The organism is Longicatena sp. (assembly GCF_982403165.1).
In genome coordinates this window covers 1-44849 of the sequence record NZ_CEVYEL010000021.1, presented here as the reverse complement: position 1 = coordinate 44849, position 44849 = coordinate 1, and the positions used below count along the sequence as shown (strand labels likewise).

At 36.8% G+C, this 44849-nt stretch carries 34 protein-coding genes and 1 other annotated feature; of the genes, 6 read left to right on the top strand and 28 right to left on the bottom strand.

Annotation, left to right across the window (positions count from 1 at the left end; translation table 11 throughout):
* Positions 1 to 207: 207 nt before the first annotated feature.
* The 3 genes from AC1VS3_RS06435 to AC1VS3_RS06425 form a co-directional block, all read right to left on the bottom strand.
* Positions 208 to 1269 (bottom strand): hypothetical protein, encoded by a 1062-nt coding sequence (locus AC1VS3_RS06435; RefSeq protein WP_481275552.1) that lies wholly within the window; start codon positions 1267 to 1269, stop codon positions 208 to 210.
* A gap of 123 nt (positions 1270 to 1392) precedes the next feature.
* Positions 1393 to 2214 (bottom strand): hypothetical protein, encoded by an 822-nt coding sequence (locus AC1VS3_RS06430; protein ID WP_117548134.1) that lies wholly within the window; start codon positions 2212 to 2214, stop codon positions 1393 to 1395.
* A 50-nt stretch (positions 2215 to 2264) separates the two neighbouring features.
* The gene (locus AC1VS3_RS06425) at positions 2265 to 2876 is read right to left on the bottom strand and encodes a CpXC domain-containing protein (protein ID WP_117548132.1); all 612 of its coding nucleotides are present in this window, start codon (positions 2874 to 2876) and stop codon (positions 2265 to 2267) included.
* A 249-nt stretch (positions 2877 to 3125) separates the two neighbouring features.
* Here AC1VS3_RS06425 and AC1VS3_RS06420 point away from each other — a divergent pair, with 249 nt between their 5' ends.
* A complete protein-coding gene (locus AC1VS3_RS06420) occupies positions 3126 to 4727 on the top strand; it encodes an LCP family protein (RefSeq protein ID WP_117548131.1) in 1602 nt (533 codons plus the stop codon).
* A gap of 112 nt (positions 4728 to 4839) precedes the next feature.
* On the opposite strand, the gene AC1VS3_RS06415 is transcribed toward AC1VS3_RS06420, so the two are convergent.
* The 3 genes from AC1VS3_RS06415 to AC1VS3_RS06405 form a co-directional block, all read right to left on the bottom strand.
* Positions 4840 to 6075 carry a hypothetical protein gene (locus tag AC1VS3_RS06415; protein ID WP_008687064.1) on the bottom strand — a complete coding sequence of 412 codons (1236 nt, stop codon included), beginning with the start codon at positions 6073 to 6075 and terminating at the stop codon, positions 4840 to 4842.
* A gap of 78 nt (positions 6076 to 6153) precedes the next feature.
* The gene (locus AC1VS3_RS06410; protein ID WP_008687061.1) at positions 6154 to 6858 is read right to left on the bottom strand and encodes a hypothetical protein; all 705 of its coding nucleotides are present in this window, start codon (positions 6856 to 6858) and stop codon (positions 6154 to 6156) included.
* Positions 6859 to 7004: 146 nt separating this feature from the next.
* On the bottom strand, positions 7005 to 8165 hold the full coding sequence (locus AC1VS3_RS06405; protein ID WP_008687058.1) for an alanyl-tRNA editing protein: 1161 nt from the start codon (positions 8163 to 8165) through the stop codon (positions 7005 to 7007).
* 288 nt (positions 8166 to 8453) lie between these two features.
* Here AC1VS3_RS06405 and AC1VS3_RS06400 point away from each other — a divergent pair, with 288 nt between their 5' ends.
* On the top strand, positions 8454 to 9329 hold the full coding sequence (locus AC1VS3_RS06400; protein ID WP_008687056.1) for a class I SAM-dependent methyltransferase: 876 nt from the start codon (positions 8454 to 8456) through the stop codon (positions 9327 to 9329).
* Between the two features lie 17 nt (positions 9330 to 9346).
* Positions 9347 to 9784, top strand: a complete 438-nt coding sequence (locus tag AC1VS3_RS06395; RefSeq protein ID WP_008687054.1) for a hypothetical protein — start codon at positions 9347 to 9349, stop codon at positions 9782 to 9784.
* A 323-nt stretch (positions 9785 to 10107) separates the two neighbouring features.
* Here the strand turns inward: AC1VS3_RS06395 and hxlB are convergent, their stop codons facing one another.
* The gene (hxlB, locus tag AC1VS3_RS06390; RefSeq protein ID WP_008687052.1) at positions 10108 to 10668 is read right to left on the bottom strand and encodes a 6-phospho-3-hexuloisomerase; all 561 of its coding nucleotides are present in this window, start codon (positions 10666 to 10668) and stop codon (positions 10108 to 10110) included.
* A 43-nt stretch (positions 10669 to 10711) separates the two neighbouring features.
* Positions 10712 to 11338 (bottom strand): 3-hexulose-6-phosphate synthase, encoded by a 627-nt coding sequence (gene hxlA / locus AC1VS3_RS06385; RefSeq protein ID WP_119983397.1) that lies wholly within the window; start codon positions 11336 to 11338, stop codon positions 10712 to 10714.
* Positions 11339 to 11566: 228 nt separating this feature from the next.
* On the opposite strand from hxlA, the gene AC1VS3_RS06380 reads away from it, so the two are divergent.
* Together AC1VS3_RS06380 and AC1VS3_RS06375 are read left to right on the top strand one after the other, a co-directional pair.
* Positions 11567 to 12319 carry a DeoR/GlpR family DNA-binding transcription regulator gene (locus AC1VS3_RS06380; protein ID WP_481275551.1) on the top strand — a complete coding sequence of 251 codons (753 nt, stop codon included), beginning with the start codon at positions 11567 to 11569 and terminating at the stop codon, positions 12317 to 12319.
* A 108-nt stretch (positions 12320 to 12427) separates the two neighbouring features.
* Positions 12428 to 12751: a sodium:proton antiporter gene (locus AC1VS3_RS06375; RefSeq protein ID WP_132224931.1), complete on the top strand. Its 324-nt coding sequence runs from the start codon at positions 12428 to 12430 to the stop codon at positions 12749 to 12751.
* Between the two features lie 170 nt (positions 12752 to 12921).
* Here the strand turns inward: AC1VS3_RS06375 and AC1VS3_RS06370 are convergent, their stop codons facing one another.
* From AC1VS3_RS06370 to AC1VS3_RS06355, 4 genes are all read right to left on the bottom strand, one after another.
* A complete protein-coding gene (locus tag AC1VS3_RS06370; RefSeq protein WP_008687044.1) occupies positions 12922 to 14682 on the bottom strand; it encodes a bifunctional homocysteine S-methyltransferase/methylenetetrahydrofolate reductase in 1761 nt (586 codons plus the stop codon).
* A complete protein-coding gene (locus AC1VS3_RS06365; protein WP_008687042.1) occupies positions 14682 to 17027 on the bottom strand; it encodes a homocysteine S-methyltransferase family protein in 2346 nt (781 codons plus the stop codon). Before AC1VS3_RS06365 ends, AC1VS3_RS06370 begins: the two co-directional genes overlap by 1 nt.
* Positions 17017 to 17676, bottom strand: coding sequence for a vitamin B12 dependent-methionine synthase activation domain-containing protein (locus AC1VS3_RS06360; protein ID WP_008687040.1), 660 nt, complete (start codon positions 17674 to 17676; stop codon positions 17017 to 17019). The genes AC1VS3_RS06365 and AC1VS3_RS06360 overlap by 11 nt, the downstream gene beginning before the upstream one ends.
* 30 nt (positions 17677 to 17706) lie before the next feature.
* Positions 17707 to 17937, bottom strand: a binding site (T-box leader).
* A 242-nt stretch (positions 17938 to 18179) separates the two neighbouring features.
* Positions 18180 to 24824, bottom strand: coding sequence for a phosphodiester glycosidase family protein (locus AC1VS3_RS06355; protein ID WP_481275550.1), 6645 nt, complete (start codon positions 24822 to 24824; stop codon positions 18180 to 18182).
* Between the two features lie 543 nt (positions 24825 to 25367).
* On the opposite strand from AC1VS3_RS06355, the gene AC1VS3_RS06350 reads away from it, so the two are divergent.
* The gene (locus tag AC1VS3_RS06350; protein WP_008687035.1) at positions 25368 to 26810 is read left to right on the top strand and encodes an ISL3 family transposase; all 1443 of its coding nucleotides are present in this window, start codon (positions 25368 to 25370) and stop codon (positions 26808 to 26810) included.
* A gap of 330 nt (positions 26811 to 27140) precedes the next feature.
* On the opposite strand, the gene AC1VS3_RS06345 is transcribed toward AC1VS3_RS06350, so the two are convergent.
* The 16 genes from AC1VS3_RS06345 to rfbB form a co-directional block, all read right to left on the bottom strand.
* On the bottom strand, positions 27141 to 28013 hold the full coding sequence (locus AC1VS3_RS06345; protein WP_481275549.1) for a hypothetical protein: 873 nt from the start codon (positions 28011 to 28013) through the stop codon (positions 27141 to 27143).
* Between the two features lie 192 nt (positions 28014 to 28205).
* Positions 28206 to 28466, bottom strand: a complete 261-nt coding sequence (locus AC1VS3_RS06340; protein ID WP_008687031.1) for a hypothetical protein — start codon at positions 28464 to 28466, stop codon at positions 28206 to 28208.
* A 25-nt stretch (positions 28467 to 28491) separates the two neighbouring features.
* Complete coding sequence (locus AC1VS3_RS06335) at positions 28492 to 31119, bottom strand: transglutaminase domain-containing protein (RefSeq protein WP_008687029.1); 2628 nt, start codon at positions 31117 to 31119, stop codon at positions 28492 to 28494.
* A gap of 95 nt (positions 31120 to 31214) precedes the next feature.
* The gene (locus AC1VS3_RS06330) at positions 31215 to 33005 is read right to left on the bottom strand and encodes a hypothetical protein (protein WP_008687028.1); all 1791 of its coding nucleotides are present in this window, start codon (positions 33003 to 33005) and stop codon (positions 31215 to 31217) included.
* 12 nt (positions 33006 to 33017) lie between these two features.
* The gene (locus AC1VS3_RS06325; RefSeq protein WP_008687026.1) at positions 33018 to 33359 is read right to left on the bottom strand and encodes an EamA family transporter; all 342 of its coding nucleotides are present in this window, start codon (positions 33357 to 33359) and stop codon (positions 33018 to 33020) included.
* Positions 33352 to 33705, bottom strand: a complete 354-nt coding sequence (locus AC1VS3_RS06320) for a DMT family transporter (protein ID WP_008687025.1) — start codon at positions 33703 to 33705, stop codon at positions 33352 to 33354. The genes AC1VS3_RS06325 and AC1VS3_RS06320 overlap by 8 nt, the downstream gene beginning before the upstream one ends.
* Before the next feature lie 18 nt (positions 33706 to 33723).
* Positions 33724 to 34656, bottom strand: coding sequence for a glycosyltransferase (locus AC1VS3_RS06315; protein ID WP_008687023.1), 933 nt, complete (start codon positions 34654 to 34656; stop codon positions 33724 to 33726).
* 13 nt (positions 34657 to 34669) lie between these two features.
* On the bottom strand, positions 34670 to 35959 hold the full coding sequence (locus AC1VS3_RS06310; RefSeq protein WP_008687021.1) for an ATP-binding protein: 1290 nt from the start codon (positions 35957 to 35959) through the stop codon (positions 34670 to 34672).
* Positions 35959 to 37221, bottom strand: a complete 1263-nt coding sequence (locus tag AC1VS3_RS06305; RefSeq protein ID WP_008687019.1) for an ATP-binding protein — start codon at positions 37219 to 37221, stop codon at positions 35959 to 35961. Before AC1VS3_RS06305 ends, AC1VS3_RS06310 begins: the two co-directional genes overlap by 1 nt.
* A 6-nt stretch (positions 37222 to 37227) precedes the next feature.
* Positions 37228 to 38160, bottom strand: a complete 933-nt coding sequence (locus AC1VS3_RS06300) for a ketopantoate reductase family protein (RefSeq protein ID WP_117548101.1) — start codon at positions 38158 to 38160, stop codon at positions 37228 to 37230.
* Between the two features lie 13 nt (positions 38161 to 38173).
* Entirely contained in the window at positions 38174 to 39313 is a 1140-nt protein-coding gene (locus AC1VS3_RS06295; RefSeq protein WP_008687015.1) for an ATP-grasp domain-containing protein, read from the bottom strand.
* A gap of 6 nt (positions 39314 to 39319) precedes the next feature.
* Entirely contained in the window at positions 39320 to 40453 is a 1134-nt protein-coding gene (gene rffA / locus AC1VS3_RS06290; protein WP_117548098.1) for a dTDP-4-amino-4,6-dideoxygalactose transaminase, read from the bottom strand.
* 2 nt (positions 40454 to 40455) lie between these two features.
* Entirely contained in the window at positions 40456 to 41475 is a 1020-nt protein-coding gene (locus AC1VS3_RS06285) for a Gfo/Idh/MocA family protein (RefSeq protein ID WP_117548097.1), read from the bottom strand.
* A 5-nt stretch (positions 41476 to 41480) separates the two neighbouring features.
* Positions 41481 to 42875: an NDP-hexose 2,3-dehydratase family protein gene (locus AC1VS3_RS06280; RefSeq protein ID WP_008979199.1), complete on the bottom strand. Its 1395-nt coding sequence runs from the start codon at positions 42873 to 42875 to the stop codon at positions 41481 to 41483.
* A gap of 5 nt (positions 42876 to 42880) precedes the next feature.
* Positions 42881 to 43765, bottom strand: coding sequence for a glucose-1-phosphate thymidylyltransferase RfbA (rfbA, locus tag AC1VS3_RS06275; protein ID WP_117548096.1), 885 nt, complete (start codon positions 43763 to 43765; stop codon positions 42881 to 42883).
* Between the two features lie 6 nt (positions 43766 to 43771).
* On the bottom strand, positions 43772 to 44830 hold the full coding sequence (rfbB, locus tag AC1VS3_RS06270) for a dTDP-glucose 4,6-dehydratase (protein WP_481275553.1): 1059 nt from the start codon (positions 44828 to 44830) through the stop codon (positions 43772 to 43774).
* Positions 44831 to 44849: the final 19 nt, after the last annotated feature.

The window sequence follows — 44849 nt, the reverse complement described above, 5'->3', positions numbered from 1 at the left end:
ACCTCATATTAGATTTTAATAAATTTCATTCATATTATCCTCTATTATTTTATCAAATAAATATAGATTACTATAACTATTTTGAGTCTTTAACGTCTTTTTAATTTCAAATCTAAATATATCAATGAGATCTTGATCAAACATATTAGGTGCGATATTTTTTATTATATTTTTTTGTTTAATCTCAACAGGAACATCATAATATTTCTAATAATTATACATATATTGTAATACAATTGAGTACTCTGCTAAAAGATCCGGTGTTAAATCAGGTATATCTATTGGCAATTCTAAATGACTTTGACAGCTCGCCATATAAATAATTTCAGTTATATGTGGTACCTCCTTATATCTAAGCATTTTTTCAAAGAACTCTAATGCTCTTTTATAATTTTTTTCAAATATCAAATTTGATGCAATGTTTGAGTAAATTTCACTTAATTTATAATTTGGTATTTTTTCTGATTTAGCAATATTATCTACTTTTTGTATATATTCATCACGTAATCCATGTTCAATAACTGTATATAACATAAAATAATAATTATAAAGATCAATTAGACGTATATAATTTTCCTTACTTAAGAAAATCATCTCTAATTTATTTAATAATTGCATTAATGATATGTATTGATTTGTAGTTATATAATATTTTAAAACAAAGAATTGCAAGAACAAGCATTTCTCATTAATCATTTCAAGTTTCTTTATTGCAGTATTATATATGTTAGGATCATCAAGAGCATCTATAGATTTTCTTGTCATGATTAAAAATTTCAGTATTATTGAATATATAGGAGGCATTATACCTAATAGACTCTCATATCTTAAAGCAATACCTGTGGATATTGTTAAATCATCGATATAATATTGCCTTAAATTCTTGAATATATTATATAGTTCTGAATAATATACATAATTTCTAACACGTTCGAGCAAATTTAGAATTTTGTCACAAATCCTGCCAATGCCCTCTAAATCAAAATATTCAATCGCCTCATACAATGGTTCCATCATCATCTCAACAGCAGTGTCAACTTCGGGGAAATAATCAAAACGCAGCTTCAATTTAGCAAGTAATTCATCATATACTTCATCAGAACGACTACATTCGCCACTTTCAATTCTTTTTAAGGTATTGATCGTACAAATACCATCACAAAATCTTAATAACGTATACTCATTCTGTGTATTATGACGTTTTTCTTCACGGTAGATCCTTATTAATTTACCAATGACACGAATTCTGTTTTTGTTTTTAATTCTCACTAAAATTCTCCTCTACATAATCACTCCCCCTCACATAAGTATAAAGTATTTTCCATTTTTTGGAAATAGAATTAACAGAAAAGCGATTGAACTGAATTATTTCAAAAAAACAAAGAAAAAGAGCTATTCGCTCTTTACTAAAAACATTGGTAAATATTCCATAACATGAATAACTTTGTTCAAAATACGGTATATATAAGCAGCTTCTTCTTCACTTTTCGGCGTCATGGATTGGCTTTGTGACAAGGTATTCATACTGCGATAGGTCAATATATTATAGAAATGACAATTGGCAGCCTGTAGATATGGTATAGCTGTTTTAGCCGCAGCATAATTTTCTGTTTTCAATGATAATAGAAAACGTACATAACAATCCATTGCTGAATGCTGATCATATTTCTGTAAGAGCTCTTTGCAACTCTCATATTCTTCAAAATACAAAGACAGCGCATAAAGATAATGATGTACACAGAAGGCATCAGAAGGATTTAGATTTAAAATTTCCTGGAACTGTTGTTGAGCTTTGCGCATACAGCCAGCTTCATAAAGTGCGCACGCATAAGTGAACTTAATATGAAATAAAGGTTTTGCCTGCTCAATAGAGTAAAAATCATCTACCTTGCGTAAGAAAAAATCTTTACCTAAATTCATAGTAGCTAATTCCATTCCCTCTTTATAACGCTGTATTCTTACTGCATGATCTTCTTCATAGGTTCCAAGCATCATATAGGCCTCAATACAGTCTTCACATATATCTAATGCTTCATAAGCTATTTGCTGTTTCTTCTGCCAGGAACGAACACGCTTACTCTCTTCAAGCTTTAATAAAGCCTGTTGATAGGATTGTTCATTTTTAGTATAGCCGACATGACTTTCTTCTAGAAATGCATCAAGACTCATTTGAAATGTCATGCCTATATCAATAATGTCAATTTGCTCTTTCATACTTACCTCAATTCATTCATAACCTGCGTAATTAAAAAACAGATGTCTGTTTATGTAAAATTTTTAATGTGTTGTAACGCCCATCGCTGATTGATTTCATGAAATTTTTTGGTATCTTCTTCTGGCATGCGTTGCTTAACTTGCAGATAGGATTCCCATGTTAGGGCTAATACATCTTCTTGATCATTTTCTGTATAAGAAAACCAAATCGTTTCACTTTGTTTATCCCTATCTTTATAACGAAGTGTATTAGGATAACGCTGTTGTTTCTTCAGATAGATATAAACTTTTAATTTCAGAATCTCGATGACTCGATCGTCGAAACCTTCTTCCAATATATGAATCTTTTCTGCAATGTCACGAGCATCGGATATATAACGTTTCGTGGCGGACATATCTGCATACAGGTGATGATCCACCGCTTTCTTTTCTTTTTCTGATTTCATCAATAAGACAAAATGATGTTGTTTATCCGGATATATACAAGTATGAAAAAAAGATATGCGTGTTCCACATCTTGGACAGGTAAACGCATAGAATTCTTCCTGTTCCAATTGTTGCTTTAAATCTGGTTCAAATTCCGGAATTACTACGGTATCACTAGGCTTGTGCGTATGCCAAAGACAAGTCGGACATGTTATTTCTACTAAGATCGATTTCATTAAATCACCAACTATGTACATTATACACGCTTACGCCAAAAAGTCACGTACTACCTGTCTCTACCTTATAGATACCAACACCTTAGTAAAATCGTACCTATCCATTCCTTTTCTTTATCAACTTTTGTAAGAATTTGATGAATATTAACAAAACTTCATAAAAAAGGCTTTCAATCCGTCCTTTTTCTATATTATAATAATGGTTGTTACAAATGAATAAAGTAAAATTACTATATGAGGTAAAGCAATATGGAAAAGAAAGAAAAAAATACCCGTAAACGTAGTCTGATTATTGACATCGTTTTACTGGCAATCATGCTGATTGTCAGTGTCATCAGCTTTTACATCGCTTATACGTTTGGTCTGATACCAATGAAATGGATAACGATCTTTGCCGTTGTTGTCGGATGTAGTTTCCTCATCCTCCTTCTTTTAAACTTTAAGAAACTTCCTACATGGGGATTGGTCATGAAACGTTTTGTATTGATCGTCTTAACGGTATGTATTGGGACGTGCGGTTATTTTCTGGATAAGTCGCGAACGACCATTAACAAGATCAGTAAAACGACTGTGAATGAAGATGGCTCAACAACCAAAAAATCTAAAATGTTCGTCGTTGTGAAAAAAGACGCTGATATCCAAAACTTAGACGATTTAAAAGATCAGACGATCGGATTCCAAAATGGCAGTGATGAGGATAATGCAACTTATATGAAAACATTGTTGCAAAAAGAAATTTCCTTTCAAGAAAGAGAAGAAATGGATTATACGGCTTTAATAACAGATTTAGAAAATAATGCTGTAGCTGCTATTGCCATGAGTGAAACTTTCTACAACATGTCAGCGGCCAATATTGATAAATTCTCGGAAGAAACAAAGATCATTGAAACCTATGAACGCGAATTAACAGACAATCAAAAGAAACATAAGGATATTACAAAAGAAACCTTTACCGTTTATCTGAGTGGTTTGGATAATGTAGGCTCTCCGGATCAGCAGACACGTACCGATACCAATCTGATTTTAATCGTCAATCCGCGAGCAAATCATATTGATATGGTGTCCCTTCCAAGAGATGGCTTTATTCCAAATACAGCGACCAACAATGTCAATGACAAATTCACCCATACGGGAATGTATGGAATCGATATCAGCGTAGAAACCTTACAGCAGTTCTTTGGTATTCCTATTGATTATTATGCCCGTGTCAGCTTCAATTCATTGATTCAAATTGTTGATACCATAGATGGTATTGATGTTGATGTTGAGATTGATTTCTGTGAACAAGATGAGAACCGCAGTTTCAAAAAAGATGATCTCATCTGCTTGAAAAAAGGCGAACAACATTTAAATGGAAAACAAGCCTTGGCATATTCTCGCCATCGTAAAACCTTAGGTTATGATAATCCAGGACGTGAACGTGCTCAACAACGGATCATTAAGGCTATTATCAATAAACTTGTTTCCCCTAGTGCTATTACTTATGTAAATGAATTACTGGAAATTGCGCCTAATTACGTGATTACAGACATGCCAGCAAATCAGATTACTAAGTTTGTTTCCAGCGAATTAGAAAATATGAAACCTTGGACCATCTCTTCTATTTCCAGTGATAACGGTGTTTATGATACACGCTATGTCGCAAGTATCGCGGAAAGTGAAGGTAAAAAGGATGTATACCTGTTTAACAAAAATGAGGTTCATGCCTTACTGAATGCTTATGATGGCGCCAGCAAACAATTGGAAATGAAGGAGTATCACTTTGATCTAACAAACCTTTATAAAGATACACCAGCTGTTAACGATGATCCTAACATTGTTTGGGATAGCATGGCAGACGATCCACATTAATGTTTGTATGCAAGAATGACACACGTCATTCTTTTTTTATACATAAGCGTAGAACAAGCTATACCGAAAAGAAAAGCAGAGAAATCTCTGCTTGCATAAACATTATTCTGTATCAATTTTTCAAAGTTTCATCATTATAAGTACGATGGGTAATCTTATGCAACCAATCCTTCATCATCGCAATATCTTTTTCATCATTTAAGATATATTCCATGATCAAGGTATCCTTGCCACAATTAAACTGTGCAACAATATGAAGATATTCTTCTAACTGTTCAATGATACCCTTTCCTTTGACATCTCCATCCTCAATCACAAAACTTTCTAATGCATTTTGTGGATTGCTCAGCATTTCCAAATAATCCTCAACATTCTTTTCAAATTGATAAACATTTGCTTTGATTAGCCATCGCCAAGGTTCATCACTGGTTTTATACGGAGCCATGAAATGCAATGTTTGTGTACTGTTATCAAAACTATTTTCACTGCATCCATCCACTGGTATGTTCCAATTCCCAAAAGGATACCATACCAGATGGCGGCGATATCCGATATTCGCAATCGGCTCATCTACACCATGATGAATCAACTTTTCGCGCATCAGACAATCACACAATAGTTCATATATATCTAAAGGAAGGCCAATCGTATCATCTGCCTCATATGCAGCTTCTAAGTAATCAATGATCGTATGCGCAATCTTATCTGTAGTCTCATTCATTCCACTGTATTCATAATAACAATCTTTCCATAATAAAGCAATTGCACAATTTTTATAGTACTGGGCATCGCGCGCTAAATTGTTCCATACAAAGAATCGCTGTGCCAGTTCTTCAATTTCCAATGTTTTAAACGCATGTACAGAAAGGTATCCCATAGGTGTAACGACCCTATCGGCTTTACTCATTGGCTGATAATCATCACTGCGCCAACAAATGCACAGATTTTTATATTCTGCAACATGCTCCTCTACATACGTTGCGATATCCTGCAGCCAGCGATAAAAATAGTTATATTTCAGTGTTTCAAAATTGCGTTGTTCATAATACTTGGTGGGATCACTCACTTCAAAAGGCCATTCACTTTCCGCTATTACATCATCAAAAAAACGGCATGCGAAAGCATGAAATCCGGGACCGGCGACATTTGTCTGCGCCGTCAGAGTGATAAAACAGCCTTCATAACTGCATTCAATATAGCCCTGTGGACAGACTTCAATATTCACAAAAGTATCAAAATCTTCAAACTTTAATTTCTTTTCCTCACATTGTTTTTTTAAAAACGCACTAAATTGCTCACGTTGTGTTTCTTTTTCTAATTTACCTTCTAAGACAATTTCAATTGACATAATGACTCCTTTCATGACATTGTGTACATACCTCTTCCTTTTACGATTGGTTGAAAAAGGAACTGATTACTCAGCTCCCTATTCTACTGCTAATACTCGATAAACCGACTTCATTTCGCCCTCAAAAACCAGATTTCGTTTGGTGTAATCGTAAGAACGATTGAAATCATAATCCATGATCTTCATAACCTTGATACGCATTTCTTTCTTTAAAGCACTTTCTTTTAAATCCGTCTTTGCATAACTGACACTTACCTTAAAAGTGAAACCATCACAAGTTGTGTCATTATATACAAACTGTGCTTCTTCGCTGCTTTCCACCTTCACCGCACTTACTTGCGGAAGCGCATCCTTTCCATATTCATTTACGATGGTAGGATAGTTGCCATAATAATATGCCTCGGCAAACTCTATGTATTCACGAATACTGTCACTTGGCAGATATTGCAGACCACCAATGTCACTGCGTGACTTTTTATTTGCTAAAGTGAAGAAATCATAAACAAAATTAACGGCAACCTGTTTGGCCTCTTCTTCACTGATCGCATGATCTGGATTTTTCTCAACAGCTGCACTTAAGGAATTAAATGCTTTGATTTGTTGTTCGCTTGGGTTTAACGGTTCAACATATCGATCATTTTTAATAAGTTTAACTTCTTCCTTTTTTGTCTCACTATCACTGCCTTTTTTATCATTCTTTTGATCATTGGAACTGCATCCGCCAAGAATTAGTAGGGATACTGCAGCCATCGTCAAAACCAATTTTTTCATTAAAGGTTTCATACTTTACCTCCACAACTATAGTTAAGTATACCACAGATGATAAATGAAAGTACATCTGCCTCCGTAATTTTTAAGAAATCCTTAAGCAAATTACGTAAAAACAGCATGCATTGCTACACTTGTTCAACACATGCCGCCTTTTTCATCTAAACATTTTTGATCAGTTCTTGTATCCTTGTAAGCATATCTTCCTTATATAAACCGCCGCCTTGGGCAATGCTGGATCCAGCATTTCCCTTTAAATGATACGTATCCGCAAGCATCTCATACACTGCCTTCACATCCAAACCATTGCCTGGATTTGCAGCAACGACAATATGCGCATTATCATACATCTTGCCAATCAGAATTACCGCCTTCTGATATGTATCACATAAGAAGGAAGCCATTTTTACTAACGATTTATTATCAATATCCTCAAACTGTTCAATGATCAGCTGTTCTTCTCTTTGCCCCAGTTCCTTAGCCAGCATCTTATAGTATTTTTGTTTCCAATCACTTACTTCATTATGAAGTTTCCGCGTTTCATTAATGATACGTCCCACACCGGTATCTAAATATAGATGCGAAATTGCTAATGAATGACTGACTTCATCCAACACCTTATAACGGCGTTCTACACAATCCAATAACTGATCACCGACTAGATATTTGATTTTATACCCCTTATTGGTTTTCTCAAAACCACGAATAAACAACAATTGTAAATAACGTAAAGAAGGGACGTGCATACAACCACATAACGTATAATCTAGGGCTCCGATGCGAACGATACGCAAATCGTCACGCATGACATCCTTTTGTGGCAGATGTGCCAAAGCTTCTGCTCTTGTCGGATATAAAATACTGACATTCAGATCATCGCGAATAAGTCCGTTACATAGCACTTGCAATTCAATTGCCATTTTTTCATTGAAATCCGGAAAATCAAATTCCACATCATTTTCTTCATCCCCGACATGATGAGCAAGGGTGTGTACCTTATAAACATTACTCAATACAGCACTGATAAGATGCTGTGCCGTATGTATTTGACATTTACGGAAACGTTCATGCAAATTGATGCTCATAAAAACAGCACCTTCTAACTTCACATCCAGCAAATGCCATAAATAGCCATCTTTTTTCTTAAGACCAAGTACCATATGGTTATCCATCATTCCAATATCACTTGCCATACCGCCACTTTCTACATAGAAAATCGTATCTTTACAGGCATGCCAGTATAACCCGTTTTCTTCCTCAACCTTAAGAACCTTGGTGTTTAATTCGGTTTTAAAGCAATTATCATAAAGTTTATTATACATAAGCGTTCCTCCTTTTTTTATTATCTTTAATTTTATCACAAATTCATCATTATTTCACGGCTATCCTTTCTTTATAATATGTGAAATCATGGGTTTCTATGACTATGCCATATCTTGTACGATACATCGCTTTCATGATATTGAAAATTTTGTATGAATCCTAAATCTTGCATGTATAAGATTTATGAACAAACGTAATCATTTGTTTTCTTTTGAAATTCGCCTAATCATCTTGAGTTTGTAACATATCGTGATATAATGAATAGGCAAATCACAAGGAGTGGTAGAATGAATCAGGTTGCTGAAAACTGGAAAGATTATGAGTGCATGGACACAGGAAATGGCGAAAAACTGGAACGTTGGAAAGATATTATCTTACGTCGTCCTGACCCTCAGGTTATTTGGCCGATTGCTGAAGAAGATGCGCTTTGGAAACAGCCTCATGCCCACTATCATCGCAGTAAATCCGGCGGTGGCAGTTGGGAATATAAAAAGAAGTTTAAAGACAGCTGGACCATCGAATATAAAAATCTTCGTTTTAAAGTTTCACCAACCGGATTCAAGCATACCGGATTGTTTCCTGAACAGGCAGCCAATTGGGATTTCATGATGGATAAGATCAGTCATGCGGATCAAGATATCCGTGTCTTGAATCTATTTGCCTATACCGGCGGTGCCACAATGGCATGCGCCAGTGCCGGGGCAAGTGAAGTCGTACATGTGGATGCCAGTAAAGGGATGGTAAATTGGGCGAAAGAGAATATGATGCTCTCCCATCTGCAAGATCGCAAGATTCGCTTTATTGTTGATGATGTCTTGAAATTTGTTCAGCGTGAAAAACGCCGGGGCAGAACCTATCATGCCATCATCATGGATCCCCCAAGTTATGGCAGAGGTCCTAATGGTGAAGTCTGGAAAATTGAAGAACAGCTATATCCTTTAATTTCCGCCTGTCTTGAAATCTTGGACGAGGATCCTCTATTCTTCTTGGTGAATTCCTATACAACAGGTTTTCCGCCAACAGTCCTTCACAATCTACTGCATGCTACCATTGCCCGTAAACATGGCAACGGTTATATTGAAGCCGGTGAAATCGGTTTGCCAATCACACGCAGCCAAACAATTTTACCTTGTGGTATATATGGAAGATGGGTTAAAGAATAAGGAGAGTTTAGGAAAGTATGAAACATTTTAAAACATTGGCACTTGCATTCTGTGCCGCTGCACTGTTAGTTGGATGCAGCACAAAAGATGCGAAAGAGGATGTCATGAAAAACACCAAATCCTTTATTGATGATGTGAAGGATAAAGTGAATGTAACTGGCGTAGAATATTATACCGGAGAAAGTCTGTTTTACAATGCAAGCGATAATGATCCACAGGTATTAGTAGGTGATGGAACAATCGTTCATATCAGTGTTGATACAAAGGATGGTAAGAAAGCTAACATGTACTACAGCATAAAAGAAGATGGCAAGATGGAAGAAATCGTAAAATTTGCCAAAGATGAAAAAGGCAAGGAAATCCCTGCCGGAGAATATGCTGTTTATTCTGCTGAAAACGAAGTAAAGGATTGGCAGAAATTATCAAAAGAAGAAGTCAGCGAAATCGCTAAATAAAGCAAAAGAAAACAGTATCTCATAGAAGATAACTTGTACTCTTGACAGTGTAGCCATGTGAAAGTGGCTATGCTTTTTTTATGCCTACACAATCATGGCGAATTATCATTTATTATAAGATATGGGTAGATATGCCATCTTCCTTTTCACATAGCGTCATTCACTGTATAAAAACCCCCTATAAGACTTATACGTTTTTTGTATGTGTCTTACAGGGGGTATGATGTTGTCCTTTTCTACATATCTATGAAACCTTTTATGATAGCAGTAATTGTCATGCCAAAATGGTCCATATCCTTTATATGGGTATACTACCTTACGTATTATTCCATATTGGCGTGACGGCCAAACATGGTATCACTTGTCATGTTGCGCTTTTCCATCAACATCATCACAGCAATATCCATGAAAATCCCTTCACTTTGCTCAAATAAAGACCCCATCGGCTGAATAGATTTGATATCTCCTTGTTTGGCACTCTTAGGTGATGGAGCACTGATTTCTACGACGACATCCGCCATCTTTGCTATCGTAGATTCTGTATTGATAGTAATTAAGGCGACACGCGCACCCATTTCTTTTGCCTTTGCGGCATGATTGACTAAACTCTTTGTCTCACCGGAACCACTACAGATGACCAATACGCCATTCTCTGCAATATTAGGTGTGCAAGTTTCCCCTACCACATAGCTATGAATGCCCATATGCATTAAACGCATTGCAAAGCCTTTTACTTGAAAACCACTGCGGCCGGCCCCGGCACAGAAAATTTCATCACCTTGATCGATCAAAGAAACAAATTGCTTTGCCGCTTCTTGATCAATCGCGGTTAATGTATGTGTTAATTCTTTTAAGACAATATCGGCATATTCTTTATTATTCATAATATACTCCTTCTTTCTTTTCTTAATTTCTAAATTGCTAGGTTTATCGAAGATGACGTTTCATTTCTTTCGCTGCTTCAGCACGCGCTTGTGCATTACAGATAGCACCACCAACAACGATAATGCCTGCGCCTTCTTCAACGATAGCATCAATGGTAGAAAGCTTTACACCACCGGCTACTGCAGATTGGGCATGCTGAATTACGCGATTCACAATCTTTAGTTCATCCAACGGATCTTTTCCACTGGATTGTACATCAAATGCCGTATGCACACAAATATAATCAACACCCATGGCATCAATCTCTTTTGTACGCTCTTCCAAATTTTTAACGGCAATCATATCAATCATAATCTTTCCATGATATTTCTTTGCTGCCTTTACAGCACCAAGAATCGTTTCATCATTACTGGCACCTAATACCGTAACGATATCCGCACCGGCTTTAAAAGCTGTTTCGGCTTCTAATTCACCGGCATCCATAATTTTGGCATCTGCCAATACTTCAATATCAGGAAAGTGTTTCTTAAATTCACGCACGGGGCGCATTCCTTCTTCGATGATAAAGGGAGTTCCCACCTCCGCAATATCGACACTGCCTTTAGTTTCTTCTAATAATGTAAGGCAATCTTCTAATGTTAATGTGTCTAAAGCCACTTGTAATTTCATATGCTGTTTCGCTCCTTTTTCTAACTGCTTATAGGATAGTACGTTTTCTTTTTAATCGCAATAATCACTTTTGTTTTTTTAAAAGAAAAAGCATTATTTCTTTGTTTTCATCTTTAATCACAAAATTTAACCAACTTTTACAAGCAAAAACCAAGCAATGCTTGACATGACACACAACTTGTCTTACGATGAAGAAAGCAAAACAAAGAATGGAAAAGGAGGTTTCTTATGTCAAAAAATACCGATACCAGAAGAGATGAAATTTATCGCCTTATTTTAGCAGAAGGCTCTGTTCGTGTGAATGAGTTAGCTGCACGCATGGAAGTCACAACGGAAACGATTCGTAAAGATCTGAATGTCATGGAAGAGCGCGGATTAATTGTCAAAACACATGGCGGTGCTGAAATCTTAAACAGCTATTATCAGTTGCCTTTGGATGTGAAATTGAATGAACATGCTTATGAAAAACAACTGATTGCAAAAGCGGCATTATCCTATATTCGTGATAATTCTATCATCTTTCTTGATCCAGGCAGTACGACCTTATATCTGTCTAAATATTTACGTCTAAAGAAAGGCTTAACCGTTGTTACCAATTCATTGGCGATTGCGGAAATCATCTCCGAAACACAACATGATCTTATCATTGCTGGAGGTAAACTGCAAAAACGGGGAAAATCAACCATTGGAACCTTTGCGACTCATATCATCGATACAATTGTATTTGATACTTGTTTTCTAGGCTGTGATGGTTTTTTGAATGGTCCGACAACCTTTTCTCATGAAGAATTGGAAGTAAAACAGCATGTCTTAAAACGCAGTGAAACCAGCATCCTATTGTGTGACTCCAGTAAATATCAAAAGCATTCTACCTTTACCTTTGCACAGTGTCAGGAATTTGATGTCATGATAACAGATGCAATCAGTGAAAAAGATGCTGCCGTTGTCAAAGGCATTGCGAATATCATCGTAGCAGAATGATCAATTGCTTTTTAACCTTTCAAAATTGATAGATTACTTTTTCCCTGAATAGTTTTCATCTAGTAGTACTTATGGTATAGTAAGGGTGTTAAAAAGTGAGGTTTTCTTATGAATGTAACATTATTAGCTACCATCCTTGCCATTAGTTTTTTTAGCATTGGGGTTTATGCATATCGTCGCAAAGAAGCCATGTGGTTTTGGTCAAGTCCCACCTATCAACAATTAACGTTTCATGATCCTGTTACATTTAATCATAAAACTGGTATCATGTGGATGTTGTTTGGCATTGCTTTTTTCCTTCCTGTACCATTTCGCTATTTCCATTTCTTTAAAGAAAACATCTTCATCATGTTATTATCCTGTATTCTGACCATTGGCTTATTCGTGATGATGATCTATTGGCATCATTTGTATCAGATACACCGTAAATAAGCCTTACATAAACTGTTTCTTTATATAAACGATAAAAAAGAAGTCTCTTTCATCGTGTGTGCAAGCAGCAATTAAAACACGCTATCAGACTTCTTTTTTTGACTTATGCTATTTATTTATATCATTGTATCCTTTTTCTAATCCTGCTGACTTCTAACATATAAAGATATTTAGTCATCCATTTGCTGAATATGGGCGATAATTTGTTGCATGATTTCTACGCGGTGAAAAGGCGTTATTAAATAAAACCCATCCACAAAGGATACCATTTCATCAATGGTTGCCTTCGCTATCGTAACCGCCAACACTGCCGCTTCTTCCCTGTTTTTATGCTCATAGCGAGATAAGATGGCATCATCTACTTCAATACCGGCAATCTCATTTTTCATATACAATGCATTGCGATAAGAGACGATAGGCATCACACCACCTAAGATCCATGCATCCAATTCACGATGAGCCTGTTGTAAATTTTGCAGACCCTTGGCCGAATGAATCGGCTGTGTTAAAAAAGCTTGTACACCCTGCTGTATTTTTTGTTTCGCTTTTAATAGCTCCTGCTTAAAATTTGCAGCATTCACATTTAAAGCGCCAAAAATCAAAAAAGGATGAGGGAAGGTAGTTTCATTTAAGTCGCGTATATAACCAGCCAATAATTGTGAGTTAAAGCTGAATACACCTTTTACTTCCTGACGATCTGCCGCCGGTATAGGATCTCCTGTTACGACCAACACATTATAAATATCTTCAATATTTAACCCAAACAACAAAGCTTTTGTCGCATTAATATTACGATCACGACATGTCATATGCGGTATGACATCTATGCCTAATTCACGGTGCAATTTGCAGGCCAACAAAGAACTATCTACCCGTGCACGGGCAATCGGACAATCGGCAATCGTAATTGCGTCTATTCCCTGCTCCTTGAGATATTCCGCATCATTCATAAATCGTTCGATACGGCAATCCATGGGTGGATCAAATTCTACACATATGACTTTTTCTTTTCTTTGTAATTTTTTGCGCAAAGGATTGCAATCCTTATAAAGAACCGGATCATTCGCTGCCGGTGTGGGAAGTGATAACACAGCTTCTTCTTGTAATCTTTCTTTGATCTTTTGAATATAAGAAGGCTTGCTACCGCAGCAGCCACCCAAGATACGAACACCCATACTGCTGATTTTTTCCATTTCCTGCGCATAATAGCTACTATTATCACGAAAATACGTATGGTTGGCTAAAATTGTCGGATAACCGGCATTTGGCATGATAAGAATGGTATCTTTCTTTGTATCAAAATACTTCAATAAACGGCGCATATGCATCGGCCCGCAAATACAATTCAAGCCAAAGCCATGAATATTTTCATCTTCATGTGCTGCTTTCACCAATTTTGTCAAAGGTACCCCTTGCTGCGTATAGCCATCTGCTGTCACAGCAAAACTTACTAGTACGCATACATGGGGACAACGTTCTTTCAGATATGCTGCTATTTCATGAATACCATGATCATTAGGCAAAGTTTCAAATAGAAAACAATCTGCACCCTCTTCTAAAAAAACATCCACCAATTCTTTATATTGCGTAAAAGCACTGCGCGTTCTCGTCTCTACACAGGGACCGATATCCGCAAAGACAGATGCCTGATAAGGGGTTGCTACGCGCTTGGCAATACGATAGCCTTGCCTTAACAACTCTTCTCGTTTCGCCTTACTACAATCCAAGACTGCCTCATTCATCGCAAAGGTATTTGTTTTGATGGCATTTGCTCCCGCCTTCAGATATTCTTCATGAATAGCAGCCACCCGTGTTGGAGCTTTTACATTCGCCATTTCACAAGGCTCTTCATTGCCGTATAAGGATGCATAATATGTACCAAAAGCACCATCAAATAACAAGCGCTTTTGTTTCATGAACAATGGATGCATCACCCAAACACCTCCTTTGCGATATCTGCGCTTGCTTTTGCATCTTTTGCATAATAATCAGCCTGCACTTTATCCGCATATTCTTGACTGACAACAGCCCCGCCAATCATGATCTTACAAGGATGCTTACATGCATGCAGTGCTTGAATCGTTTCTTCCATAGCAGCGAGTGTCGTCGTCATTAATGCACTTAATCCAATCAAGGGTATTTGCTTTTCGACTGCCGTTTTTACAATTATATCTACTGGAACATCTTTTCCTAAATCAAATACCTGATAGCCGTAATTTTCCAAAACGACTTTTACAATATTTTTTCCTATATCATGAACATCACCGCGTACCGTTGCCAATAAAATTTTGCCTTTGGTGATGGTCGTCTTTCCTTGCCGTTGCAATTGCTGTCTAATTTCATCAAAAGCGGCCTGTGATGCACTAGCTGCATTGATAAGCTGAGGAAGATATAGTTGCTTGTTTTCATACAAATTTCCTACCTTATCAAGTGCCGGTATCAGATACGCATCAACGATCGTCAATGGTGTTTCCTTTTCCAATAACTTCTTACATAATGCTCTGGTTTCTTCCTTTAAACCTTTTTGAATCGCCATATCTATCGTGATGCCAGCTTTTTCATTCCCTTTATTTTGTTCACCATCTTTTTGCTCAGCAAAGCGTTCAATATACGCTTGGGCATCGACATCCAAACCATGCAATACGCGAAAACTATACACTGCCTCCATCATCGCGGCATGATTTGGATTGATAATCGGCATATTCAATCCGGCGCTCAAAGCCATGGTAAGAAAACTCTGATTTAATAAGAGGCGTCTTGGTAAGCCAAAAGAAATATTAGATACTCCTAATACTGTAGGTACCTGTAATTTTTCTTTCACCATATGTAATGTTTTTAATGTTTCAATGGCGCTTTTTTGCTGCGCAGATACCGTAAGTGTCAGACAATCAATAAAAACTCGTTCTTTTTCTATATGATATTGTTGCGCTGTAGTAAGAATGCGCTTTGCAATTTGATATCGTTTTGAGGCATCGTTGGCAATCCCTTGTTCATCCAACGTCAACCCTACCACATTTGCCCCATATCGCTCAATGAGCGGTAAAATCTGTTGCATGCTAGATATTTCTCCATTCACTGAATTTACGATAGCAATTCCATTATATATCCGTAAGGCTGCTTCAATAACCGCTGGATCTGTAGAATCAATTTGTAAAGGAACATCAACCAACGTCTGTAAATGACGAATTACTTCCACCATCATCTGTTTTTCATCAATTCCCGGCAATCCCACATTTACATCCAACACTTCCGCACCTGCTTCTATCTGTTCCATAGCAATCGCTGCAATTTCATCTAAATCATGATCAAGTAATGCCTGTTTCATCCGTTTATTTCCGGTTGGATTAATGCGTTCTCCAATGACCCGCACCCCATCCATTGTTACACATTTGGTTGGTGTACAAACACAGGATGGTATTTTTTTCGCAACCATTGTTCCTGTCATAGCGTGCTGTTTTAATTCGGCAATAAATGCAGGCGTTGTACCGCAACAGCCACCTATATAACGGATAGGCAAATGTGTAAAACGCTGTAAACTGTTCGCAAACTCATGTGCTTGCATCGCATAAGTATTTGTTAATGGATCCGGTAGCCCGGCGTTTGCCTTGACAATGAGAGGCAGGTTTGTATACGCGGCCATTTCTTCCACGATTGGCAACAGCTCATCTGGCCCCAATGAACAATTGACGCCAACGGCATCGACCCTTAAACGTTCAGCTAACAAGGCAAAGCTGGCAGCACAACATCCGGTAAATGTACGATGATCTTTTTCAAAACTCATGGTCACAAAAATTGGCAAATTGCTATTCTCTTTCGCCGCTAAAATAGCTGCCTTAACTTCCATCAGATCACTCATTGTCTCAAACACGATTAAATCAGCACCCGCTTGTTGCCCGGCCATTACCATTTCCTTAAAAATATCGTATGCTTCATCAAACGTTAAATAGCCATTTGGTTCCAGTAATTCGCCAATCGGTCCTATATCAAGCGCTACTCTTGTTGTTACATTGGCTGCTTTTTTAGCTTGTTGGATAGCCGAAGTTATAATTTTCTGTACACTAAAACCATTCTTTTTTAATTTTTTACGATTTGCCTGAAACGTATTTGCATAAATGATATCTGCACCACTTTCCACATACGCTTTATGAATACTTGTCACAATATCACCATGATGATATCCGAATACTTCGGGCAATTCTCCCGGTGTTAATCCTTTTTCCTGCAGCATGGTTCCCATCGCACCATCTAATAATGTTATCATCGCCTTATCTTTCACAAACAGTTCCTCCTTTACGATATTCACAGTGTTCTTTCAATGCACATACGCGACATCCGCGAACGATAGCTGGCTGTACTGTTTTCGCAATGCCGATAATCGCCGTAACACTTTTTTCCGGCACTAGCATGCAGGATTCACTAACGTGTAAACCAATTTTTCGCTCAGCATCTACTACCTGTAAAAAAGTTTTTTGTGTACTCACTGGCAAATCTCCATAACCACAAGAAAAACGATCGGTCAAGAACGCTTGTCGTTTTGCATATTGTCTGCGAAGCTGTTCATTTACATCATCACAAACTGCTTCAATCATTGCATTCGCACAGGCATTATACACATATGCTTTTCCCATATCACTGATTTCCAACGCACGTAGGCGCCTGTCTGTTTTAATCCCTAAGGTAGCGGCCATGATGATAACAGCATGGCTTTCTTTCAATAAGGCCTGTATGCTCTTCCCTTGCAGTTTTATATAACGGCATTGATGATTTTCTAATGGAAGTGTTCGATAAATGACCTGACATCGCACATCTTGATTAAGAAGTGTCATCATCTCTTCCACTTGCTTATGAAGAAGTTCATCCATCATCTGACTACCCAGATAATGTAAGATATCTTCTTCCTTCACCTTTGGCGGTTTCCATAGCATAAAAAAGCCTCCTTTCAAAAAAACTTTCATCCTTAGGACGAAAGTTTATCGTGTTACCACCTAATTTCATCACTGTTCTTCAGTGACCTCATGAAGCATACCTATGCTCCTGCCTGTAACGCAGCATTTACGCTTTTTTCTACCATATCGAAAAAAGTAGCTCCAAGACCATCTTCTCAGGACATTCCCTAATCTTTTTTCACCATGGCAAGATTCGCTGTATAGTTCTTATCCTGTTACTCTTCTCTTCAACGCATTTTATTGCCTAATTTTACCATTGCGAATCACATTCGTCAATAAAGAGCGATGAAATATATAACATTATATACAATGATTCACTCTTCAAATACTAAAGGTAAAATCCTTATTGTGAACATACCACTCTGTATCTTAAACTTTACTGAAATATATCCATCATTGCTATATAAAGAAAGTAAAGGTCATCCCTTATGATAAGGGATGACCTTTCTTGGTGTATTTACTGCTGAAATATATTCTGCCTTTTATCTGGCGCGAATACCAACATACTTCGTATATTCACCATATTTTACTTTATGTGTTGATGACCAGTAATATGGTCTTACACGATAGCGATATACTTCACCTGCTTTTACATTCGTATCATTGTATGTTGTTCCTTTTAAGACACTTTTCATAGTTTCCCATTTCTTTGTCTTGTTGTTATAACGATAAACATTATAGCCTTGTGCTCCTGGTACTTTATCCCATGAGAACTGTATTTTACCTACATAAGATTTAACATCTTTGATTTTTGTCTCTTTCAGCATCATACCTTCAACAGAACTGCTGTATGGTCCAAAGAATGCGACACCATTGACTCTACCATATGGTAAAACACGATATAAGTAACGTTTTCCAGCAACTGCTGCTTTATCTGTATACGTTGTTTTTGTGGTGGCACCCAGATACTGCCAAGCTTTCTTAACATTATCATAGCGATAGATGCTGTAACCACCTACACCATTTACCTTATTCCAAGAGAACTTCAATTGTTCATCTTTTTGTGTAACACTGCTCAGTTTTGTACTGTCAAATAATTTTGCCGACTGTGCATTTGAATACTTACTGATTACTGTTTTTCCATTTTTCTTGTAGTAAGCTTTTACACGATACGTATCGATTTCACCCTTAGGCTGATCTTTTAACTGTACAGTGGTATTCTTAGTCCAACCAATATTTTCATATTTCAGCGTTTTACGATTATAATGATAAATATTATAACCAGTAGCATCGCTTACTTTATTCCATGTTAATGTCAAGATACCCTTGCTGGCCTTGATTTGATTCAATTTAGGAGCATTTATTGCTGTAGGTACTGGTTCAGCTTTTGTTTTCAACGTCTTTGGTTTTGTATAGTCACTATAATGGTTTGTTCCATCAATGGTTACAAATGCTCTAACCTTATAAACATACGTTGTTTCCGGAGCTAAATTCTGTAGTTTATAAGAGGTTTGCGTCAAGGTTGCAATCGCTACATATTTTTTCGCTTTTGTATCAAGCTTATAAACTTTGTATCCTGAAACGTTGCTTACTTTATCCCAAGAAATTGTTGCTGAAGTATGCTTAATATCTGTTAATGAAACATTCTCAGGAGTTGTGACAGTCAATGCTTTTGTTCTTACTTTATACGTCGTTGTATAAGAACTATAATAAGTTTTACCATCAGCTTTTGCATAAGCTCTGACTTTAAATGCATATTGCTTATTAGGATTCAAGTTTTGTATTGTACAAGAAGTTGTTTTGACTGTTTTTGCCAAATCATATTTATTTGTTTTCTCGTTATACTGATATACTTGGTATCCTTCCACATCTGCTGCCTTATCCCATGATAAGGTTAAAGCATCTTGTGTGACATTGCTGCTTGTAACATTTTTAGGAGCAGCAACAGCTAATACTTTCGTTGTCACGTTAAGTTCTTTACTATCAGAACTATAATAAGTTTTACCATCAACATTTAGATAGGATCTTACTTTGAATTTATACTTCGTAGATGATGTTAACTGTTTCACAGTATAAGTATTTACATTAGGATTATCAAATTTTTGAATCATCTCATATGCTTTTGTTTCATCACTATATTGATATAATTCATAACCCGTTATGTTAGAAGCTTTATCCCAAGTTAAGGTTGCTTCATGCATGGTAACATCGCTCGCTGTCATACGTTTTGGATTTTGTACAAGGATATCAAAGCTAAAATACTTTCTACCTGTAATACTTCCACGATGTCTATCTACAGCATCACCGATATTTATTTCAATTGGAATAATTTCAAAATATCCCTTGCCTGGCAATACATTATTAACAGCTGGTTCTGAATCAGTAGCATCTTTTCCATAATGTACTAAATATTCAAAATCCGCGCCTTGTCTAAATACTGTCTTCTTGCCCTTTTCATCCGTATAACTAACGACAATCTTTGGAGTTCTCTTGCCACCGGTATAGTAATATCCATCATATTCCGTAGTAACATCAATCTCATCAACACTTACCTGTCTCCAGCCACATACCTTACAAATTCTAGTGCCATCTGGCTGCGTTTCATATTCATGAAGAGGTGCTCTTGTTCCGACAATTTCTTTATATTCATTCGCTGCAGGACAGTAATATTTCGTACGTTCACGTATCATACAGCTTGGGTCATCATGATACACAATTTCTACATCTTCGGAATAACCATCTGCATTAAAGTAGTACATGGTATCCGCAAATTGTTTCCAGCCGATCTGTTTCTGACCGCCCAAGAATCCCATATATTTACCGGTTGCTTTATCTTTAGCGATACCTGTAAATGATTTCAGGCTAATTGTTTCTTTACAGTGAATACAAACAGCATAGCCATCAACAATTTCATATTCATGTCCATCTTTATCACATTTGTATTCTTTGGTTCTTGTATAAGTATCCAAGATGTTTCCATTTGCTTCGCGTGCTTCAATTGTGAATTCTTTTGTCGTAGCTGAAACACTCATATATACGCCATCAAATGTTGTGATATATTTGTCAAATTCGAAACCTGTATCTGTAGTTGGATATGTCTTATCACCAGTTGTTCCACTAATCAAATAGACAGTTCCATTGTCTTTATCAACTTTTCCACCTTTTAAAGGTTTCGTACGATTATACGTATGATCATGACCTGAGAAAACAAAGTCAATACCAGCTGCATCACATGCAGGCGGAATAATTTTATTGATAATGTCATTACCACCGGTTGGATTGGTGTAATATGCAGGCTGATGAATTGCTAAAACTTTCCAAGTTGCATCACTCTTTTTAGCGTCTTCTACAAGCCAACTAGCTGCACGATTTAGCCTATTCGTATCTTTCGTAAAGTTGATTACCGCAAAATACATATTGCCATATTCGAAGGAATAGTAATCACCATTGTTTTCACTTGGTATATTATAAATAGCCTTACTGTTATCGCCAGTTAAATCTCCTTCATATTCATGGTTACCAAAGACATGGATCATATCAAGACTATTAAACAATTCTCCATAAAGATTTGCAATACCATCCCAATATTCAAATTTTGCGCCATTATCTACTGCATCACCTGTTTGCAATCCAAAATCATATTTGATACCATTGTTCATTAACGCATCAGCAATACGGTTGGTTCTATCCATATCCAATGTCTGGATATCACCTAATACAAAGAAGTTTACGTTCTTATTTTTGTATGGTGTTGTAAATGATTTCAGATCTGACCATTTATCACCGTCACCAACACGATAAACATACGCTGTTCCAGAACTTAAACCCGTTGCAATTACGCTATTTAAACGGAACGCATGGTTATCTTCCACGTTTGCGGAACCATCAAGTTTAATTAATTCTGTCGTTCCGGTTACATTCTTAAATGCCTTTTCTTTGTTTGCATCAAAATCAGCCTTAGTAGCTATCTGCATAATGGCTTTGTTTTGTGATTTAAATGGATCTGTAAACCATGTAACACTCTTTTGTGTATTAACATCTTTACTTGCATGGCTCATAACGTATTGTGGTGAGCCATCCTCATTTCCTGCTATAGCAAAACTATAATCAGTTAAGATGAAGGATACATCTTCGCCTTTTTTAGCATAGATGGAGAACATAGCAACAGCCTGGTTTAATGCATCTGTTTCTATATAGCCATCCGCATTTGTGGTACCTAACGATTGGTTAGTATCCACATTGAAAATTTCTGCACCTTCAACTGCTTTTCCACTAGCATCTACAACATAAATTTTTCCGCTCATTCCAACAAACATCGTATCTGTTTTCAGTGTTAAAGGCGCAATGATTTCGATACTAGTTTTTTTCGTTGAGAATGATTTTGCATAGTGTTCCGGTTTTTCACTGTTATAAGTCGCTTGACCACTTTGTACTAAATAAGTTAATTGAGTACCTTTTTTAACATCACTTGGCATTTTCAAACGAATGGTTGCTACGACTCCTTCACCGGTAACGGCAGCTTCTGTTTTTCGTTTCCCTTTTAAGGTAAGTACTCCCTTAGCACTATTATAGGAATCCTCTACTTTTCCAAAATCTTCATTCCAAATGATTTCATAATTTTGAGCAAATTCTTTCTTTATCGCGATTTTGGTAGTGATTTCATCCAGATCTTCTAAGCGATTTGTTTTGATTTCCAGATCATAAGGTTTATTTAATACTGGATTTTCCGTTGTCGCAGGCTCTAGGGATAACGTTGTATGCTTTGCGTTCTCACCTTTTACCGTAAAGTAATGTGTTTGCTCTGTTTCATTACCACCCTTATCACGAATAACGGTTCTGATGGAATGTACACCATTTGCCAGTTCCATATCATACAGATAAGAAACGTTTTTACTGCTATCTACAATAAAGTTATCCGCAAATATAGTACCGCCTGATTCATCTTGTCCTTTAACACCGACATTAACACCATCAACATACATACGGATTAGATCATATTCCATTCCTTTTGTATATTTATTTTCAACATCATGGAAAGTACTCATGAAGGAAATTTTATTACTTGTGATAACATCGTTGTCACCAAATGTTTGGAATTTTTGATTGTCTGTACTATATTGTACCTTGTCAATGATAGGTGAATCCGTATCATCTACATTCGTACCGTAGACAAATTGCATGTTATCCAAATAGATTTCACCGGCTGTTTTGCTTCCCATCTCAATGCCTGGAACATACATGATTCTAAAAGTAGCACCTTTAGCCAGTTTAAATTTTGTTGCCCCTTTGCCAGTCAAATCCGCTTCTAGGTATTTCCATCCCGTCCAGTTGATTCCGGCATCTTCTTTTGATACATGCGAATGATCCGGTAATTCCTGATTCGTCTGATAGGTAAAGTCAACATACATGCTAGAGCCAGCCTCTACCCATTCACCATTTGCCTGCTGATAAGCTACCTGTCCACGCAACCAGAAATTATCAATACCTTCAGGCGCATATACCCAAACACCGATTGCTGTAGGTGAACCTGGTATTTCATAATTATCCTTTGTACCAAAATAAGCACCACGGGTCGTATTCGCTGAATTCGTGAAGTCATAAGATAATTTTAAAGCATTTTTACCCATTCTGACTTCGCCTGTATCGATATCAACAATTTCTGCTGATACTCCGGTATCTTCAGCACTTGCCATAGTGATAAATGGCGTATCTTCACCATCATGTCCGATTTTCCAATATTCTTTTGCAGGAATGATCGTTTCTTCTCCTGTTTCTTCATTTATTTGTTTCTGATCTTCAAAATCCCATGCAACAGTAGGGAGCTTACCAACGATGACATGAATACTGCCCTTTACATCACGATTATATTTTGAATAACCGGTAACGGTTCCTTCCAGTGTCTCACCATCCGATGTAATAAACGTATTTCCATCGAAATGACCCATTTTTGGATTAGAAACTTCCCATTCAATATCTCCGCCTTTGATATGCACATTACGTTTTTGCCAGCGAACCTCTAGTCCTAAAGAAGATTCCGCTTCAAAGCCAAGACTTATTTCTTCTGTCTTAAACGAAATTTCATCAGGATGACGCACTTCGATAGATGCCGTTCCCACTACTCTTCCTTGATACATCTGGTTTACAACAAGCGTTCCTTCTTTATCTTTTAAAGTAACAACTCCGGTATTCGCATCGATAGTACCAATACTTTGATCTTCAACAGCCCATGTAACCCCTGCTGGCATTGGTGCTTCTCCACCGCCGCCATCAACACCGGTCGCATTGAATTTCACCGTTTGATTTGGAGTATATACTTCATCATTTGGCGAAATAGAACTATGGTCAAATTTTCCATCTTTCACACTTGTCGATAGGAATAATAAACCGCTGGAAACAGCACGTAATTTACCATCAGAAGGATTATTGCGTGCTTCTAAAGCATTCGTTCCCTCGTATCTAGCCATATATGTAGCACTTCCGCCACCATCTAAGTTAATGGCCGTTACACAGCCAGCAGCAGCTAACAAACTAGCCATCTCTGGAACAGTGTGTCCAGATGATTGATCAGAAATACCATGTGTGGTAAAAGTAACAATAGAGCCATCTGCCTTTAAGCCGATTGCTGCTCTTGTCATTCTTACCATATCAGGAATCATTTGCGGCTCGCCATTCTTTACTAAGAATGGTCCACCACCAACAGCCTGTTCACAGTCATCCATTGGCTGACTGGCATCACGTATCTCTGCTTTTCCTTCTTTTGTAATACAAAAATATGTATCGATTGGTTGTTTGATAATCTTGCCATTCATTACCAGGGCACCCTGTGGTTCCCCTGTCCCCATATGGAAGAAGTCAGCATTAACTGCCGCAACTACCGTTTCATTTTTGATACCATTTTTCTTCATGTAGTCTTCATAGCCCTTGGCCTGTTCTGCCATCGTAGCTAATTCCCATGAAGATGCATCATAATTAGAACCATAACTTGCTACTACTTTTGTTGGAGAATCTTTTGACATCTGGACTTCCATCATGTAGTCAATCTGCTGTTTATCTCCTTTTGTAGTATTCGTAACGATTTCCGTTTCACTGATACCCGGTGCTATTGTTTTATCTGTTTTCTTTACTAAAACATAGCCATCAGGTAATTTGTCGTTATTAACATTGATCTTAGCATGTGCTTGTTCCATTTGAAATGAAAAAACAACATTAAAAACCATGATGAATGTCAATACAAGACTTAAGCCTTTTTTCAACCTTTTTCTCATGAACTTTCTCATCCCTTCTCCTTTACCCTGGAAGCATCAAAACATTTTTATAATTCTAACCATATAAAAAAATACTAAAAATGTTGCGAACTTCTACTATAATGATATAATAATTAGCCTCAATATTCAACTGTCTTCCGTTTTTTCTAAGCCTTTTCCCACAGTAAAAACTAGCCCAGAAATGGTGCTGTATATTCTTTTGACTTAGCTTCTCATACGATTTATTTTAATTGCTAGACGAAACAATCTTCCTTTTTTTTATTTTTTCATTCGGTAAACAAAAAGGGTTCACTTCAGTTCTAGGGTATCCAAAATCTTTAGGGGTCTGAAATTTAGGGGTCACTTTAGGGGTCTAAACTTTAGGGGGCAATTTAGGGGTCTATTTCGGATGAGAAACAGGTGAATCTGTCTGTTTCTTTTTTATAATATTTCATGGTTATGCTCTCTATTAAAAGGAGGTAACTTATGGATTATTCTTATATTTTTAAATTGCTAAGCCTGCCTGATGATGGCTCTATCAGTATCGATAATGTTGAAGTTGCTGGCGATACGAAATATGTCTATATTTCAAGACCGCCTATAACCACTTACTGCCCTAACTGCTCATGCAGGATGCATTCTGAAGGCATCTATAAGAGAAAAATCAAACACCCTATTTTACAGGATTCTACCTGCATTATCTTTATCGTTAGCCAGAGAAAGTGGAAATGCACTAACTGTAAGACTTATGTCAATGAATCTTATCCTTTCTTCAAGCCATATAAACAATCTACTGATATTACACCTATGCTCATCCTGGAAGCTATGAAGGATCTAGCCGTTTACACTGCATCTATTGCCAGGCAGTTTCATCTTTCAGATACGAAGGTTCATGATATTTTCACTGCTTTCGTTGACTTGCCACGATTGAAACTTCCTGAATTTCTTTCTGTTGACGAAGTTCATATTGATATCTCTGAAAATGAGAAATATGCCCTAGTACTTATGGATTTCGCTTCCGGGCAGATCATAGATATCCTTCATAACCGCTGGCAGTCAACCGCAGAGGATTATTTCCTTTCAATTCCTTACGATGAAAGAAAGAATGTAAGGTTTATTATCTCTGACGCTTATAAGTCCTATATGGATTATCCTCAGCAGTTCTTTCCTAATGCTGTATCTGTTCTGGATTCCTTTCATGTAATCAAGTTCCTGACCAGTATGATTAACGACTATATCAATCTGGTGATGAAAAGCTATAAAAAGAAAGACCGTGAAGCTCTTGATCAGTCTAATTTTGAAACCAACCGTGATAATAAAACCATTAAGGAATCTCGTGAAGTTATATTGCTCAAAAAATATAGATGGGTTCTCCTTAAGAATCAGGATGATATTATTCATTCACACAGGAGATATTACCACAGATCTCTCGGTATCTATGCGGATACATATATGATCGAGAAGATGTTCCTTGAACTTGATCCCAGATTTCCTATGATCCTTGAAGCGAAAGAGAAATATATCAGTTTCAATAAAACATCCTTTGATTCTGAAGATGCTGTCATGTCTGAACTTAATAAATTGATAACTGAATTTAAGGCTTCCAGAAGCTATATCCCACGGAAATTTTCTGAATACCTTGATAAATACAAAAATGAAATTGTCCGCTCATTTACTGTTACAGAGGTATCACGGAGAAATGCCACAGACAGCGACCGTTATTACGCACGTCTATCCAATGGGCCAATGGAATCATTCAACCGGAAGCCGAAAGACTATAAGAGAAACTCTAGAGGCTTCTCTAATTTCGATTATACTAGAAACCGCATACTCTGGTCTACAAGAAATCATCCCGCAATAAGAAATATGCCAAAGCCTCAGGAAGAAATACACAGTTACAGAGGAAAAAAACGTGGAACTATAAAGTAAAAAACAATTAATAGATTGATAAAAACAAATAGAGCATAACCTAAAAAGGAATCAGCACTGTTTTTGCTGATTCCTTTTCTTTTTAACTTTAGGGGTCTTAAATTCTTTGTTTGTTTCCTTCATCCCCCTGAAGTTGCCCCCTAAATTTCTGGCGAAAACCCCTAAAAAATTTGATTACCCCAGTTCTACCTGCTTTTTTAATAGCTTTAATCTCTTATTCGTTTATCGGTTTCTTTCTCAAAACCACTTGCTTATTTAGATGACCCCAAAAAGACAATGAGTGTTTAAACTCACTGTCTTCTTGATCTTTTCACTTTTTCTATTTCTTACTTATTTTGCCACTCCAGAGCGAATATCACTAAATGGAGAGAATACACGTTTTCCACTTACCCATTTGTAAGAACGAACTTTGTAATAATAACGTCTTCCAGAAGTAAGTGATGTACTGCGCTTATAAGTAGTATATTTGTCATACGTACCTAATAAAGCATATTTTCCATTTAAACTGCTTGCACGATACAGTTGATAATAAGAAGCTTCACCATCATAATTCCAAGTGATTGATAATGCCTTTCTTACTGACTGTGAAACTGTTAAATTCTTAGGTGCCTTTAATGATGGCGTAGCACTTACCACTGGACTAAATGCTCCCATGACACGTCTTTTATTAATTACACGATAGCCACGTACTTTATAATAGTATTTTGTACCTGTTTTTAAACCAGTGCTATACTTAGTATCATAATATTTATTGTAAACACCGAGCAGAGAATATTTTCCTTTTTCACTAGTCGCACGATATACCTGATAATAATCAAATGCATTATTTTGATCCCATGTTACCTTGATTTCTGTAGAACTCAATTTCTGTAATTTAACATTTTTTACTGTAGGTACTGTTCCTGCGGTCCAACTCAGCTTATATTTGCCGCTGTCATCCCATGAACCAGAGCTTACTTTTACATAATATACATTAGAACCACAGAATTCTAAAATTTGCTGATCAGGTGAAGCAGGTTTACCATATAAATAATCATAATCCAATGTTTCTGATAAATCTTGATTATAGACATTGATATCCATATCTTCATAAGCTGAGATACTTAATCTTACAAACTTAGAAGTTGTTGTAATTTTATACCAATCTTCTTTATCTTGAGTAGTTAATGCCCCAGTAATCGTAGCACCTTTATTTAATGTCATTGCGTGATCAAAGTCATTAGGTTCTATATCATTTGTCCCTAAAGAAGATATAGAAGCTTTAATTTGATATCTGCTGGCAGCAGATCTCTCATTATCAATTACAACTTTATAAGTACCTGGTGATACATAAGCTGTAATCACTTTTGTCACAGGTGAAGCAGCAGAATCAGTATAAGCATATACTGTGTCATATCACTCAGATAAATCTGCAGAATAGTAAGACATGCTAACATCGCCATAAGACATACATGTCAACACCATTTTTGAAGCTTGACTTACTTTTAAATCATAAGTTACTTTTGCATTGTAACCTTTATCCGTACTGCCACTGATAAAAACATTTGATGTAGGCAGTGTTGCCGCATGTGTAACAATTAAATTTTCATTGCCAATGATGGTAACTGCTAATAATAGACTAACAATCCCTGCTAATAATCTTTTTACTCTTTTCATATGTTTCTCCTAATCCGTCGTCTAACTAAATTTTCACCTTTACTGGTGTGCTGAATGGTGAGAACACACGTGTTCCTTTTACCCATTTATAAGCACGCACTTTGTAATAATAGGTGTTTCCCTTCTTTAATTTTTTACTAGTACAAGTAGTTGTGTTTTTGTCATAAGTTGCCAACAATGCATATTTCCCATTCGCACTTGTGCCACGATATACTTGATAGTAGGTTGCCCCTTCAATTTTATTCCAAGTTATTTTAGCCGTTGTACTACTTGTCGCCTTAGCTGTTACTTTACTTGTTTTTGAAAGTACTGGCTTTCCTGTAATGACACTGCTAAATGGTGAGAATACACGTTCTCCTTTTACCCAGCGATATGCACGTACTTTATAATAATACGTATTGCCGGTTAATAAAGATCTGGAAATGGAGGATGTCGTTGTACTGTTATATACACCTAACAACGCATATTTCCCCGTTTTACTTGTACTGCGATAAACCTGATAATATGTTGCGCCATCTGTTAATTTCCAACTGATCTTTAACGTAGTAGAAGTATTTGGACTTGCTTTTACATTGGTAGGAGCAGCAAGTTTTGGCGTTCCCTTTACAACATTAGAGAACGGTGAATATATACCTTTTTTATTTACAACTGTATACGCTCTGACTTTGTAATAGTATGTCTGATTGGTGAGTAATGCCCTACTCTTCATACTGAAGGTATTTTCATCATAAACACCTAATAACCTAAAATCTTTTGTAGCATTGGTAGAACGATATACCTGATAGTATTTTGCGCCTTCACTCTTTGCCCATTGAACGTTTACAGAAGTTGCTCCAGCAGAACTAGTTTGAATACCAGTAGGTGTTGCTGGTTTTGTCGTAACGCTGCTTATTGTGCTAAACATACTATATTCGCCATCTTTAAACGCGCGTACTTTATAGTAATATGTCTTGCCTGCAGATACAGCAGCATCACTAATCGTCGTTGTTGTATAATTTTTACGATTCACCAAACTATAAGTGCCATTGACAGAATCCGCACGATATACCTGATAGTATTCTGCACCAGCTACTGCATCCCAACTTACTTTCACTGTATTAGAAGTAGCTGTAAGAGCACTTAAAACCGGTGTTCCAATGCTCTTACTGGTAATGATTCTTCTTGGTGAATAGCTTGAATAAAGTCTGTCACCGCTAACCATAGCATAAGCTTTCACTTTATAATGATACTCTACACCTGGTTGTGCTGTTTCATCGATTAATGTCGTAGCATTTCCTTCAGCCACCTTGCTAAAAGTGCCAGTAGCTGATGTTGAACGATACAATGCATAACCATCTGCTCCCTTAACACTTGTAAAGCTAGCTTGGATTTTTCCCTCACCTAAATTTACAAGCGTTAAATTGTTTGGTGCGTCTGGTTCATCTTGATAAACCGTTGTACCATATGGATGTGCTTTACCAAAAGCAGAAGTAAGTGCATATTCAGCGTTCAAAGTATATCCTTGTGAAACAAATGTGTCATAAGGTTTTAATAATTTCTTATAAGTCATATCATTGGTTTCTTCATAATAGGTTGCTGCACCTGTGGCATCAAAGTTATACCACTTGCCATCCATAAGAACAAGATTCCATCCGTGCGCTATGGTATCTTTCTTATCTTCTAAATAGAGATCACCATTCACACGTCTAGTTACTAAACCTAATTCTTTTAATAAACGATATGCTCCTAAGGTCTGTCCATAACATTGTGCTTCTTTGCGTACCAAAGAATCATAAGCAGTAATCATCAGATTTCCATTGTCAGGTCGAGGGTTATTGTTATAATGCAAATTGGTTGCTAAATAATCATAAACAGCTTTTGCTTTATCATAGTCTGATGAAGCCTGTGTAATACCATTATTGGCAAATGATGCTAGTATTTGTGAAACCTTTGCATCTACCGCTTCCTCTTCCTGTTTACTTGTATAATAATCAAGTTCAAATGTAAATGTATAAGAATTCAAGCTGCCTACTTTACCATCGATTCCAGTCGTTATACGAATCGTATTTGGTTTAATCGTATATCGTAAATAATCCCCTTGCGTAGCTGTAGCAGGATCTGCTTTTTCATCATCTGTCCTAGCCATCTCATATAATTCGTTTCCTAAGCCTGAAGGGAATGTCCCAGCGTTATAAATAAGGGAAATCTTTTTATTTCGCTTGACCATCTGTTCTTTGAGATAGTCTGCCGCCTTTGCCTTATTTGTAAATTCATTCGCTGCAGGATTACTAGCTACTGCTTTCACTGTAACTTCATTTGAATCGACTTCTTTGCCATTAACGCTTTCTCTGATCTTATATGTGTATTCTTTTCCAATCGTCAAATTTGTTGCATCAAGGAAAAACAACCCATATTTAGGATCTCTTTTTACCAAACCGTCATAATAGCCATCATCGCGTTTTCTCATAATCATGTATTCTGCATCCGTTGGATCACTCACACGATTGCTTGCTGTCCATTTCAATAAGATACCATTATCACGATCTGCTTTAGCTGTTAAAACCGGTGTAGCAGATGCTGCATGTACTGTCATGAATGTTGTTGGAATCAAGGTCGAGACTGATAAAACGAATGCACATACTAATACCATAAACTGCTTCATTTTACTCTTCATACTATTTCTCCTTTCAATGTTCTATATGCTCAATATCAATTCTTCACTCCTTTCTGTTTTATTGATGAGAAAGGTTACACCTCTCTTTGCATCTACTATTTATGTGAATCCTTCTTTTTTGAAGTTTCCGCTGCTGAAAATTTATAAACTGTTATGCCTTTGGTGTTTTCACCAAATCGCTTAATCTCTTTCACTTTCACCTTATGTTTTGTAACCCGTTCAATATTCATTTGTGCTACTTCAACATAAGTCGGATTTGCCGATGTGAAATAGATATTTTTTTTCAAAAGATCTTCCCAATACAAGGATGTCAAGCCATTCTTTTCCAATTGTTGATAATACAATTCTGAGAATGTATAGGAACCGCCGGCGACCATCGTATTAATTGGTTTTTCATTAGGATAAACAACGAATGGATTACGATTTACCGTTCCGGCAGAGAAATCATAAACATAAAAATGCTCAGGATTCTGTATTGCGTATTTTTCGAAATTCTGAAACTGTTCAGAAGTGGCTTCCGTATTTGTTTGTGTAGCTGCATAATCTTTATCTATATAGACCATATAAATACCGCCTACACTTACTACAAGAGTTATAGCAAGCATTGGTTTAAAGACCTTTTTATAGGATACATCCAGCCAACGCAGAAACATCGTCATCATAAACATGAAACAAGGAATCAGTAAAGACTGATAACTTCTTAATGGCAACCTGCCTTTAAATCCAAGATAAAGCAGTAATACGGCAAACCCGCCGCAGCAACATATGCTTACAAGTATATGAAACCATTGTTTCTCTTTTTTTGCAACCATTAAATTCAAAATCACGAAAATTAAAAATATACTGAGTAAGGAATATTGTACAAAGCTATAATCATATAAAAGCTCTCGTATATTCGTTACCGTTTTACTGAGTGCTGAATGCTTATTTGCCTGATACGCCTCTGTTATCGTTTTTAAAGAGGAAGCATTTATATTTTCATCCATATACAATAAACAAAGCGTTGCACGATACGTGCTATTATCCCATTGGACAGCATTATATAGCTTTTCATGTCCCTTATAAGGTGGATGTTGCCCGTAATCCATATACTTAACTCTATAGTCATTATACGTATTATATGCCTGTGTAATCTCGCTTTTATTTTTAATATACAAGCTTACAAAACGAACACCAAAGCAACTAATCACTAACGCGATTACAAATGTACAAATTTTTAACGTATGTAAATGTTTCTTCTTTTTCGTTAAATCCGGACAATACAGATAACATGTAGCAATCTGATAAACACAAGATAGTGCAAAGAAACACATGATGCTATACCAGGAAAGAGTACGCGTCATAAAGCTGAGCAATAATGCGATAAAGCAATATGCATATATGCATATCTTGGTACTGCGTTTATCAGAATGTTTCATTGATGCCATAACAACCACTGCTGATGTTCCCAAAATGGTCGATGTCACCGTAAATTGAATGGAAACTAGCGGAACCATAAAAATGAAAAGTAAACTAATGATCTGCGCACAGATTGGAAATGCAATCGACACCTTCTTATCCTTCGCCAGTTTATAAAAACATAAAAACATCACACTTTCCGATAGATACATCGCGAAAATATGATAAATCGTATACCACGGCAAAGATGGTAACAGCTTATATAATACCCCGATCGGTACACCTAGAAAATAATTGATAAAGGCTTGTTGTGGATACGCTTCCCCTGAAGCATATCCTGCCAAAGCATACATAATGCGTGAGTCGTCATTTGTCGCATAAGATACATCCGCTGTTAAAAGGACGATGGCATAACAAAGAAAGGTTAAGCCAAAGGCGAGTAACCATTTCCCTTTTCGCGAATTTATAATTTCTTTTATTTTCTCCATAACGGACCTACCTTATAATGAGAATACGATGATCCCTACGACCATGATGCCTAAACCGATTAGTTTCTTTCTAGAAGGAATTTCATGCAAGAAAATTCTGCTTACAAGCGCCACTAAAATAAAACTACAGGAATTCCAGACCGGTGCCATAGATACCGGAACTACTTTATGAGCAATTAAGGAACAAACAGTAGAAAGGAACATCATACCATAGCCAATAATTGTCAATACATTTAAATATTCATAAATCCAAGATTTATAATGACGCATTGCTGCTTTTTTCAAGATCAATTGGGAGAAAGTGGCAATTAAGATGCCAACCACCATGATGACATAATACCAGAACTCAGCCATTAGAAGTCACCACCGTATAAACGCCAACCATAATGATGGCAGATCCTATGATCATAGGAAGTGTGATTTGTTCATGGAAAATAAGACTTCCCATGATAATTCCCCAAATCATGGATACTGGACGATTGCTATATGCAGTAGATAAAGATACATGTTTTAATATCATCTGCCAAACAATTGCATAAATACCCAGAATAGCTAAAGATATACCAAAATATAATATAAATTCAAATGACATAAAACTTTCAAGTGCTGCCATTTTATTAAAAACACCTGAAAGTGAATAGAAAAATATCGCTATCTGTAAAATCAAGATTTGCCCGATCGTTATCTTTTTTTCTTTCATAAAACTCCTCCGTATCTGTTATTTCTTTTCCACATTTAAGGTTTCGCGTACTTCATATTGCGGCTGATTACTTAATGTCAGATACATGCGGCCGATGTATTCCCCCATCAATCCGATCATAATCATTAACAATCCACCGATAATCAATATTACTGTAATCAAAGAAGTGTATCCAACAAGAATCGAAGGATTTAATAATTTCCTTATGACTAAGATAATTCCTATAATAAAACCAATAGCCGAAAACAGTAATCCCATCATAGAAGACAGTTGCAAAGGTACAATCGAGAAATTAACCATACCGTTTAGCCAAACTTTAAAACGCTTCTTAAAGTTATACCCGGATGTCCCTTCCAATCTTTTTTTGTGTTCCAACTTTATGCTGGTGATTCTTCCGGCGATTTGATAAATATAGCCGAAAATGGAAGGAAACGGACTCTGATATTTTTTCAAACTATCTGTACACATCTTATTGATTGCAAAATAAGCTGAAGATACAGCACCTTTTGGACGTTTTCCCATTGCGGTATATACTTTGGCAGAGATTGCGCTTGTAAAACGATTCATAAACTTTGTCTGTTTCTGTGAAAAATCTGCACTTACCAGATCATAGCCTTCTTCAATCTTATCAACAAGATCAAATAAATGATCTATAGGATGCTGGCCATCATCATCCATGAAAACCGTACAATCTCCTTCAATATATGGAATGCTTGCCATACGAGCTGTTGCTTGCCCCCAATTACGGGATAAGTTTACCCCAACTATATTCTCATCTTCTTGACATAAGGAACGGATAACATCAAAAGTGTTATCCGGAGAACAGTCATTAACCAAAATAATCTGATAAGAATAGGATGGTCGCTGTGCTACTGTTTTCTTGATTTGTTCTACCACATAGGGCAATGTTTTGGCAGAGCGATAACATGGGATTGATACTGTAATTTTCATCTAATCAACCTTTCTAATCTAATAACAGCTTACTGTCAAAACCATCTAACAGCATGCTTTCGCCTTTATCATCCAAGACTTCAAATATCTCATAAACAGTGTCAATAGCTTTCGCCATAGTTACACGGTCTTCTGTTTTCAAAGTTACACGACATAATATCTGACGTTGTGTACCCATAAGTTTTTCCGTAATATCTTCACCACCGTAATACCATGGAGACACATCCACAATTTCTGGCAGCTTCCGTAATTCTTCTACACCGATGACCTTTTCCACATGCCCAGGTCTACCCAATAAGGACAATGTACAATATACATGATCAAAATCAGGCTTTGCTACTTTCGCAAGATCTGGTTCATTCATCTCTCCCGTTAACGCATGATGAATCATCATATCCATGGTACTAAAGCCGTTTTCTTCTTTTAACAAGTTGTATTGCTTCGCACCATTGAAACGATAGCCCATTTCATAAAAAGGACATTCATTTTCTGTCGCAAACCCCTGAATAAATAATGTACCGTTCTGTAATCCGATAGATTCAAACATTTCCACTACTTTCTGATTTTGCGTTTCCTGATAAAATTGCAAATGTTTTGATGGATAAATATAAGCTAATGGTAGTTTCATAAAATTACCATCGCTTTCACGCAAGTAGCGATCATGCATCGCCGTTAAGTAAACCTTTCCATTTTGAATAGCATAGCTAATGCCAATTTCATCACTGATTACATAGGTTTCAATAATAACACTGCCTGTTGGTGAATATGATTTTGCTCTTTCATAAGCAGCTAAAAAGGCTTCTTCATCATTACAAACGGAAATGCCTCCACCGCCACTTCCATCTACAGGTTTAACAATAACCGGATAAATCAGTGAACTGCAATCTATTCCTTCATCTGTTTCCTCTACATGGAATTCATGAACGACTGGTACATGATGCGTCCTACATAATTCCTTGAAATTATTCTTATTAGAACAGATATCCCATTGTTCCTTCGTACAATAGAAAGGTTTATTTAACCGTTTGCATAAAGCCATGGTCATTTCGATAGAAAACTCACTAGATCCGGTCATAATACCATCAGCTTTTACTTCTTTTGCTAATGCTTCCAATGCATCTAAATCAGCAGTACTTACGGTTTCAATCTGGTCTGCAAAACGTTTTGCCGGAGTTAAAGTTACATCAAGATTTCCTGTAACAATCGTATAAACTCCCATTCTTTTCGCGAATTGTACTACATCGGCGGCAATTGGATTCACACCAGCCAAAACTAATAAACGTTTCCCTTTTAAATCATTCATCACCTTGTTACCTCCTCTTTGCGATAAGGCAAAATCATCTGTTCGCCATGTTCGTCATATACACGAAGTGTTTTTAAGATCCATTTAATTTTATCATATAAAAGATCACTATTTGCTGCCACTACATGGATACGCGCAAAATTTTGATCCAACGTCCCTGTGGAATCAATTCGATCTTGTTCAAAATGCAGCTGGTGCACATAAAGAATAGATGCATCCTGCTTAATTTCCTCAAGACCTTCGATTTTGCTGATTGTTCCTTTTTTCAATAGCGGTGATAGTTCACAAGCTGCACCTTGAAAGATCGAAGCCTTTGTATCTGTCACGCTCTTATTGCCAAATATTCCTTCTACCGCATATTGAATCATAAATTCTAGCGGATTATAATGTTCAAAATGTTCTACAAATTTATATTCCATGGTTGCATTTAATCGATAACCCATTTCATAAAAATAGAAATTATCTTCATCATAGAATGCTTCCATAAAAAATACACCCTGTTTTAGACCAAAGTTTTCAAACATAGCACATACCTTGTCATTCACTTTGGTGATGTATTTCTGTATATACTTAGATGGATGATGGAAAGCCACAGGTACTGGAGAGCCATCCTGATCATTGCGTGTAATACGATCAGATAATGACATTAATTTTACTTTTCCATTTTGCACAATATAATAAGCTTCAACATTTTTACCACGCATATATTTTTCAATGATGAGTTGCTTGCTGATTGAATTCTCAAGTGCATATTCAATACCTGCTTTTAGCTCCAATGCATTTTGACAGATTGAGATTCCATGTCCGCTATAACTATCTACAGGCTTAACGATAACCGGATAATGAATGCTCGCATAATCTATGCTTTGTGTTTGGGAATCAAAAGAATAAGCCGGCACGGTAGGCACCTCATACTGTTCGCAAAGCTTTTTAAAACGCTTTTTATTTGAACAAATATCCCATTGCTCTTTGCTTGCATATACAGGCAGTCCCGCCTTTTCACAAAGCTCTATCATATTCTTGATATTAAATTCACTGGCGCCGGTAAATACACCATCGATATCATGCTCCTGAATGTAGTTGATCAAAGCCGGATAATCTGTCGTACTGATGATAGCCGCGTGATCAGCTTCCTTTTTCGCAATGCCATCTTCTAAATAATCGGCAACAGTAACCTCAATGCCCATGTGTTTTGCCGTCTTCACCACATCGAGTGTTGACATCGTACCACCAAGCACTAATAATTTCTTTTGTTTCTTCATTGTATATCAGGCTCTTTCTACTGCATGTTCTGCTAAGTTAACTTGTTCACGTGCTTTTACGATATAATACAAGATTTCATTTACTGGTGTAGGCACTCCACACTCTTCTCCTAATTTAATAACGGTTCCACCAAAATAATCAATTTCTGTTTTTCTGCCAGCTTCTAAATCTTGTAACATAGATGTTTTCTTTTCTGGTGGATAGTTAATCAGCGTCGTAATCATATCTTCTTTATCCTTAGTTGTTAGATGAATTTCTTTTTTCTTTGCAATATCAACAATTTCTTGCATGGCACGATCTAAAGCGATTTGAATTTCTTTAAACTCGCCAAAATATTTGAATTTTGCTGAGGTTAACAAAGAAATCTGGTTGGCTCCGATATTAACCATCCATTTTCTCCACAACATCCGTTTCATATCTTCATATACATGATAATTGATATGGTTTGCTTCTAAAATATTGATAACTGTTTTTACATCTTCAGAAAAATGGATATTTTCTTCTTCTCCAAACTGAATCTCGCCCAACGTTTTAAATGTGATATTATCATCGGTACGATTTGCATCCGTACGCATGACGATACCATATAAAACCTTATTGTTTGGAAATGCCTCTTGTAAAGCATCTACTGCCGTAACGCCATTTAACAAGGATAAGATAATGGTATCCTCATCAATAACAGTTTTAATATCTTTAATTGCCGCATGCAAAGAATAGTTTTTAACTAAAACCATCAATAATTTAATTTTTCCATGATCTTCCTTGGTCGCAATATGTGGATGTAATACCTCATTATTAACGCGTATACCTTCTTTTTTCAAGCGCTCCGCACGTTTGCCGTTTGCCACAAAGGAAAACCTATGTACCCCATTTTTCATAAATACGCTGCCATAGGATGCGCCTACGGCACCAGCCCCGATAATTGCTACTTCTTCCATATCAATCTCTCCTTTAACCTAATATTTCATCTACGAATGCTTTATCTTTTGTCGTAAAGATATAAAAGCCAAATCTTGTTGAACTATCTACTACATCATGATTTCCGACTTCGGTGATTTCACTGACATACTGAAGTGTTTCCGGATGCTTTCGTTGTAGCTTTCTTAATGTATCAATATCATCATGATCAAAGATAAATTTAATACCGGCATATTCATCCTCTTTTTTCTTCTTTAATGTCGGTTTTTTACCGCAGGCAACCTCGATTACCATTTCTACAAAATCATATCCGGTTGACAAATAAACTAAATCAGAACCGATACAATCACCGCCCATACGAGAACCTATTTCAATAATTTTAATGGCCCCTTGATGATCAATCTTAAATTCACAATGAGAAGCCCCATTTTGAATATGAAGGGCATCCAATGCTTTAAATATTTCTTTTTGGTATGCCGTGATTTTGTCCATTGGAATATTTGAAGGTTCCACATGACCGGTTTCAATGAAATGAGGAGCACCCGACGTATATTTCTGCGTAAATGCCAAGAAGGTATGCTCTCCTTGATAAGAAATACATTCACAGCTATATTCCGGACCTTCAATGAATTCCTCTATGATGGCCTTTTTCTCGAATGCATATGCTGTTGCAATCTGAATTGCTTTATCTAAAGCTTCATAAGTTTCGATCTTGGTAATGCCTCGACTTCCTGAGCGATCTGTTGGCTTGACGATCAACGGAAACGTAAAAGATGAAAGTTGTTCTTTTTCAACATGTCCTTTTGTTTCAAGAAACTTCGGAACATCAATTCCATTCGCCAGAAAGGCTTTTCTCATTTCATATTTATTCGTACAAATCACATCAGATATTTCTGGATTTGTTGGAAGATGAAGAGAACGTGCCACATAATTTACCGTAAGTACCGCTAAATCAGAGCCGATAGATACAATTCCTTGCGGATTGATCTGTTTACATTGCTCTAATATAATTTCTTTTTCCGTGATGCTGATGGGATAAAAATAATCTGCAAAATCTTTACCGACAGCTCCTTCCGCCCATGCAAAGACATGCGTTTCATATCCCATCTCTTTGGCTTTTTTTATTAAGGGAAGCTGAAATTCACCAGCACCTATAATGACAAGCTTATCCATATAATATCATCCTTCTAATACTTCCTTGATCGAATCAACAACATACATTGCATCTTCGCTTGTCATATCCACATACAAAGGCAAGCGTAAGATACGTTTTGCTAAATCCTCTGTTACTGGAAGCATTTCCGGAGTATATCCTAATTTTAAACCATATGGTGCAGAATGAAGTGGCACATAACAAATGTAGCTTGCAATTCCTTTTTCCTTTAATTTATTAATCAGATGAGTACGTTTTTCTTCACTAGGCAATACGATACAGAACATATGTGCGTTATGTTCAATGTCTGCTGGTAAATATGGTCTACGCAAGTATCCCTTATCTTCTAAATCCTTTAAGCCGTTATAATACGTATTCCAAACATTCATACGTTTTTCAAATATCTCTTCATAACGATCCATTTGGGCAGATAATATCGCCGCCAGTACATCACTTGGCAAGAAAGATGAGCCAATATCATGCCATGTATATTTATCGACCAATCCTCTTAAGACATTGCGTCGGTTTGTTCCTTTTTCACGAATGATTTCGGCGCGTTCCATGTATTTATCTTCATTAACAACAATTGCGCCACCTTCTCCCATGACATAGTTTTTTGTTTCATGGAAACTGTAGCAGCCGAATTCTGTTAACGTACCTGCATATCTTCCTTTGTATGTAGAACCAACTGCCTGAGCAGCATCTTCAATAACAAATAATCCATATTTATTAGCGATTTCATTAATTTTATCCATTTCACAAGGGAAACCAGCATAATCCACCGCATAAATCGCTTTTGTTTTTGGTGTAATCAGACCTTCAATTAAATTCTCGTCAATATTAAAGGTATCTTCACGAATATCACAGAAAACTGGTTTCGCTCCTCTTAACAGAAAAGCGTTGACGGTTGATGAAAAGGTAAAGGATGGTGTAATGACTTCATCACCCGGCTCGAGATTAATTAAAATAGATGCCATTTCCAAAGCGGTTGTCCCAGAGGTCGTCAACAGCATATTTATAATACCAAAGCGTTCTTCAAACTGCTGATATACCTTCGTTGTAAACTTACCATCTCCCGATAAGATGTTTGTGCCATCCATAGCCTCCAAGACGTTGTTTTTTTCTTTTTCCGTAATTGATGGTTTATTAAATTTTATCATACTTACTTCCTCCCAGCTAATTCTCTAGCCTTATCTACCATATCGGCTTGTACTTTAATTTCCCCATAAATGCGTTCTCGTGTTGCTGCATCATGTACAGCCTCATAAAACATTCGGATAGATTTCCTAAAATGTGAATCTGCTTGTAGCTTTATATCACTTACTTCGTTGTTATGCAAAATATGCAAAGTCGGACATAAGTCATCCGGTGCCGTAAAGATGCGATCCGTACTTAAGATGCCCTGACTGCCCCAGATGGATAATTTACATTGGTATTCACAATCCATGCCGAATTCCCCAAGAAACACTTCATCCTTTTCATTTTTAAACATATAGGAGCCATACATGTCAACACCAAACTCATCATAATCTTTCATGACACAGGACAGCATCTCTATGTTTTCGCCCAATAGTTTTGTAGCCAGTTTAATCACATAACCGCCGGCATCTAACAAGGCGCCTCCACCCAGTGCCTTATTGTAACGAAAATCATTCGCCGGACGCATTGGGAATCCAAAACGGGCATGATAAGAATGAACCTTTCCAATGGTGCCTTTCTTTAGCTGTTCTTTCACATCTTCGATTTGCTGATGATATTGAAACATATAGTTTTCATGTAACGCCAGTTTTTTCGCTTGCGCCAATGTGATGAGTTCCATACTGTCCTTATAACAAATCGTAGATGGTTTCTCAACAAACACATGCTTTCCATGTTCTAAAGCCAATTTCGCCCAACGATAATGCAATGCCGGTGGTAATGGCAAATAAACAGCATCAATATCATCTGCACAAATGACTTCATGATAGCTCTTATAAACTTTTCCGCCATAGCTTTCCACAAATGTTTCCGCTTTTTTAAATTCGTTGGCAATCACCTCATCAGCAACCTCGCCATCCCATTCAGAAGGATCAGCGACAGCGACACCCATGTAAGTAAAGCCATCTTCTTTCTGCAAAGAAGGCAGAAATCTACGAAATGCAATTTCCGATGGACAGATAATACCAATTCTAATATTTTTCATGTGTCTTATACCTCCAATAGTGATAGCAAATTACGTAATTGAATATTCAAGCAATTATTGACTTGGACTAATGTATTCAGCGTCTTATAATCAACCCAGAAATAGCCATCCTGCTCATTTGCGATAACATCTTCTTTATTTATTTCGATGATAACGTTTCGATTCTGCTCATGGTAGAAACGCCCGCCTTCTTCTGATAAAAGAACATCATGTAAAACGTGTTTTTGTTCCTTCATCTTTTGCATGAACACTGTGCCCACCTGATCATAAGGCCCATGCAGGTGTGATGGTTCTAATTGCAGCGTTGGTCCTAATTCAATCAGATCAAAACAGCCAATTTCTTTTTTCGCCTTGATCAAAAACTTACGCACGCCGTTTTCAATACAGGTAAACATACCGAATAAGGCAATGCCGGTAGCTTCAAATAAGGGTTGTGTCCAGCGCGTTACTTCTCTTCCTTCAATCATGATATCACAGAAGATCACCTTGAAATCATGTGCCTTTTTACAGACGATTTCATTGTTTTTTTCTTCCCAGCTGCTTAATGCGGATAATGGCACCAACGCATCTGTTGTTTCTTCAAACATCTTCACATTATTTATGTATTGATAAATTCTTGGAATCATGGCTTCCCCATGCGTATCAAATACCGAAGCAACCAGTGCGGCATCGTTAGCTGCATGTTTCATCTTGCTCAGTGTCTCGCGATCTAAGGTATGCGCATAGTATGGAATACAGGATAGAACGGTTCTTGTATCCATATTGACAATGTTATCCCGTCTCATTAAGCGTTTGATTTGCCCTAATGTCATCCATTTGAAATTCTTTTCTAACGGAATGTCTTCATCAACCTTGATGATAATGTTGCGATTGCGCTTTTTATAAAATCTTGACGACTGCTCGGATTGGATTTGATCTACAATGATTTCATAGTCTGCGGCATTAATAAAATAATCAAGATATTTTGGTTTCTTTCCGCCATGCTTCTGCGTAAAATTACTCTTGGTCGCCTGTATCGTTGGAGAAAGCTGTATCTTATTAAGATTGCCGGGCTCTATTTTGGCCTGCATCAGAAAATGCAAGACACCATCGATTTCTTTACATATAATACCTAAATAACCGATTTCATTTTGCAAAATGACCGGCTGTTCTAACACAACCGTGTTTCCGCTTTTTCTTTGAAACCCCTTAATCGCAAAAAAACTGCGATTCTTGTTTCTGATTTCCCCCGCATCTTCATCATAAAACCAAAAATCACTTTGTTTTAATGCTATTTTATGTATGTCAACTTTTGTATTGTTATTCAATTCTGCTATCCAGGCATCTATCTCATTATTATCAGAAACATTACCTTCTACCTGTAGCCAGGAATGGAATAATGCATAAAATAAATTACTCATAGTTTTCAGCCTCTCGCTACGGTTGCATCTTCTTCCGCAAGACGCTGTAAGTATTTTCCATATTCTGTCTTATAAAATTCTTCAGCTAATGCTAATAATTGCATCTTATCGATAAATCCTTTAACATATGCGATTTCTTCAATACAAGAAACATATAACCCCTGACGCTTTTGAATAGAAGCGACATATTCAGACGCTTCCATAAGCGAATCATGGCTTCCTGTATCAAGCCAAGCAAAACCACGTCCTAAGATTTTTACATTCAATCTTCCCTCACGCAAATAATGATTATTGATTGAGGTTATCTCGATTTCACCGCGTGCAGACGGTTTTACCTTTTTGGCTATTTCAACTACATCATTATCATAGAAATATAATCCTGGAACAGCATAGTTGGATTTCGGGTGTTCCGGTTTCTCTTCCAGGGTCAAAACCTTTCCTTCTTTATCAAACGTAACTACACCATATTCTCGAGGATCTCGAACATAATATCCAAAAATTGTTGCCCCTTCTTGTTCTACTGCTTTCTTTAACACATTGGAAAAATGTCTTCCATAGAAGATATTATCACCAAGCACCAAAGCCACACGATCCTTACCGATAAAAGATTCTCCTATAATAAAGGCTTCAGCTAAACCTCTTGGCTGTGCCTGAATGGCATATTCAAGGCGTAATCCCAGCTGACTTCCATCACCTAACAGTTCCTTGAAAACTTCAATATCTCTAGGTGTTGAAATAATTAATATTTCACGAATATTCGCTAACATGAGTGTCGATAAAGGATAGTAAATCATCGGTTTATCATACACCGGTAGAATTTGTTTTGATACAGCTTTCGTTAATGGATACAGTCTAGTACCTGAACCGCCTGCTAAAATTATTCCCTTCATATGTCATTACCGCCCTTCATACATTGTTTTATAATATTCCTGATATTGACCGCTTGTAATATGTTCAATCCATTCCTTATGCTCGTTATACCATGCCAATGTCAGTTTAATGCCATCCTCGAGCTTCGTCTCTGGATACCAGCCAAGCTCTTCGCTAATTTTATGAGGGTCGATGCCATAGCGTTTATCATGCCCTTTTCGATCTGTCACATAGGTAATCATATGTTCGCCGACAGTAGCATCAATATGTTCTTTCACATAGTTAATAATCGTCTTAACAATAAAGATATTGGTTCGCTCATTATGACCGCCAATGTTGTAAACTTCACCTAAACGGCCACTGTTAATGACCATATCGATACCTTTGCAATGATCTTCTACATATAACCAGTCACGAATATTCATACCATCGCCATATACCGGTAAATTCTTATGTTCTAATGTATTATTGAAAACAAGTGGTATTAATTTCTCAGGGAACTGGTATGGTCCGTAATTGTTACTGCAACGTGTGATATTGATAGGAAATTTATAAGTATCGGCAAATGCTTTTACAAATAAGTCCGCACTCGCCTTAGAAGCGCTGTAGGGACTATGCGGACAAATTGGTGTTTCTTCCGTAAAATATCCTTCATCTCCCAAAGAACCATAAACCTCATCTGTGGATACCTGCAAATACTTCACCCCGTCTTTATAAGTATCATCGCCAATCTCCCAATATTTTTTGGCAATCTTTAATAAATTCACGGTTCCGTTTACATTTGTTTCCACAAAAATTTCCGGATGCAGAATACTGCGATCCACATGACTTTCCGCCGCAAAATTGACGACATAGTCAATATCATACGTTTCAAATAACTGTGTGATCTTTGCTTCATCACAAATATCCGCTTGTACAAAGATATGACGTTCATCCTCTTCAATTTGTTTTAAATTTTCCAAATTTTCTGCATATGTTAATTTATCAACATTGATAATTTTAATATCATCATATTTATTTAATAAATAATAAACAAAATTACTCCCAATAAAACCTGCTCCGCCTGTTACTAAGTATGTTTTCATTTCATATCCTCTCCAATAA

Coding starts and splice junctions, on each gene's coding strand:
- AC1VS3_RS06370 (WP_008687044.1), bottom strand. CDS start 14,682: ATGCATCCATTGTTCATGAAACAAAAGCGCTTGTTATTTGATGGTGCT.
- AC1VS3_RS06335 (WP_008687029.1), bottom strand. CDS start 31,119: ATGAAGAGTAAAATGAAGCAGTTTATGGTATTAGTATGTGCATTCGTT.
- rfbA (WP_117548096.1), bottom strand. CDS start 43,765: ATGAAGGGAATAATTTTAGCAGGCGGTTCAGGTACTAGACTGTATCCA.
- AC1VS3_RS06400 (WP_008687056.1), top strand. CDS start 8,454: ATGAATCAGGTTGCTGAAAACTGGAAAGATTATGAGTGCATGGACACA.
- AC1VS3_RS06350 (WP_008687035.1), top strand. CDS start 25,368: ATGGATTATTCTTATATTTTTAAATTGCTAAGCCTGCCTGATGATGGC.
- AC1VS3_RS06320 (WP_008687025.1), bottom strand. CDS start 33,705: ATGAAAGAAAAAAAGATAACGATCGGGCAAATCTTGATTTTACAGATA.
- AC1VS3_RS06355 (WP_481275550.1), bottom strand. CDS start 24,824: ATGGAACAAGCACATGCTAAGATCAATGTTAATAACGACAAATTACCT.
- AC1VS3_RS06430 (WP_117548134.1), bottom strand. CDS start 2,214: ATGAAAGAGCAAATTGACATTATTGATATAGGCATGACATTTCAAATG.
- AC1VS3_RS06380 (WP_481275551.1), top strand. CDS start 11,567: ATGTCAAAAAATACCGATACCAGAAGAGATGAAATTTATCGCCTTATT.
- AC1VS3_RS06285 (WP_117548097.1), bottom strand. CDS start 41,475: ATGAAAAATATTAGAATTGGTATTATCTGTCCATCGGAAATTGCATTT.
- AC1VS3_RS06360 (WP_008687040.1), bottom strand. CDS start 17,676: ATGCTATGGAAACCGCCAAAGGTGAAGGAAGAAGATATCTTACATTAT.
- rfbB (WP_481275553.1), bottom strand. CDS start 44,830: ATGAAAACATACTTAGTAACAGGCGGAGCAGGTTTTATTGGGAGTAAT.
- AC1VS3_RS06295 (WP_008687015.1), bottom strand. CDS start 39,313: ATGGATAAGCTTGTCATTATAGGTGCTGGTGAATTTCAGCTTCCCTTA.
- AC1VS3_RS06325 (WP_008687026.1), bottom strand. CDS start 33,359: ATGGCTGAGTTCTGGTATTATGTCATCATGGTGGTTGGCATCTTAATT.
- AC1VS3_RS06310 (WP_008687021.1), bottom strand. CDS start 35,959: ATGAATGATTTAAAAGGGAAACGTTTATTAGTTTTGGCTGGTGTGAAT.
- AC1VS3_RS06345 (WP_481275549.1), bottom strand. CDS start 28,013: ATGACATTAAATAAAGGTGCTACGATTACTGGGGCATTAACTACTCAA.
- AC1VS3_RS06340 (WP_008687031.1), bottom strand. CDS start 28,466: ATGAAAAGAGTAAAAAGATTATTAGCAGGGATTGTTAGTCTATTATTA.
- AC1VS3_RS06305 (WP_008687019.1), bottom strand. CDS start 37,221: ATGAAGAAACAAAAGAAATTATTAGTGCTTGGTGGTACGATGTCAACA.
- AC1VS3_RS06280 (WP_008979199.1), bottom strand. CDS start 42,875: ATGAGTAATTTATTTTATGCATTATTCCATTCCTGGCTACAGGTAGAA.
- rffA (WP_117548098.1), bottom strand. CDS start 40,453: ATGATAAAATTTAATAAACCATCAATTACGGAAAAAGAAAAAAACAAC.
- AC1VS3_RS06315 (WP_008687023.1), bottom strand. CDS start 34,656: ATGAAAATTACAGTATCAATCCCATGTTATCGCTCTGCCAAAACATTG.
- AC1VS3_RS06410 (WP_008687061.1), bottom strand. CDS start 6,858: ATGAAACCTTTAATGAAAAAATTGGTTTTGACGATGGCTGCAGTATCC.
- AC1VS3_RS06415 (WP_008687064.1), bottom strand. CDS start 6,075: ATGTCAATTGAAATTGTCTTAGAAGGTAAATTAGAAAAAGAAACACAA.
- AC1VS3_RS06395 (WP_008687054.1), top strand. CDS start 9,347: ATGAAACATTTTAAAACATTGGCACTTGCATTCTGTGCCGCTGCACTG.
- hxlB (WP_008687052.1), bottom strand. CDS start 10,668: ATGAATAATAAAGAATATGCCGATATTGTCTTAAAAGAATTAACACAT.
- AC1VS3_RS06425 (WP_117548132.1), bottom strand. CDS start 2,876: ATGAAATCGATCTTAGTAGAAATAACATGTCCGACTTGTCTTTGGCAT.
- AC1VS3_RS06375 (WP_132224931.1), top strand. CDS start 12,428: ATGAATGTAACATTATTAGCTACCATCCTTGCCATTAGTTTTTTTAGC.
- hxlA (WP_119983397.1), bottom strand. CDS start 11,338: ATGAAATTACAAGTGGCTTTAGACACATTAACATTAGAAGATTGCCTT.
- AC1VS3_RS06330 (WP_008687028.1), bottom strand. CDS start 33,005: ATGGAGAAAATAAAAGAAATTATAAATTCGCGAAAAGGGAAATGGTTA.
- AC1VS3_RS06300 (WP_117548101.1), bottom strand. CDS start 38,160: ATGGAAGAAGTAGCAATTATCGGGGCTGGTGCCGTAGGCGCATCCTAT.
- AC1VS3_RS06405 (WP_008687058.1), bottom strand. CDS start 8,165: ATGTATAATAAACTTTATGATAATTGCTTTAAAACCGAATTAAACACC.
- AC1VS3_RS06420 (WP_117548131.1), top strand. CDS start 3,126: ATGGAAAAGAAAGAAAAAAATACCCGTAAACGTAGTCTGATTATTGAC.